The sequence below is a fragment of the Sphingobium bisphenolivorans genome (assembly GCF_000412635.1).
Classification (GTDB): domain Bacteria; phylum Pseudomonadota; class Alphaproteobacteria; order Sphingomonadales; family Sphingomonadaceae; genus Sphingobium; species Sphingobium bisphenolivorans.
On record NZ_ASTG01000029.1, the window covers coordinates 1 to 43,982 of the forward strand.

43 protein-coding genes are annotated in these 43,982 nt (G+C 64.1%); 22 read left to right on the forward strand and 21 right to left on the reverse strand.

Going from position 1 to position 43,982, the window contains the following annotated elements:
• Nucleotides 1-252 precede the first annotated feature (252 nt).
• From L858_RS0117390 to L858_RS0117405, 4 genes are all read right to left on the reverse strand, one after another.
• Entirely contained in the window at nucleotides 253-753 is a 501-nt protein-coding gene (locus L858_RS0117390; RefSeq protein WP_022684370.1) for a hypothetical protein, read from the reverse strand.
• A 298-nt stretch (nucleotides 754-1,051) separates the two neighbouring features.
• Nucleotides 1,052-2,674, reverse strand: coding sequence for an NAD(P)/FAD-dependent oxidoreductase (locus L858_RS0117395; protein ID WP_022684371.1), 1,623 nt, complete (start codon nucleotides 2,672-2,674; stop codon nucleotides 1,052-1,054).
• A 67-nt stretch (nucleotides 2,675-2,741) separates the two neighbouring features.
• Complete coding sequence (locus L858_RS0117400) at nucleotides 2,742-4,802, reverse strand: TonB-dependent receptor family protein (protein WP_022684372.1); 2,061 nt, start codon at nucleotides 4,800-4,802, stop codon at nucleotides 2,742-2,744.
• A 46-nt stretch (nucleotides 4,803-4,848) separates the two neighbouring features.
• On the reverse strand, nucleotides 4,849-5,259 hold the full coding sequence (locus L858_RS0117405; protein WP_022684373.1) for a DUF2946 family protein: 411 nt from the start codon (nucleotides 5,257-5,259) through the stop codon (nucleotides 4,849-4,851).
• Between the two features lie 97 nt (nucleotides 5,260-5,356).
• Between L858_RS0117405 and L858_RS0117410 the strand changes: the two genes are divergently transcribed.
• On the forward strand, nucleotides 5,357-5,764 hold the full coding sequence (locus L858_RS0117410) for a MerR family transcriptional regulator (protein WP_022684374.1): 408 nt from the start codon (nucleotides 5,357-5,359) through the stop codon (nucleotides 5,762-5,764).
• A 36-nt stretch (nucleotides 5,765-5,800) separates the two neighbouring features.
• The gene (locus L858_RS0117415; protein WP_022684375.1) at nucleotides 5,801-7,603 is read left to right on the forward strand and encodes an acyl-CoA dehydrogenase C-terminal domain-containing protein; all 1,803 of its coding nucleotides are present in this window, start codon (nucleotides 5,801-5,803) and stop codon (nucleotides 7,601-7,603) included.
• Between the two features lie 430 nt (nucleotides 7,604-8,033).
• Here the strand turns inward: L858_RS0117415 and dnaJ are convergent, their stop codons facing one another.
• Entirely contained in the window at nucleotides 8,034-9,161 is a 1,128-nt protein-coding gene (dnaJ, locus tag L858_RS0117420) for a molecular chaperone DnaJ (protein ID WP_022684376.1), read from the reverse strand.
• A 62-nt stretch (nucleotides 9,162-9,223) separates the two neighbouring features.
• Entirely contained in the window at nucleotides 9,224-11,122 is a 1,899-nt protein-coding gene (gene dnaK / locus L858_RS0117425) for a molecular chaperone DnaK (protein ID WP_022684377.1), read from the reverse strand.
• Nucleotides 11,123-11,298: 176 nt separating this feature from the next.
• On the opposite strand from dnaK, the gene L858_RS0117430 reads away from it, so the two are divergent.
• The 5 genes from L858_RS0117430 (at nucleotide 11,299) to L858_RS0117450 (ending at nucleotide 14,485) form a co-directional block, all read left to right on the forward strand.
• On the forward strand, nucleotides 11,299-11,763 hold the full coding sequence (locus L858_RS0117430; protein ID WP_022684378.1) for a copper chaperone PCu(A)C: 465 nt from the start codon (nucleotides 11,299-11,301) through the stop codon (nucleotides 11,761-11,763).
• Nucleotides 11,760-12,224: a hypothetical protein gene (locus L858_RS0117435; protein ID WP_022684379.1), complete on the forward strand. Its 465-nt coding sequence runs from the start codon at nucleotides 11,760-11,762 to the stop codon at nucleotides 12,222-12,224. Before L858_RS0117430 ends, L858_RS0117435 begins: the two co-directional genes overlap by 4 nt.
• A gap of 47 nt (nucleotides 12,225-12,271) precedes the next feature.
• Complete coding sequence (locus L858_RS0117440; protein ID WP_238564991.1) at nucleotides 12,272-12,691, forward strand: hypothetical protein; 420 nt, start codon at nucleotides 12,272-12,274, stop codon at nucleotides 12,689-12,691.
• 84 nt (nucleotides 12,692-12,775) lie between these two features.
• Nucleotides 12,776-13,438, forward strand: a complete 663-nt coding sequence (locus L858_RS0117445; RefSeq protein WP_022684381.1) for a peroxiredoxin — start codon at nucleotides 12,776-12,778, stop codon at nucleotides 13,436-13,438.
• Between the two features lie 6 nt (nucleotides 13,439-13,444).
• On the forward strand, nucleotides 13,445-14,485 hold the full coding sequence (locus L858_RS0117450) for an MBL fold metallo-hydrolase (protein WP_022684382.1): 1,041 nt from the start codon (nucleotides 13,445-13,447) through the stop codon (nucleotides 14,483-14,485).
• Nucleotides 14,486-14,499: 14 nt separating this feature from the next.
• Here L858_RS0117450 and L858_RS0117455 read toward each other — a convergent pair whose 3' ends face one another.
• Nucleotides 14,500-15,507, reverse strand: coding sequence for a S66 peptidase family protein (locus L858_RS0117455; RefSeq protein WP_037504930.1), 1,008 nt, complete (start codon nucleotides 15,505-15,507; stop codon nucleotides 14,500-14,502).
• A 114-nt stretch (nucleotides 15,508-15,621) separates the two neighbouring features.
• Between L858_RS0117455 and dapE the strand changes: the two genes are divergently transcribed.
• Nucleotides 15,622-16,764 (forward strand): succinyl-diaminopimelate desuccinylase, encoded by a 1,143-nt coding sequence (gene dapE, locus L858_RS0117460; RefSeq protein ID WP_022684384.1) that lies wholly within the window; start codon nucleotides 15,622-15,624, stop codon nucleotides 16,762-16,764.
• On the opposite strand, the gene L858_RS0117465 is transcribed toward dapE, so the two are convergent.
• The 4 genes from L858_RS0117465 to L858_RS0117480 form a co-directional block, all read right to left on the reverse strand.
• A complete protein-coding gene (locus tag L858_RS0117465) occupies nucleotides 16,728-18,425 on the reverse strand; it encodes a putative bifunctional diguanylate cyclase/phosphodiesterase (protein WP_022684385.1) in 1,698 nt (565 codons plus the stop codon). The genes dapE and L858_RS0117465 overlap by 37 nt on opposite strands.
• A gap of 95 nt (nucleotides 18,426-18,520) precedes the next feature.
• Entirely contained in the window at nucleotides 18,521-19,042 is a 522-nt protein-coding gene (locus tag L858_RS0117470; RefSeq protein WP_028056259.1) for a Smr/MutS family protein, read from the reverse strand.
• A gap of 4 nt (nucleotides 19,043-19,046) precedes the next feature.
• Complete coding sequence (gene mltA / locus L858_RS0117475) at nucleotides 19,047-20,300, reverse strand: murein transglycosylase A (RefSeq protein ID WP_022684387.1); 1,254 nt, start codon at nucleotides 20,298-20,300, stop codon at nucleotides 19,047-19,049.
• Nucleotides 20,297-20,953 carry a Tim44/TimA family putative adaptor protein gene (locus L858_RS0117480; protein WP_022684388.1) on the reverse strand — a complete coding sequence of 219 codons (657 nt, stop codon included), beginning with the start codon at nucleotides 20,951-20,953 and terminating at the stop codon, nucleotides 20,297-20,299. The genes mltA and L858_RS0117480 overlap by 4 nt, the downstream gene beginning before the upstream one ends.
• A gap of 186 nt (nucleotides 20,954-21,139) precedes the next feature.
• Here L858_RS0117480 and secB point away from each other — a divergent pair, with 186 nt between their 5' ends.
• The 4 genes from secB (at nucleotide 21,140) to L858_RS0117500 (ending at nucleotide 25,220) form a co-directional block, all read left to right on the forward strand.
• Nucleotides 21,140-21,637, forward strand: coding sequence for a protein-export chaperone SecB (gene secB, locus L858_RS0117485; protein ID WP_022684389.1), 498 nt, complete (start codon nucleotides 21,140-21,142; stop codon nucleotides 21,635-21,637).
• A 135-nt stretch (nucleotides 21,638-21,772) separates the two neighbouring features.
• Nucleotides 21,773-23,353 carry a murein biosynthesis integral membrane protein MurJ gene (gene murJ, locus L858_RS0117490; protein WP_022684390.1) on the forward strand — a complete coding sequence of 527 codons (1,581 nt, stop codon included), beginning with the start codon at nucleotides 21,773-21,775 and terminating at the stop codon, nucleotides 23,351-23,353.
• Nucleotides 23,354-23,370: 17 nt separating this feature from the next.
• Complete coding sequence (gene trpS, locus L858_RS0117495; protein WP_022684391.1) at nucleotides 23,371-24,375, forward strand: tryptophan--tRNA ligase; 1,005 nt, start codon at nucleotides 23,371-23,373, stop codon at nucleotides 24,373-24,375.
• A 194-nt stretch (nucleotides 24,376-24,569) separates the two neighbouring features.
• Nucleotides 24,570-25,220, forward strand: coding sequence for a DUF4136 domain-containing protein (locus L858_RS0117500; RefSeq protein WP_022684392.1), 651 nt, complete (start codon nucleotides 24,570-24,572; stop codon nucleotides 25,218-25,220).
• An 80-nt stretch (nucleotides 25,221-25,300) separates the two neighbouring features.
• Here L858_RS0117500 and L858_RS0117505 read toward each other — a convergent pair whose 3' ends face one another.
• The 4 genes from L858_RS0117505 to mutM all read right to left on the reverse strand — a co-directional run bounded on the left by L858_RS0117505 (nucleotide 25,301) and on the right by mutM (nucleotide 28,986).
• Complete coding sequence (locus L858_RS0117505; RefSeq protein WP_022684393.1) at nucleotides 25,301-25,903, reverse strand: peptidylprolyl isomerase; 603 nt, start codon at nucleotides 25,901-25,903, stop codon at nucleotides 25,301-25,303.
• Between the two features lie 32 nt (nucleotides 25,904-25,935).
• Nucleotides 25,936-27,351, reverse strand: coding sequence for a chromosomal replication initiator protein DnaA (gene dnaA, locus L858_RS0117510; protein ID WP_022684394.1), 1,416 nt, complete (start codon nucleotides 27,349-27,351; stop codon nucleotides 25,936-25,938).
• A 438-nt stretch (nucleotides 27,352-27,789) separates the two neighbouring features.
• On the reverse strand, nucleotides 27,790-28,053 hold the full coding sequence (gene rpsT, locus L858_RS0117515; protein ID WP_022684395.1) for a 30S ribosomal protein S20: 264 nt from the start codon (nucleotides 28,051-28,053) through the stop codon (nucleotides 27,790-27,792).
• A 120-nt stretch (nucleotides 28,054-28,173) separates the two neighbouring features.
• Nucleotides 28,174-28,986 carry a bifunctional DNA-formamidopyrimidine glycosylase/DNA-(apurinic or apyrimidinic site) lyase gene (gene mutM / locus L858_RS0117520; protein ID WP_022684396.1) on the reverse strand — a complete coding sequence of 271 codons (813 nt, stop codon included), beginning with the start codon at nucleotides 28,984-28,986 and terminating at the stop codon, nucleotides 28,174-28,176.
• A 173-nt stretch (nucleotides 28,987-29,159) separates the two neighbouring features.
• On the opposite strand from mutM, the gene L858_RS0117525 reads away from it, so the two are divergent.
• The 8 genes from L858_RS0117525 (at nucleotide 29,160) to infC (ending at nucleotide 37,081) form a co-directional block, all read left to right on the forward strand.
• Nucleotides 29,160-29,891 (forward strand): class I SAM-dependent methyltransferase, encoded by a 732-nt coding sequence (locus tag L858_RS0117525; RefSeq protein ID WP_022684397.1) that lies wholly within the window; start codon nucleotides 29,160-29,162, stop codon nucleotides 29,889-29,891.
• Between the two features lie 59 nt (nucleotides 29,892-29,950).
• Complete coding sequence (ubiB, locus tag L858_RS0117530) at nucleotides 29,951-31,492, forward strand: 2-polyprenylphenol 6-hydroxylase (RefSeq protein WP_022684398.1); 1,542 nt, start codon at nucleotides 29,951-29,953, stop codon at nucleotides 31,490-31,492.
• A gap of 51 nt (nucleotides 31,493-31,543) precedes the next feature.
• Nucleotides 31,544-32,788, forward strand: a complete 1,245-nt coding sequence (coaBC, locus tag L858_RS0117535; RefSeq protein ID WP_022684399.1) for a bifunctional phosphopantothenoylcysteine decarboxylase/phosphopantothenate--cysteine ligase CoaBC — start codon at nucleotides 31,544-31,546, stop codon at nucleotides 32,786-32,788.
• The gene (gene dut / locus L858_RS0117540) at nucleotides 32,763-33,227 is read left to right on the forward strand and encodes a dUTP diphosphatase (RefSeq protein ID WP_022684400.1); all 465 of its coding nucleotides are present in this window, start codon (nucleotides 32,763-32,765) and stop codon (nucleotides 33,225-33,227) included. Before coaBC ends, dut begins: the two co-directional genes overlap by 26 nt.
• A complete protein-coding gene (locus tag L858_RS0117545; protein WP_022684401.1) occupies nucleotides 33,224-33,985 on the forward strand; it encodes a HesA/MoeB/ThiF family protein in 762 nt (253 codons plus the stop codon). Before dut ends, L858_RS0117545 begins: the two co-directional genes overlap by 4 nt.
• On the forward strand, nucleotides 33,973-34,338 hold the full coding sequence (locus L858_RS0117550) for a DsrE family protein (RefSeq protein WP_022684402.1): 366 nt from the start codon (nucleotides 33,973-33,975) through the stop codon (nucleotides 34,336-34,338). Before L858_RS0117545 ends, L858_RS0117550 begins: the two co-directional genes overlap by 13 nt.
• Before the next feature lie 102 nt (nucleotides 34,339-34,440).
• Complete coding sequence (gene thrS, locus L858_RS0117555; RefSeq protein WP_022684403.1) at nucleotides 34,441-36,423, forward strand: threonine--tRNA ligase; 1,983 nt, start codon at nucleotides 34,441-34,443, stop codon at nucleotides 36,421-36,423.
• Between the two features lie 124 nt (nucleotides 36,424-36,547).
• Nucleotides 36,548-37,081, forward strand: coding sequence for a translation initiation factor IF-3 (gene infC, locus L858_RS0117560; protein WP_022684404.1), 534 nt, complete (start codon nucleotides 36,548-36,550; stop codon nucleotides 37,079-37,081).
• A 275-nt stretch (nucleotides 37,082-37,356) separates the two neighbouring features.
• Here the strand turns inward: infC and msrA are convergent, their stop codons facing one another.
• From msrA to pabB, 5 genes are all read right to left on the reverse strand, one after another.
• A complete protein-coding gene (gene msrA, locus L858_RS0117570) occupies nucleotides 37,357-38,028 on the reverse strand; it encodes a peptide-methionine (S)-S-oxide reductase MsrA (protein ID WP_022684406.1) in 672 nt (223 codons plus the stop codon).
• Nucleotides 38,015-38,185 (reverse strand): hypothetical protein, encoded by a 171-nt coding sequence (locus L858_RS22075; RefSeq protein ID WP_022684407.1) that lies wholly within the window; start codon nucleotides 38,183-38,185, stop codon nucleotides 38,015-38,017. The genes msrA and L858_RS22075 overlap by 14 nt, the downstream gene beginning before the upstream one ends.
• Nucleotides 38,186-38,496: 311 nt before the next feature.
• Nucleotides 38,497-39,699: a pyridoxal phosphate-dependent aminotransferase gene (locus L858_RS0117580; RefSeq protein ID WP_022684408.1), complete on the reverse strand. Its 1,203-nt coding sequence runs from the start codon at nucleotides 39,697-39,699 to the stop codon at nucleotides 38,497-38,499.
• Nucleotides 39,700-39,823: 124 nt separating this feature from the next.
• A complete protein-coding gene (locus tag L858_RS0117585) occupies nucleotides 39,824-40,447 on the reverse strand; it encodes an aminotransferase class IV (protein WP_022684409.1) in 624 nt (207 codons plus the stop codon).
• 29 nt (nucleotides 40,448-40,476) lie between these two features.
• Entirely contained in the window at nucleotides 40,477-41,652 is a 1,176-nt protein-coding gene (gene pabB / locus L858_RS0117590) for an aminodeoxychorismate synthase component I (protein ID WP_022684410.1), read from the reverse strand.
• Between the two features lie 127 nt (nucleotides 41,653-41,779).
• Between pabB and L858_RS0117595 the strand changes: the two genes are divergently transcribed.
• Entirely contained in the window at nucleotides 41,780-42,163 is a 384-nt protein-coding gene (locus L858_RS0117595) for a DUF983 domain-containing protein (RefSeq protein WP_022684411.1), read from the forward strand.
• A gap of 74 nt (nucleotides 42,164-42,237) precedes the next feature.
• Here L858_RS0117595 and L858_RS0117600 read toward each other — a convergent pair whose 3' ends face one another.
• Entirely contained in the window at nucleotides 42,238-42,672 is a 435-nt protein-coding gene (locus tag L858_RS0117600; RefSeq protein ID WP_022684412.1) for an acyl-CoA thioesterase, read from the reverse strand.
• 216 nt (nucleotides 42,673-42,888) lie between these two features.
• On the opposite strand from L858_RS0117600, the gene L858_RS0117605 reads away from it, so the two are divergent.
• Nucleotides 42,889-43,982: cytochrome b/b6 domain-containing protein (locus L858_RS0117605; RefSeq protein ID WP_022684413.1), on the forward strand; the 1,094-nt coding region annotated here is incomplete at its 3' end.

Sequence of the window (43,982 nt, forward strand, 5' to 3'; positions counted from 1 at the left end):
TCTCACCCAGATCGTCGCGCTATAAACCGCGCCCTCCGATGCCCTGCGCTGCGTCAGCAATGCGGCACAGGCCACCTGGACGGTACAGCTTTCCCATCAGATGGCGGGCTTTACATCCATATTGGTCGAGCTGCCTATGAGCCTGCTCTTCGCGCAGCAGCGCCGCTAGTGCGCAGGCGCCCTGCTTACAACCAGCGCGCCTGTTCACCATCAGCGATAGCTTCGCCCAAGCCAGGCGATAAAAAATCTCGATCAGCGTGCCGCGATCAGGATCGGACGGTCAGTTCCGACCTGCGCCATCTGACGCGCGCGTTCGCCGGATTTGAGCTGCTTCAGCATATCGTCATGTTGATCGGTATCGTTCGCGACGATGATCCACGCTTCGAACTTGGACCCCGCTGGGACATTGCTCGGCAATGGCAGCAGCGATCCCATGCGGCGCACGGCGTGTGTCGACAGGCGATCGATGCCGCGGGATGAGGAAGGTTCCACAAGCGTGATCATCTGCGGCCTGCCCGTATCGTCCAGCCGGAACTGGACCCGCGAATAGCCAACTTCGGCACTTCTGCTGAAGGTCGCCGACCGGCGGATGCTGTTGGACAGGCGCTTGGCCGTCCGGTCGGACCATTTCGTGAAGCTGGCTTCATCCTGGGGCGCAACCACGGTGAGTTGATGATTTTGCTGTTTGGCGATGGCTCCTGCGGGGAGGAGCAGGCCGGCGAAAAGCGCAAGGGTCAAGGGCTTGGCGAACATGATGGCCTCCTCTGCACGATCTTCCGATTTGTCGTTGAGGTGCCACTGCGGCGGTAGAGGACCAGCCGAGAGCGGCTCGTCGTTTATAATGGTAAACGGCCAAGCGGGGTAATAATTATATCGTGCGCCCGCCTGAGTAAGATCGAATATTTCAACTTTCGGCGAGCTTAGCTTGCTCGCTGCTCATGGCGGTCCATGAAATCTCGCCGCCACTTTTCAACGGCTTCCATCACAGCTTTCCGCAGGGGAATGCGCGACTCGCGCGGCAGCTGATCCCGTTGGGTCGAAGGGCGCACCATCAACCGGCAGCGATCGCGACTCCGACGGCCTCGCCCACCTTGATGCCGTCGATCGCCGCTGACAGGATACCGCCAGCATAGCCGGCGCCTTCGCCTGCCGGATAAAGGCCCGTCACATTGAGGCTCTGGAGATCGGCACCCCGCGTGATCCGAACGGGCGAAGAGGTGCGCGTTTCGACACCGGTCATTACCGCGTCTGGATGATCATAGTTGGCGATCTGGCGGCCAAAGACCGGCAGCGCCTCACGGAAGGCCTCCAGCACGAATTCCGGCAGGCAGCGCGACAGATCCGTCATCGTGACCCCCGGCTTGTAGGAGGGAACGACCTCCCCCAACTCCGTCGAAGGGCGGTTGCCGAGGAAGTCGCCTACCCGCTGTGCGGGGGCATGATAGGAGGAGCCGCCCGCGACGAAGGCCATGCTTTCCCAATGGCGTTGCAGGTCGATGCCGGCCAGCGGGCCGCCCGGATAATCCCGTTCGGGATCGATGCCCACGACCAGTCCCGAATTGGCGTTGAACTCCGCACGGGAATATTGGCTCATGCCGTTGGTGACGACGCGCCCCTCCTCCGAAGTCGCCGCCACCACGCGCCCGCCGGGGCACATGCAGAAGCTGTAGACGGTGCGGCCATTGGCACAATGATGGGCAAGGCTGTAGGCGGCAGCCCCCAGCACAGGATGGCCCGCGCAGTTGCCGTAGCGCGCGCGGTCGACCCAGCTTTGCGGATGCTCGATCCGCACGCCGATGGAAAAGGGCTTGGCCTCCATATGCACGCCGCGACGATGGAGCATCTCGAATGTGGGGCGGGCGCTGTGGCCCACCGCCATGACGACATGATCCGCTTCGATAAAGCTGCCATCGGCAAGATACAGCCCGCGCAGCCGCTGCGCGCCGTCGCCCTGCCGCTCCAGTTCCAGATCATCGACCCGATGCTGCCAGCGATATTCGCCGCCCAATCCCTCGATCTGGCGGCGCATGGTTTCGACCATGGAGACGAGGCGGAAGGTGCCGATATGCGGATGCGCTTCGGTCAATATGTCCTCCGGCGCGCCCGCTGCGACAAATTCCTCCAGCACCTTGCGACCCAGGAAGCGCGGGTCCTTCACCCGGCAATAGAGCTTGCCGTCGGAAAAGGTGCCCGCCCCTCCCTCGCCGAACTGGACATTGCTGTCAGGATTCAGTTCTGCGCGGCGCCACAGGCCCCATGTGTCCTTGGTCCGTTCCCGCACCACCTTGCCGCGGTCGAGGATGATCGGTCGGAAACCCATCTGCGCAAGGATGAGGCCAGCGAACAGCCCGCACGGTCCTGCGCCGATGACGATGGGCCGCTTGCCGGACCATCCCTCGGGTGCCTTGGCGGGGAATTTATAGTCGGTGTCCGGGCGCGGGCGGACGTCATGATCCTTGGCGAAGCGCGCCAGCACAGCCGGTTCGTCGCTCAGTTCGACGTCGACCGTGTAGACCAGCTGGATTGCACTCCTCCGCCGGGCGTCATTGCCCCGGCGGACGACGACGTGGCTGAGCAGTTCGCCCGGCTCGAGCCCGAGGCGCGCGCAAATGGCGGCGGGCATCGCTTCGGCGGGATGGTCGAGGGGCAGTTTCAATCCGGAAAGGCGCAACATCCGCCTGCCCCTAGACCCAATGGCGAGTCGGCTCCAGTGCTGTTAGGGAGTGCCTCTCTTGACCCAGCTAGAAACGGGCCCGCACCCCGCCGTAAACGGCGCGGCGCTCGACCGGATAGAAGGCGACGCTGCCTTCGTTCGCCGCCGTCGCAGGATTGTCGGGCGCGTAGCGCACCAGCGCGCCCATGTCCCCCACTGCACGCCGGCCAGTCAGGTTGCGGGCGTCCAGGAACAGGGTCAGCCCTTTCCTTACTTCCGCCTGGGCGCCAAGGTTCAGCATCGCATAGCCACCTACCCGCTTGCTGTTGGCATAGTCGACCCAGGCGCCCTGCGGCAGCCATTCCACGGCGGGCGACACACTGACCCGATCGCTGCCCAGCTTCAATTCCGCGCGATAGAAATGGCGCGGCACCACCGGCAGGCGGTTGTTTCCGAACTGCACATCATCGCGGAAGCGGAAGTCGCTATACTGATAGACCTGCCGCAACGTCATCCAGGGCGCGAGCGTCAGGTCCAGCCCGGCTTCCGCGCCCTGATGCCGCGTCCGTTCCGCATTGAAGGTGGATGCGAGAACCCCGACGCTGGGGTTGGTCGTATATTGCAGCATCTCGCCGCGCAGATCGGCGCGATAGAGGCTGATGTCCCAACTGGCGATGCCAAGGCTGCCACGAGAGCCGATCTCGAAAGTCCATGCCCGCTGCGGGTCGAGAGGCGTGAAGCCCGGGGCGCCGCCCGCAGGGGTCTGGCCCAGTTCTATAAAGCCCGGCAGTTCGACCGAGCGGCTGTAATTGGCGTAGAATTGCACATCGGCGCGCGGTTCGAACAGCAGCCCGAATTTGGGCGCGAAGCTGTCGAAGGAAGCCTGCCCGCTGCGTGCCGGTGCGCGCACATTGTCGATCCGGCGCTCGCCCTGCGTATAGATGCCCCCGGCGATCAGCCAGAACCCCGGCAGCGGCGCAATGCGGGCCTCGCCATAGCTGTTGATCGTCTCGGCATGAGCCTTCTGCAAGGACGGGTAGAGCGGGGTGACGCCGAGCGCCGGCTTGCCGTCGATGTTCACGAACTGCCTGAATGTGCCTCTACCGAACCGCGCTTGCGTTCCCAGGGTCAGTTCAGCGGGCATGCCGCCCAGTTGCCCCGCAAGGTCCAGGCTCGCGAAAAGGCCCCTGTCCTCCGACTTCTGGTCGACGACCATGTTGATCGGATGGTTCAATGCCTTGGCATTATAATAGGCGCCAAAGGCCAACTGGCCTGCGCCCAGAGTGACGGTCGTGCGGTTCTGCAGCCGGATCGAATCAATATCGCGCGCCTGATCGCCGCTGACGCTTGCGGGATTGGCGGCCCTCGGGTCGTTTCGCAAGGCGCTTTCGCTCAGCGACCCCGACAGCTTCTGCCGGATCGTCTGGGCGCTCGCATAGAAACGCGTCTCTATCCTGTCGCTGACCTTCAACCCCACATTGCCGTTGAAGCGCAGCGCCCGCCGCCGCCCATGGTCGCGGTCGCCGTCCGAGCGATCGGCTGTCAGCGCCAGCCATGCGTCGCCCCGCTCGCCGGCATAGCCGTAGGCGGCCTTGCCCCGCAGCGTGTCGAACGCTCCGCCATCGATCCGTAACTCCGCACCCGGCGCGCTGCGTCCCGTCGGCGTCGCGGCGTTGATCGCCCCGCCCAGCGTCGATCCGCCGAAGCGCAGCGCGTTGCCGCCGCGATAGACCTCCAGTTGCTGGAAGACTTGGGGATCAAGCTCCTGAAAATCGCCATTGTCGTCGGCCATGTTGATCGGAATGCCGTCCTGCAGCAGCGTCAATCCGCGCATATGGAAGCCGCGCGACAGGCCGGAGCCGCGGATCGAGATGCGCACCTCCTGCCCGAAGCGCGGCTGGGTATAGACGCCCGGAGAGAAGCCGAGCGCATCCCGCAGCGAGAGGGCAAGCTTATTCTCGAACTGCTCGGCGCCCACCACATCGGCGCCACCGGGCGTGCGGCTCACGCGCGCGGAGGCTTCCTCCGCCAGTTGGGCGGCGGTGACGATGATCCGGCCCTGCTCCGCCTCCTCGGCTTGGACAGGAGCGGACAGGACACAGGCAAGAGCGCACAGCGAGATGCCGCGCGAAACGGAAGTTACGGACATGGAAAAGAACCTTGCTGAAAAAAGCTACGCGGATGCGGAGAGTTGTTCAGAAGGTCCCAGGAGGTCCGGAGGAAGGCGGCGGCGGCGCGGCAAGCCGCGCAACCAGACCGGTCTTGAGCGCGAAAGCGATCGGCCCGAAGCCCAGCTGCCAGGCTGGCAAGGGCAGGTCAGCCAGCGCCAGTGGTGGCAGGATAGGCTGCACTGATGCGGCGAACGGGCAATGCTGCTGCACAGGGGCGCCACCCTCATCCTGATGGTGCGACTTGCCCGGCGCGCGGTCGCGATCGACCACCACATTGACCGCGCCCTGCCCGGTGCAAAGCGTCACGACCACGCCCTGCGCCGTGCGCAGCGGCATGAAGCCGGAGGGCGCGAAAAGCTGGATGGCGAGCACGAGCAAAGCCAGCGTCGCCATCAATGCGCGCGCCCCTCTCGAATGTCTTGCCACCCCCATCATGCGCCTTGCCCTAGCGGCGGCGGGCCGCGCTGTCATCAAGACAAAGCGCCCACCCCAATTGCTTGACGTTAACGTAAGGCAACGATAGAAAGCGCGCATGGACAAACGCAGCAGTATCGCCGGCATCGAGCTGCCGGACCATCAGCATCGGCAGACTTACACGATTTCCGACCTCTCCGGTGAGTTCGGCGTGACCGCCCGCGCCTTGCGCTTCTACGAGGATGAGGGGCTGATCGCGCCGCAGCGGCAGGGCCTTGCCCGCATCTACTCCCGCCGCGATCGCGCCCGCCTCGCCTGGATATTGCGCGGCAAGCGGGTGGGCTTCAGCCTGTCCGACATTCGCGAAATGATCGATCTCTACGACGCCGATGAGGAACATGAGGAGCAGCGGCGCGTCACCATCGCCAAGTGCAAGGCGCGGATCGAATTGCTGACCCGGCAGAAGGACGACATCGATGCCGCCATTGCCGAACTGTCCCAATTCGTCGTCGCGATCGAGCAATAACCCGCTTCAAAAAACGATAATAGTCCGGAGAAGATCATGCCCAGCTATACCGCGCCTATCCGCGAAACCCGCTTCGTCCTCGATCAGGTGCTGGGCCTTGAACGCTACGCCAATTTGGCTGGCTTCGAAAATGCGACGCCTGATCTGGTCGAGGCGATCCTGACCGAAGGCGGCAAGATCGCAGCCGAAGTCCTGTTCCCGCTGAATGCTGTGGGCGACAAGGAGGGCTGCACCCGGGACGCCGACGGCAATGTGAAGACGCCCGCTGGCTTCAAGCAGGCCTTCGACGCCTATGTCGAGGGTGGCTGGACGACGCTCCACGCACCGGCCGAATATGGCGGTCAGAACCTTCCCAATGTGGTCGCGGCGGCGGTGGGCGAATATGTCCTCTCCTCCAATCACAGCTTTGAAATGTATCACGGCCTCACCAACGGCGCGGTGCAGGCGCTGCTCGCCAAGGGTAGCGAGGAACAGAAGCAGAAATACCTGCCGAACATGGTGTCCGGCAAATGGACCGGCACCATGAACCTCACCGAACCGCAGGCGGGCACCGACCTTGGGCTCATCAGAACACGGGCGGAACCGCGCGGCGACGGCAGCTATGCCATCACCGGTACCAAGATCTTCATCTCCTCGGGCGAACATGATCTCGCCGAAAACATCATTCACCTCGTCCTCGCCAAAACGCCGGGCGCACCGGAGGGCAGCAAGGGAATATCCCTGTTCGTCGTGCCGAAGTTCCTCGTCGAAGAGGACGGGGCGCTTGGGGAGCGCAATGCTGTTTCCTGCGGATCGCTTGAACATAAGATGGGCATTCACGGCAACGCGACCTGCGTCATGAACTATGACGGCGCGACCGGTTGGCTGGTGGGTGAGGAGAATAAGGGCCTCGCCGCCATGTTCATCATGATGAACGCGGCCCGCATGTGGGTCGGAATGCAGGGCCTGGGTCAGGCCGAGATCGCCTATCAGAACGCCGTCCATTATGCCCGGGAGCGGCGGCAGGGCCGTGCGCTGACGGGGGCCAAGGATGTCGATGAGAAGGCCGACACATTGTTCGTCCATCCCGACGTGCGCCGCATGCTGATGGAAGCAAAGGCGCTTACCGAAGGGCTACGCGCGCTGATGCTATGGGGCGCATTGCAGGTCGATCTTGCCCATCTGGCTGCGACGCAGGAGGAACGGGAGGCGGCGGACGATCTGGTCCAGCTGCTGACCCCGGTGCTGAAGGGCTATGGCACCGACAAGGGCTTCGACGTCGCGGTCATGGCGCAACAGGTGTTTGGCGGCCATGGCTACATCTGGGAAAATGGCGTCGAACAATATGTCCGAGACGCCCGCATCGCCCAGATTTACGAAGGGACGAACGGCGTACAGGCGATGGACCTTGTCGGCCGCAAGCTGCCGATGAATGGCGGGCGGGCGCTACAAGCCTTTCTCAAGCTCGTCGCCGGCGAGGTCGCGGAGGCGAAGAGCGACGACAAGCTCTCCAGCTTCGCCGAGGCACTGGAAAAGGCGAGCGGGCAGTTGGGCGCGGCCACCATGTGGCTGATGCAGAATGCGATGAAGAACCCCGACAATGCGGGTGCGGGTGCCGTGCACTATATGCACATTCTCGGCATCGTCGCGACCGGCCTCATGTGGCTGCGCATGGCGAAAGCCGCTGCGGCCCAGCTTGCAGCCGGCGAAGGGGACGCCAAATTCCTGGAAACCAAGCTGGTGACGGCGCGCTTCTTCGCCGAGCGCATCATGCCGGACGCCGGCGCATTGCGGCGCAAGATCGAGGGTGGAGCGGAAAGCTTGATGGCGCTTGATCCGGACATGTTTTTGGCGGCGTAGCTGCTGTGCCTTCGTCTGCGATGGATGGCTAACGGACTGGCAACTGGTCACCGGCAGCTCCGGTGAGGCGGATATCCAACTCCCCAGCGTTGCGCTCGGGGTAACGTCAGGAGATGGGTTCCCGCTTTCGCGGGAATGACGAATGGGTGGAGAGCGGACATTCTTCTCTTATCCCTCTCCCTTGAGGGAGAGGGCTGCGCAGGCTTGGCAGCTTGCTGCCTAGCCGTAGCTGGGTGAGGGGGTGATCCGGGCTAAAGACTGGCCTGTAGCCGCTCCCCCTCATCCAACTTCGCCTAGCTTCACTCCGTTCAGCAAGGCTCCGTATCCTTCTTCCTCCAAGGGAGAAGGAATGTCTTGCTCTGGTCAACAGCAGACATCAACAAAGCGCAGATGCTCAGCACCCAGTGCATGCCTCAAACTGAAGCAGGCTTCAATCGCCCCACAATTCCTTGAGCTTGCTGAAGAAGCCGGTAGATTGCGGACATTCCTCACCCGTTTCCGTCTCGCGAAAGGCTTCAAGCAGTTCGCGTTGTTTCGCGGTGAGCTTGGTCGGCGTCTCGACATCGACCTGGATCACCAGATCACCCTGCCCACGGCCGTTCAGCACCGGCATCCCCGCACCGCGCTGGCGGATCTGCTTGCCTGATTGGATGCCGGTGGGAATCTTGATCTCGTGCCGCTGGCCGTCGAGACCAGGCACTTCGATGCAGCCGCCCAGCGCAGCCGTCGTGAAGCTCACCGGAGCGCGGCAGAATAGCGTTGTGCCGTCTCGCTCGAACAGGGCGTGGCGCTTCACATGCAGGAAGATGTAGAGATCGCCCGCCGGCGCACCGCGCGCGCCCGCCTCGCCCTCGCCCGACAGACGAATACGCGTACCCTCGTCCACCCCGGCCGGCACGTTCACGGACAAGGTTTTGGGCCGATCCACCCGACCCTCGCCCCGACAGGAGCGGCACGGGCTTTCGATGACCTGGCCAGCGCCATGACAGGAAGGGCAGGTCCGTTCGACCACGAAGAAGCCCTGCTGCGCCCGGACCTGCCCATGGCCCTGACAGGTGCCGCAGGTTTTGACGCCGGTGCCGGGCTGCGCGCCCGATCCTTCGCAGCTATCGCAGGCGGCTGAAACCTCTATCTCGATCTCGGTCTGCTTACCGTGATAGGCTTCATCCAGCGTGATTTCCAGGTCGTAGCGCAGGTCCGCACCGCGCCGCTGCGCCTGGCGCCCGCCGCCGCCAAACCCACCCTGACCGAAGATCGTCTCGAAAATATCGCCGAGGTCGGAAAAGCCGCCCGCGCCGCCCCGGCCATTGAAGCCGCCACCGCCGCCATTCTGGAACGCGGCATGGCCGAACCGGTCATAGGCCGCGCGCTTCTGTGGGTCCTTGAGGCACTCATAAGCTTGCGAGACAGCCTTGAACTTGGCCTCGCTGTCGATGCAGCCCCCGGTCTTGTCGGGGTGATATTTCATCGCAAGCTTGCGATAGGCGCTCTTGATCGTCGCTGCGTCCGCCGTGCGCTCAATCTCTAGCAGCTCGTAAAAATCAACTTCGGTGCTCATCTCGCCCCCGGCCGTCCCTCCCCCGACATGCCGGGATCGGCATGCGGGGGAAGCACATCAGCTTACGCCTTGTTATCGTCCACTTCCGAGAATTCGGCATCGACGACATCATCGTCGGCCTTCGGAGCGTCAGCGCCCGGCGCTGCGGCCGCCGCCTGCTCCTTCTCGTAAATGGCCTGGCCCAGCTTCATCGCAACGGTCGCGAGTTCCTGCGCCTTCGCCTTCATTGCTTCGGCGTCGCCGCCCTCGACCGCCGACTTGGTCGCTGCGATCGCGGTTTCTATTTCGGACTTGAGACCCGCGTCCACCTTGTCGCCATGCTCGGAAAGCTGCTGCTCCGTGGTGTGGATCAGGCTTTCGGCGTTGTTCTTCGCCTCTGCCGCCTCACGCTTCTTCTTGTCCTCTTCGGCGAAGCGTTCGGCATCCTTCACCATCTGGTCGATATCGGCGTCGGACAGACCACCCGAAGCCTGGATGCGGATCTGCTGTTCCTTGCCCGTGCCCTTGTCCTTGGCATGGACGTTGACGATGCCGTTCGCGTCGATGTCGAACGTGACCTCGATCTGCGGGACGCCGCGCGGTGCAGGCGGAATGCCGACCAGGTCGAACTGGCCCAGCATCTTGTTGTCCGCCGCCATTTCACGCTCGCCCTGGAAGACGCGGATCGTCACCGCCTGCTGATTGTCGTCAGCGGTCGAGTAGACTTGGCTCTTCTTGGCCGGGATCGTAGTGTTGCGGTCGATCATGCGCGTGAACACGCCGCCCAGCGTCTCGATGCCGAGGGAGAGCGGCGTCACGTCCAGCAGCAGCACGTCCTTGACGTCGCCCTGCAACACGCCCGCCTGAATGGCCGCGCCCATGGCGACGACTTCGTCCGGGTTGACGCCGGTATGCGGTTCCTTGCCGAAGAACTCCTTCACCGCCTCGCGCACCTTGGGCATGCGGGTCATGCCGCCGACGAGGACGACTTCGCTGATCTCGCTCGCCGAAACACCCGCATCGGCCAGTGCCTTCTTGCAGGGGTCCATGGTGCGCTTGATGAGGTCGGCCACCAGACGCTCCAGATCGGCGCGTGTAACGGTCTTCACCAGATGCTTGGGACCATTCTGGTCTGCGGTGATGAAGGGCAGGTTGATCTCGGTCGACTGCGCCGACGACAGTTCGATTTTCGCCTTTTCGGCCGCTTCCTTCAGACGCTGGAGAGCGAGCTTGTCCTTGGTGAGGTCGATTCCCTCTTCCTTCTGGAAGCCCGACGCCAGATATTCGACGACCTTCGCGTCGAAATCCTCACCGCCCAGGAAGGTGTCGCCGTTGGTCGACTTCACCTCGAACACGCCGTCGCCAATCTCAAGGATGGAGATGTCGAAGGTGCCGCCGCCAAGGTCATAGACCGCAATGGTCTTGCCGTCCTGCTTTTCGAGGCCATAGGCCAGCGCAGCCGCAGTCGGCTCGTTGATGATGCGCAACACTTCAAGGCCCGCGATCTGGCCCGCGTCCTTGGTCGCCTGACGCTGGGCGTCGTTGAAATAGGCGGGAACGGTGATGACCGCCTGGGTGACTGTCTCACCCAGATAGCTTTCGGCGGTTTCCTTCATCTTCTGCAGGGTGAAGGCAGAAATCTGCGAAGGCGAATAATCCTTGCCGCCGGCCTCGACCCATGCGTCGCCGTTCGGCCCCTTCGAGATCGAATAGGGGACCAGTTCCATGTCCTTCTTGGTCATGGGATCGTCGAAGCGGCGGCCGATCAGGCGCTTCACCGCGAAAACCGTATTGTCCGGATTGGTCACGGCCTGACGCTTGGCGGGCTGGCCGATCAGGCGCTCGCCATCCTTGGTGAAGGCGACGATCGACGGCGTGGTGCGCGCACCTTCCGCATTTTCGACGACCTTGGGCTTGCCGCCTTCCATCACGGCGACGCAGCTGTTGGTGGTGCCCAGATCGATGCCGATTACTTTTGCCATTTTGTCCTCTTTGAACCCCAAATCATATTCAGCGGTTGACGGCCCAATACCTCACGAAAGCGCCAAGGCAAGGGCGTTTGCGCAAGGGATATAGGCGTGGTTTCGCTTGGCACAAGAAGGGCGGACGATTAGCGTGCGAAACGATCGGAAATGAGACAGTCACGAAAGCCTTGTCTATGCGCGCCTTAGCTCTTCTCGCCTGCCTTGCCGCCCCGCTCGCGCTCAGCGCCTGCGGTGATCCGGCGCCCACATATATCGATCAGGCCTGGGTGCGCCTGTCGCCCAACAAGGATGCGCCGTCCGCCGGTTATTTCGTCGCGCATGGCGGAGACTCAGGAACGCAGCTGCGCGGCGTCCTCACCGACTATGCGCTCAAGGTCGAGATGCACGAGAGCATGGACGAAGGTGGCAAGATGAGCATGAAGCCGATCGACAGCGTCGATATCCCCGCCCAGGGTCAGGTCGCCTTCGCGCCGGGCGGCAAGCATCTGATGCTGTGGGGCGTCAACGACACGGCGATCAGCCGGGGCAAGATGACCTTGACCTTCCTGCTCGCAAACGGCGACCGGCTGCTGGTGGATGCGGTGATCCAGAAGCCGGGCGCCGCAGCTCCCAAGCCGCAGGAGCATAAGGGCCATTGACCAGCCGCCCGCTCACGGAGGCGGAGGTTGCCCTCGCCCGATCCATGTTCGGGGATGCTATCGACTATGCTCCGGTGCGGGTGCACGACCGCAAATGGTGGCCGCTACAGCCGCGGAATGTGACCATGGCGCCTGACGGCGACCTCTGGTTCCACCCCGCCTCCGGCCTGTTCTGCGCGGACTTTTGCGAAGGGCCGCTGCACCTTCAGGGGCATTTCATCCATGAGATGACCCACGTCTGGCAGGCCCAGCGCGGGGGCAAGTGGTTCCTGCCGCTGATGCGCCATCCTTTTTGCCGGTACAGCTACGAGATCGTGCCGGGGCGCCCCTTTCACCGCTACGGTCTGGAACAGCAGGCGGAGATCGTGCGGCATGCCTTTCTGCTGCGCCAGGGCGTGGCGGTGCAGGGAAAGCCGGGAAGAGAGGTGTTCGAGGCGCTGCTGCCGTTCTCGAAGGCTTAGCATCGGATGGTCATGCTGAAGCGTGGTCCCGCCTCCGCAGGAGCACGTTGCGTGCTGTTGAAACAGAACAACTGCATCTCGTCCGCAGCGCAATCTGCTATACTCCAGCCATGCGCCTGCCTCTCGTCCTTCTCCCGCTCACCGCTTTCCTCGCCGGCCCGGCGCTTGCCCAGCAGCCGCCCGAGCGCAGCGGGCATTATTATCTCCAGGGCGTCATGGAGACGGGCTCGGAACTTCTGCTTCAGCCTGACGGCCGCTTCCAATGGTATCTGGTCTATGGCGCGCTCGACCTGTTTGCGGAGGGACGCTGGACCGCGCAGCAAGGGACCGTCACCCTCACCTCGGAAAAGACGAAGGAGGTTCCCGAACCGGGCTTCAAGACGCTCGTCCTCACCATCCGCGACAAGGCGCTCATCCCGCCGGATGGGCGCGGCGCATATATGCGCCCAGCCTACGAAAAGGAGTGATCCGCTACCCTCCTCCCCCCTCCCATGATAGGTAAGTGGCCGCGCGACCACGCGGCCTCCGAGTCTTCACAAGGGAGAGGGAATATGACGCTCTCGATCGGCAGCAAGGCCCCCGACTTCACCGCCCAGACCACGCAAGGCACAATACGCTTCCATGAATGGCTGGGCGACAGCTGGGGCATCATCTTTTCGCATCCGAAGGATTTCACCCCCGTCTGCACGACGGAACTCGGCTATCTGGCGAAGCTGGCGCCAGAGTTCGCCCGCCGCGATTGCAAGGTGATCGGCCTCTCGGTCGATCCGGTCGGCAATCATGATCGCTGGCTGTCGGACATTCGCTCCGCGACCGGCGGGGACGTCACCTATCCCATCATCGGCGACAGCGATCTCAACGTCGCCAAGCTCTACGAGATGCTGCCCGCCGGCGCTGGTGATACCTCAGAGGGCCGCACTGCCGCCGACAACCAGACCGTTCGTACCGTCTATCTGATCGGTCCGGACAAGCTCATAAAGGCGATGCTGAGCTATCCCATGAGCAGCGGCCGCAATTTCGACGAGGTGCTGCGTCTGCTCGACAGCTGCCAATTGACTGCGAAGCACAAGGTGGCGACCCCGGTGAACTGGCGATGGGGTGAGGATGTCATCATCGTCCCCTCCGTTTCGGACGAGGAGGCCAAGCAGCGCTTCCCCGACGGCTGGAACAGCGTCACACCCTATCTGCGCGTCGTTCCCCAACCGCAGGATTAGGCGGCGATGTTCTTCGCGGTCTTCAAGGATGGCGAAGGATGCAAATCCTATATCATCGCCAATGAGGCCTGCTGCGCCGCAGCCATCATCGACCCGGCGCTGGACCTGGTGGATCGCTATCTGGGCGAAGTGAACCGGCAAGGCCTGCGTGTCCGCTACATCATCGACACGCACACCCATGCCGATCATTTCTCTGGTGCGCGGGCGCTGAGGGACGCCTTGCACGCGCCCATCGTCATGCACCGCTTCTCGCCCGCGCCGCATGTGGACCTGCATGTGGAGGACGGCCATTCCCTGCCGCTTGGCGACATGCGCATGCGCATCCTCCACACGCCGGGCCACACCCGCGATTCCATGTGCATCCATGTCGAGGACCGCGTCTTCACGGGCGACACGCTGCTGATCGGCGGCACCGGCCGCACCGACCTGCCCAGCGGCGATCCGGAACAGCTGCACGACAGCCTGTTCCATAAGCTGCTCAGCCTGCCTGACGACACGCTGGTCTATCCGGCGCATGACTATAAGGAGCGCGAAGGATCGACCATCGGACAGGAGAAGGCCGCGAACCCACGGCTCGCTCACGCCGAGCGGCAGGATTTCGTTTCGATGATGAACAGCCTCAACCTGTCGGCGCCGACCCACCTGACCGAAGCGCTACGCACCAACATCTCGGGCGGCAAGACCGTGCGCCAATTGCTGGCCGAGGCGAGCGCGCGGGTGCCCTTCATGGCGATGGAGGAGCTTCTCCGCCGGCTCGACACCCGCGCCAACGACTTCGTGATCCTTGACGTGCGCGAAAGGGACGCGTTCATGCAGGGCCATGTGCCCGGCGCGCTGCACCTGCCACGCGGCCAGCTGGAACTACGCCTGAATGAGGTGCTGCCGGATCCGAGCGTGGAGGTGCTGACCGTCTGCGAGCTGGGCAAGATTTCGACGCTGGCCGCCGCGACGCTGCACGATCTCGGCTTCCCCCGTGCGACGGCGCTTGACGGAGGTATCGCCGCCTGGCGGGAACAGGGCCATCCGCTGGAACGGGCGGACAGCTAAGTCCAAGATAAGCCTTATCGCACCGCAGGCTCCAGCAGCCGGACCGTGCCAGCGTCGGCGTCGATTTCCGCCAAACCGCCGATCGGCAGGCTGAACTGGTTTGCCACATGGCCGAAGGCTGCGCCCTGAAAGGCGGGAATGCCCAGCGGCGCCAGATGCTGCTGCAACACTTCCGACAAGGTGAAGCCGCCGTAGGACGGCCCGGCCGGGCCGCAGCCGGTGCACTGGCCGAACACGACCCCGGCCACCTTGCCCAGCACGCCGGCGAGCGCTAGTTGCGTCAGCATTCGGTCGACACGATAGGGTGGCTCGTCCACATCCTCCAGGAACAGGATGGCGCCGCCGAAATCCGGCAGCCATGGGGTTCCCATCAGCGTCGAAAGGACGGTCAGGTTGCCGCCCAGCAGCCGTCCGCTCGCCTTGCCGCCCCGGAAAGTCCGCACTCGTCCGCTGCGCTGGACCAACCGATCCTCCTGCCCTTGCGGATTGGAGAATGTGGGCGTGGCTCCATCGAAAGTGACGGCCCGAAACGCATCCCAAGAAAAGCGCGACCAGCTCGCGCCGGCATTGGGACCGTGGATCGTGACGAACCCCGCCCGCGCGGCGAAGGCGAGGTGCAAGGCGGTGATGTCGGAAAAGCCGATCAGCAGCTTGGGATTGGCCCTGATCGTTCGGAAATCAAGATGGGGCAGCAGTCGCGCGCAGCCCCACCCGCCACGCACGGCAAAGACGGCCCGCACTTCCGGATCCGCAAACATGGCGTTCACATCGGCCGCCCGCTCCTCATCCTTGCCGGCGAAATAGCCGAAGCGCTGCACCGGATGCTGCCCCAGCTTGGGCTTCAATCCCATGGCCGCTATCGTCTCCTTGACCAGATCAAGGTCGAACAAGTCATCGGTAAAGCCCGCCGGCTCAATCAGTCCGACCGTGTCACCGGGCCGCAGCCGCGCTGGCTTCACTGGTCCTGCAGCCGGCGCCGCCAGTGCCCTCGGGGCAAGCATCGCTGCGCCCATTGCCGCCATGAGGGCGCGTCGATCGACCGTCAAACGCCGCCTCCAACCCGGCAACGAAATCTCCTCGGCATCAAGCGCCTCCTCCTGCTGGCAAAGCTGTCCTGCTTTCGCTAACGCAAGCCCATGAGCATGACCAGCACCGATGCCGATCCGGTCGGCATAGCCGAAAAACTGATCGCCTGCCCCTCCGTCACGCCAGCGACGGGAGAGGTGTTCAGGGTGCTGGAAGGGATGCTCAAGCCGCTCGGCTTCACTGTGGATCGTTTCCTGACAGGGGAAGCGCCCGACGGGCCGGTCGAAAATCTGCTGGCCTGGCGAACGACCGGGGTGGGCCCGCACTTCGCCTTTGCCGGACATTTGGACGTGGTCCCGCCCGGCAATGGCTGGGCGAGCGATCCCTACACGCCCGAAACGCGCGGCGACCTGCTCTACGGGCGGGGAGCTGTGGACATGAAGGGCGCGATTGCCGCCTATGTCGCGGCGCTGCATGGCTTGCCCGATGATCTGCCCGGCACGATCAGCCTGATCATCACCGGCGACGAGGAAGGTGCGGCAATCTATGGAACGCTCGCGCTCATGGACCGGATGGCGGCGCATGGCCTGCGCCCCGATCTCTGCGTGGTGGGTGAGCCGACCTCTTCCCAGCGGTTGGGCGACGTCATCAAGATCGGGCGGCGCGGTTCGGTTAACATGTGGATCAACGTGGCGGGCGTGCAGGGCCATGTCGCCTATCCGCATCTTGCCGACAATCCGATCCCGCGCCTCGTCCGCATCCTCGCCGCCGTCGACGCGATCGTGCTGGACGAAGGCAATGACTGGTTCCAGGCCAGCAATATCGAGATCACCAATCTGGAGGTTGGCAACCCCACCACCAACGTCATCCCCGCCGCTGCTCAGGCGCGCATTTCGATCCGTTTCAACAATGAGCATAGCGGCGCTTCCTTGGTGGAGCGCATCACCGCCCTGGCAGCGGGGGAGGGCGGCACGGTCGAAGCCAAGATCAGCGGCGAGCCCTTCCTGACTGAACCGGGCGCGCTGTCCACGCTGGTGGCGGGCGCCATCCGCCAGGTCACGGGTGTAGAGGCGGAGCTGTCGACTACCGGAGGCACGTCGGACGCTCGCTTCCTCTCGCGCCTTTGTCCGGTGGTCGAATTCGGCCTTAACAACGCGACCATGCACAAGCTGGATGAGGCCGTGGCGCTGGCGGACCTGCGCCACCTGACAGAGATTTATCGTCTGGTGACGATCGGCGCGCTCACCGGCTGAGCGATCAACGCCGGCAGGGCGAAGCGGGCGAGATATTCCTCTTCGCCCATCGGTCGCGCCAGATGATAGCCCTGGAAGAGGGTGCAGCCGATGACGCGCAGCATCTCCATTTGCGCTTCGGTTTCGACGCCTTCGACCACGATTTCCATGCCCAGCCCCTGGATAAGGCCGACTACGGCGCTGCAGATCGTCCGCGCCTCGGCCGAGATGGCGATGTCGCGGACAAGGCTGCGGTCGATCTTGACCCGGTCCACCGGCAGTTCGCGCAGGCGGGAGAGGTTGGAGTAGCCCGTGCCGAAATCGTCGATCGCGATCCGCACCCCGTCGCGGCGCAGCGCCCGGAGCTGGTCGAGAACGCGGGGCTTCATACCCATCGCCAGGGATTCGGTGATCTCCAGTTCCAGCATGGCCGGCGGCGTGCGATGGGCGCTCATCGAATGGCGCAGGCGCAGGAAAAAATCGCCCTGCCCCAGTTCGCGCGGGGAGATGTTGATCGCGATCCGCTGCGCAATTCCTTCGGCTGACCAACGCGCCGCCGTCTCGCAGACGCGGCCCATCACCCAATCTCCCAGCGCTACGATTGCGCCGCTCTCCTCCGCAACAGGCACGAAGGCGCCGGGCATGACCAGATCGCGCTCCGGATGCGCCCAGCGCACCAGCGCCTCGGCCGTCACGGCACGGCCGCTGCCGATTTCCACCTGCGGCTGAAACTCGATCAGAAACTCGTCGCGTTGCAGGCCCAGCAGCAGGTCGCGCTCGAGTTCCGCCCGGTCCGCCGCTTCCAGCGCCAGTTCGGTCGTGAACATCTCGGCCCGGCCGCGCCCCTGATGCTTGGCACGATACATGGCGATGTCCGCCGACCGAAGCAGCGCGGGCAGGGTGTCGCCATGGTCCGGGTAGCAGGCGATCCCGATCGACGCGCCCAGATCGACATGCTGGCTGCCAAGATCGAAACGCTCTCCGAGCGCGAACTGAATACAGCGCGCGATGCGATGCGCCGCTTCATGATCGGGCACGGCGGGCACGAACAGCGTGAATTCATCACCGGCCAGCCGTCCGATCAGCGCATCGCCAAGGCCGGCGCTCGCCTGCGCCATCGCGACTTCGCGCAATCGGCCGGCCACACGCGCGAGCAGTTGGTCCCCGGCCGCGTGGCCGAGCGTATCGTTGACGCCCTTGAACCCGTCGAGATCGAGGAACAGCAGCGCGGCGACGCCCTCCTCGCGGCGTTCCGCCAGCATGCGTTCGACCTGGCGGCAGAAGCTGGCGCGGTTGGCGAGTCCGGTCACCGGGTCAAACAGGGCGAGCGCCTGCACATTGTCGAGATTGGTGCGCACCTGGCTCAGCAGGCTTTCCATCGCGACGGAAAGATCGGGCAGTTCCTGGCCGATATTTGCCGGCACCGCGGATTGCAGGTCGCCATGGGCGGCCGCCACCAGCCTTTCTGTGGCCTTGTCTACTGCGCTGGCGATGGTGGCGACCGTGCGGCGGGCCGACGCCCAGCTCAAGGTGCCGCACAGGATCGCGATAATGAGCGAGCGGCCGACGCCTTCGACATCGGTGGCCTGGTCGTTGCCCAGCACCAGCGAGAGGATGAACACCAGCGCCCCCGCGGCGCAGGCGAAGGCAGTGGCGCGGCTGGTCAATGTCACGCCCTGCATGTGTCTCCTGCCTCGCGCAGCTCGACGGTGAGCTGGATCAAGAGGATATGGAGTGCAGTGGTTAAGAAAAGGTCAGTGGAGCGCTGCGCGGGCCGCTATTTTTTGCGTCGCAATATGACATAGAGCGCGCCTTCGCCGCCGTGGCGCTGATGCGCTATCCGCACGCTCGCGATCCGGTCGGCATAGCTGCTGGTTTCAAGCCAGTGGCCGATCTCGCCCCTGATAGCGCCGCGCCCCGATCCGCCCGTCTTCGGCGGCTTGCCCGTGACGATCAACAGCACGCGGACATTGCGCGCCACGGCGGCGGCAAGCGTCTGGTTGAGCCGACTATGCGCCGCTGCGAGGCTGTGGCCGTGCAGGTCTATCGTAATGTCGGGCGCCAAACTGCCCGCCCGAATACGGCGTTCCCAGCCCGAATCCAACACCGCAGCGGGGGACCGCGGAGGCGCTGCGGCCAAGGGTGTGCTGATAGGGAGCGTCATCTTTTGCGCGGGCGCGCGTAGAGGCACCGCCATACTCGGCACTGGCTCCGCCACACGCGGCCGCAAGGGCCGAACCGACCGGGTCAGCGCCGTCCAGAGCGCCTGTTCATCAGGAGAGAGATGCCGCCGCGCCATGGGATCATTGGCCGAGCCGAGCGGCCGATCCAATCGGCAACAGCACGAGCGCGCTGCCCCTTGCCGACATGCCGCCCGCAATCGCCCGCGCGCTGCTGCCCGCGCCCCAGAAGCTGTCGAAGCGGTTGGCGCCCTTGATAGCGCCGCCGGTATCCTGCGCGATCCAGATGCCATTGGGCTCGGCCCGATCAAGCGACAGCAGGACAGGCGCACCCAGCGGCACATATTTGGGGTCGGCCGCAACCGTGGCTTCCGGGGTGACCGGCACGCCCATCGCGCCGATCGGACCTGCGCCAGTCAGTTCGCGGAAGAAGACGAAGCTCTTATTCTCGTTCATGATCGCCGCGCCCTCAGTCGGATGGGCGCGCAGATAGGCCATGATGTCCTGCATCGAGCCCGCCTGGATCAGTCCGCGATCCTTCATCAGCTTGCCGATGCCGGTATAGTCACGGCCGTTCTGGCCGTCATAGCCGATGCGCATTACCCCGCCGTCAGGCAACAGCAGCCGGCCGCTGCCCTGCACCTGAAGGAAGAAGAATTCCACCGGATCAGCAGCCCAGGCAAGTTCAAGACCCCGCCCTGCGAGCGATCCCGATACGATCTGGGAGCGGTCGTCATAAGGCACAAAGTTGGTGCCATCCACCTTGCCGCGGATAGTCTTGCCCTTAAGGCTGTCGCTAAACAGGCCGAGATTGACGTCGATAAGGTTAGGCGGGCGGCGATAGATCGGCACCTCATAGCCGGCCTGACGGGTGCGCGATCCTGCGATTTCCGGCTCATAATAACCGGTGACGAAAGCCTTGCCCTCGCCCACCTGCACCGCTTCGAAATAGCGGGAGAAGAATTCACTCGCCGAGGCCTCGGGCCAGCTGGAAGCCGCCGCGCAGGCATTGTTCCAGTCGGACCCGCTGGTGAGCCCGCTCTGGTCAGCCCGCTTCATCAGCGATGGGCAGGAAATTCGGAAGGCCTGCAACGCCTTGCGCGAACGCTCACCCGAGGGGATGAGACTGGCAATGTCGGGCCCGCGCGTGACGCCTGCGGTGACGGCATTGGCCGTATCGACCGGGCCAGCCGGAGGCGCCACCACCACTGGCAAGGTCGGGCGGGGAGTAGCTGGAACGGGCTGCGTCGCTGCTTCGCCGCCGCGCGGCGGCCGGGAAGGCGCCGGCCCCGCCGCGCCCGGCGGGATCACCCCGCCAGCGCAAGCGGACAGCAGCAGCGCTGCGGCCAGCGCGCCGCCCGACTGTCGCAGGCTCATGCAGCCTCGTCGGTTTCGCTGAGCTTCCAGTTCGGGTCAGTGCTGCGCAGGTCGCGCGTGAAGGTCCAGATGTCGTTGGTGCTGACGGCATCGGTCAGCGAACCGGCGATGACATTGCCGTCCTTGTCGCGCGTCACCGCAGCGATATCGGCTTCGAAACGCAGCGAAACCTCCGCAATGCGGCCATTGACGCTGGCGTCGACGATCTGCGCCTTCTCGATCCGCACGAGCCGGTTGTCGAGCGCATGACCCTCCGCCTCGCGGGCGGCGATCGCCTCCTCGAAGGACGCCAGCACATCGGTGTCGCACAGCCATTCCAATTCCCGGCGGTCGCCGCGCCAGAACGCTTCCAGCACCATCTTGTAGGCGGCTTTCGCGCCGTCCACGAATTGCGGCACGTCGAAGCTGCGATCAGCCGCGATCAGCGACCGCACGCCAGACTCACCGCCCGGCGCGATCAGGCCGTCGGCCAAGCGCACCGAATCCGCGCCCATTTCCGCCATCGGCCGGGGCTGGACGATCGTCACCTTGGCGCGATCCTCCGCCGGACGAAGGGCGGGCTCCTGCTCATGCCCGGTCCGCTTGCCAAGGACAGAGTAAAGCCGCAACGCCAGAAAACCGGCGATCATGGCGAGGATGACGATCACATACACGGGGTCAGGCCCTTTGGTCTGAATCTGAAAAACTGTAACGCTGCCAACATAGGCATGTTTCCCCGCATATTCAAATGGCCCCTTTTCGCCGCTGCCATTGCCCTGCCCCCTTGCCCCTGCTAAGCGCGCGGGCATCATCGGCGGGCACTGCGCACGTCGTTCAACAGGGAAAGCCAGGGACATAAAATGGCCGAGGAAGCCGATACCATCCAGACCAACGGCAATGGCGCCGATACCGGCCCGCAGATCGCGCTGATTAGCCAATATGTGAAGGATATGTCCTTCGAAAATCCCAACGCCCCGGCGGTTTATCAGTGGCAGGACCAGCCGCAGATCGACGTGCAGTTCAACATCGGCGCCGACAAGGTGGGCGAGGAAGTGGTCGAAGTGTCGCTGAAGATCGATGTCAAGGCGACCGCGCCGCAGGGCACCGCCTTTGCCGTCGAACTGGTCTATGCCGCCATCTTCGGCATGCGCAACGTCCCCGAAGATCAGATGCAGCCCTTCATGCTGGCCGAAGCGCCGCGCCTCCTCTTCCCCTTCGCCCGGCGCGTGCTGGCCGACGCGATCCGCGACGGCGGCTTCCCGCCGCTGCTGCTCGACCCGATCGATTTCGGCAGCCTCTATGTGCAGCAGGCTCAGGCAATTGCCCAGACCGCAGGCGAGCCCGCCGGTCACGCCTGAGCAACACACAACCGTTCGTGCTGAGTAGGGACTGAGCTTGCCGAAGGCCCGTATCGAAGCATCTTCGCAACCATCCTTCGATACGCCACTGCGACCGGGCTCAGTGGCTACTCAGGGCGAACGGAGTGCGGCGTTATGAAACTCGTCCGTGCGCTCGGCTCGGTCGGCGGGTTGACGCTCGCCAGCCGCGTGCTGGCGTTGGTGCGGGATTCGCTCGCGGCGCGTTATGTGGGCGCGGGCTTTGCTTCCGACGCCTTCAATGGCGTCGCCTTCCGTCTTCCCAACATGTTCCGGGCGCTCTTCGCAGAGGGCGCCTTTTCCGCGGCTTTCATCCCGATGTTCAACCGCAAGGCGGCAGGACCTGGCGGAATAGCCGAGGGCTATCATTTCGCCGAGCGCGCGCTTGCCGTCCTGCTGCCGGTGCTGCTGGTCTTCACCGCGCTGCTGATCGCGGCCGCCTGGCCGATCACCTGGGCGCTTTCGGGCGGATTTTCCCGCCAAAACCCGACGCCCGAGCAGTTCGCCTTCGCGGTCATGCTCTCGCGCATCACGCTCCCCTATCTGGCCCTGATAAGCCTCGCCTCCCTGCTCGGCGGCATCCTGAATTCGCTCGACAAATTTTGGGTGAATGCCGCCGCGCCGATCCTGCTCAATATCGCGATGATCGCTGGGCTGTGGCTCTTCCACGGAGCCAATGAATATGAAACCGCTCGCGTGCAGGCCATTTCTGTGACGGTCGGCGGCACCCTCCAGCTTCTTTGGCTGATATGGGCCTGCCGCAGGGCTGGCGTGTCGATGAAGCTCAAGCGCCCCCGCTTGGACGCCGACGTTAAGGAACTGCTGCGGCTCATCATTCCCGCAGCGGCGGGCGCAGGCGCTTCGCAGATCAACCTGCTCGTCTCCACCGCGCTATCGGGCTGGCTGCTCGCCTCGGGATCGATCACCTATATCTATTACGCGGACCGCCTGAACCAGCTTCCTCTTGGCCTGATCGGCATCGGCCTTGGCACCATCTTGCTGCCGACCATCTCGCGCCTTCTGTCGACCGGGCAGGACAAGCAGGCGATGGACACGCAAAATCGCGGCATCGAACTCGCGTTGTTCCTGACCTTGCCCGCCACGGTTGCTTTCCTGACCGTGGCCGAACCGATCGTCCGCGGCCTGTTCCAGTATGGCCGCTTCACGCCCGAGGATGCCGAGCGCTGCGGGTGGGCGCTCTCCGCCTTCTCGATCGGGCTTCCCTCCTATGTCCTCGTGAAGGTGTTGACGCCGGGCTATTATGCGCGCGGCGACACCAAGACACCGGTGCGCTATGCGATGCTGTCGATCGCCATCAACATCATAGGCAATTTCGTGCTGATCCCGCTGCTGGGCCATGTCGGCCCGCCGCTTGCCACCGCGCTCTCCTCGACGGTCAACGTCGCGATGCTTTATTCGACGCTGGTGAAGCGCGGGCATTTCGCGGCGGACGCGCAATTGCGGCGGCGCTTGCCGCGGCTCGCGCTGGCGGCGGTAGCGATGGGCGCGGCGCTGCTCGCGGGCGAAAGCCTGCTCGACCCCTGGCTCGGCGGACCGATGATCGGCCGCTATATCGCGCTCGCCACGCTTGTCGGCGCGGGCGTAGCGCTTTACGGGGTGGCCTGTTTCCTCACGGGCGCCTATCGCGTGTCCGACCTCAAGGCGTTGATGCGTCGGCGGGGCTCCACTGCAACCTGAAGAAAGCGGACAGAAAAATGCGCGTCCTTTCCGGCATCCAGCCGACCGGCAATCTGCACCTGGGCAATTATCTGGGCGCGATCCGCAACTGGGTGCGGATGCAGGATGAGATGGACAGCGGCAGCCAGTGCTTCTTCTTCCTCGCCGACATGCACTCGATCACCGTGCATGAAGGGCGCGAGCAGCGCATCCGCAATGTCCGGGACATGGCCGCAGCGCTGGTCGCAGCCGGCATCGATCCGGATCGGTCCGTGCTGTTCAACCAGGCGCGGGTGCCGGCCCATGCGGAACTCTGCTGGCTGCTGAACGGCACCGCGCGGATCGGCTGGCTCAATCGCATGACCCAGTTCAAGGACAAGGTGGGCAAGGACCGCGAGGGCGCCTCTATCGGCCTGTTCGTCTATCCCGTGCTGCAGGCCGCCGACATCCTCGCCTATAACGCGACCCACGTGCCGGTGGGCGAGGACCAGAAGCAGCATCTGGAACTGGCGCGCGACATCGCGACCAAGTTCAACACTGACTTCGGCGTCGAGCTTTTCACCCTGCCCGATCCCATCATCCCCAAGGAATCGGCGCGCATCATGTCGCTGCGCGACGGCACGGCGAAGATGTCGAAGTCTGACCCCTCGGACATGAGCCGCATCAACCTCACCGATGAGGATGATGCGATCATGCAGAAGGTGAAGAAAGCCAAGACCGATCCCGAACCGCTGCCCGACAATGCCGCGGGGCTCGCCGGCCGGCCGGAAGCGAATAATCTGGTCGGCATCTATGCGACGCTCGCCGGCACAACGGCTGACGCTATATGTGCTGAGTTCGCCGGCAAGGGCTTCGGCGCCTTCAAGCCCGCGCTCGGCGAGGTGCTGGTCGAGACGCTACGGCCGATACGCTCGCGCTTCATGGAATTGCGCACCGATGACGCGGCCCTGGACGCGATCCTGGAAAAGGGCGCGGCCAAGGCGGCGGCTGCCGCCGAGCCGACGCTGCGCGCTGCTTACGACGCGATGGGCTTGATGCGCTGACATTTGACGGGTGGTCGGACGCTGATCCCCTCTTGGCGTACGGGATGGATGCCACCATGTCGTCTTGCAGGTGGCAGGACATGGTTTGCGCCCGTTCGCCCGTTTCGCGCGTTCAAACGATGTTCAGTTGCGTTTTGCTATCGCAGGGCGCAGACATATCGGCAGGCTTAAAGCCTGATACAGGACGTAGAAAAATGACAGGTTTCAAGAAGATCGGCTTGATCGCAGCGCCAGCTTTGGCGCTGGTGGCGCTGTCAGGCTGTGCGAGTAATTTCAAAGCCAATGTCGCCCGTTTCCAGCAGCTGCCGGCGCCCGCCGGGCAGAGCTTTGTCGTCGTCGCCGACGATCCGCGCCTTAGCGGAGGCCTGGAATTTTCGCATTATGCCGACATGGTGGGCCAGCGGCTCAGCCAGACGGGCTATCGGCCGGCGGCCGATCCGGCGCGTGCCGACCTGATCGTGCGGGTCGCCTATGGCGTCGACAATGGCCGGGAGAAGGTGCGGTCCACCGGGTTCGCCGGGCCTGATCCCTTCTTTTACGGCGGCTGGGGCTGGCGGGGACGTTGGGGACGCCCGTGGGGCTATGGATTTTATGATCCCTGGTTGTTCGGTCCAAGCGGATATTCCGACGTCACCAGCTATACCGTCTACACGAGCGATCTCAGCATGAAGATCGACCGGGCGGGCGACAACCGGCGCCTGTTCGAGGGCAAGGCATCGGCCCAGTCTTTGTCGAACCGGCTGACCTATCTTGTGCCGAACCTGATCGACGCCATGTTCACCGGCTTCCCGGGCCAGAATGGCGAGAATGTGAAGATCACCCTGCCGCCCGAAAAGAAGGGCTGAGCAGGTTAACATCGAACGAACGGCCCGGCGGTCGATGATCGCCGGGTTTTCTTTTGTCCTTGCGTTATGCCTGCAAAGGCTCAGGGCAGGCGCCGGGCGGAGATGATCTTGACAGGCTGCTCCAGCATCTGCCCCTTCATCACGCCCTCGCCAGCGGTGGGTGATTTGGGTGCCGCCAATATGGCTTTCACGACGTCCAGACCCTCGGTAACGTGCGCGAAGACGGCAAATCCCTGATTGTCGCCAGCCGCCTCCGGATGGGCATCCATGCCTGGCATCTTACCCAGCACGATGAAGAAGTCTCCTGTGGCGCTGCCCGGTGCGTATCGCGCCATGGATAGCGCGCCATCGTCATGGGTAAGGCCGGTGGCGGTCGTCGCCTCGTGCGCGATCGGCGGCAATATCCGCTTCGGGTCATTCTGCACGCCCCCCTGCACGAAACCATAATCCGCCGTGCCGACCCCGCGATAGAAAGCGATGCCGTCCAGCCGCTTCTGATCGACATAGCGCAGGAAATTGGCGGCGGTGATCGGCGCCCTGTCGGTATGAACGGCGATGACGATCCGCCCGGCGCTGGTATCGAGCGCGACCTGGACGTCGCTCGCAGAGGGAGCAGCGGGCGGCTGGGCCAGCACAGGGAAAGCGAACAGGGCAGCGAACAGGAGCAGGATGGATCGGATCATGGGCCCGAACCTAATCGACTCCTCTACGCCTGTCAGCCTTCAAGCTGGCGCTGAAGCGCACGAATGTCTGCGTCAATGTCGGGGTTCGTCTGGCGCAGTTCCTCGATGGTGCGAACCGCGTGGATCACCGTACTATGATCGCGTCCCCCGAAGATGCGCCCGATCTCCGGCAGGGAACGCGGTGTCATCTTCTTGGCGAGATACATCGCCACCTGACGGGGACGCGCGACGGCGCGGGCACGGCGCTTCGAGCGCATCTCCGCCGCGTCGATCTTGTAGTGCGCGGCGCAGGCCTTCTGGATCTCATCAACCGTGATGCGGCGGGCGTTCGCCCGAACCGTGTCCGCTAGCATGGACTGTGCGAACTCCAGGTCGATCGGCCTTCCGGTCAGCTGACCATAAGCGATGAGCTTGTTGAAGGCGCCTTCCAGTTCCCGCACGTTCGACCGAATCGAACGGGCGAGGAAATCGACGACCGCATCCGGCACCGGCGGATCGCCAGCGTTCGCCCGCTTGGCTTCCAGGATAGCCAGCCGCAGATCTAGCCCGGCGGGACGGATATCAGCCACCAAGCCGCCCGCCAGTCGCGAAAGAATGCGCGGGTCGATCGAATCCAGCATCTGCGGCGCGCGATCGGCCGTGACCACGATCCGGGCGCCAGCGTCGATCAGATCGTTGATCGTATGGAGAAACTCTTCCTGCGTCGATCCCTTGCCGGCGATGAATTGGATATCGTCGATCAGCAGCAGCCGCGCCGCGCGCAGCCGGGCCTTGAACATCATGGTTTCGTTCGCGCGCATGGCGTTCACAAATTCCATCATGAACCGCTCTGCCGACATGTAGAGCACCGGGGCGGCGGGCGAGTGGCTGGAAAAATCCTGCGCGATCGCGTGCAGCAGGTGAGTCTTCCCCTGCCCCGTACCGCCATGAATGAAGAGCGGGCTGAAGCGCGGCTGGGCCTCGGCCGCCATGGCGCGCGCGGCCGAGAAGGCCAGATGGTTGGTTTCGCCCGTCACGAACTCGCCAAAGTCGTGCCGCGGCTGGAAATTGGATGAGGGCGCGCGATCGCCGGCGCCATGCTGGTCGGCAGGAGCAGGCGCTTCCGCCGATGCGACCTCCAAAAGACGCGGACCCACTGCATTTGGAGCGCGGCGCAAACGCACCTCACGCACGCCAGCACCGGCACAGCGCCAAGCCATGCGGAGTCGATCGCCAAACTGGCCGGAGACGAAATTCGCTGTGAAGTCGGAGGCGAACAGCAGATCGAGCGTCTGCGATTCGGGGCAGTAGTCCCCCAACTGCGCCGCCTTCAGCCATTGATCGAACATGCGCGCGCCAATGTCCCGGCGCAGCCCGGCGCGAATGGTCGCCCAGGCGGATTCCAGGCGCGCATGTTCCTGCGTGTCGGACCCACGTAAACTTCCAGCCACTGCCGTAATATCCTTCATAAACAGTCGACCCCCATCAACTGCGCCCTTGATCAAGGGCGTATCGACGCAAGATACCAATCGAAAAAGCGAGGCTTTTCCAAGGCATAGTCCGTCAAGCAACCGTCTGATAACCGCCAGGAATGTGATTCGAGCAGCGGCTTGAGGGGCAAAATAGACAGGGCTTCTTCGCCGGATCAAGGGCGCGCCGGGTCAAAAATGTGAAATAAAGCCGTTGACTCGAAAAACCCGAGGGAAACGCCACTTTTCACAAAATACCACATGAAAACAAATACTTAAATTAGACTTCCTTGGCGAATTTCGGCCCGAATCACGCGGGAATCGCGGGAAATGCGTCGTTTTGGGAAAATGACGGATCAGCGAAAGGAACATGAAAAAACCCGCCCCGCAAAAGCGGGGCGGGCGTACATTATAACTGACGAGATAGAGTGGCTTAGCTTAGCCGAGCGCGGCGACGCGCTTCGTCAGACGGCCGAACTTGCGGGCCGCGGTATTCTTGTGCAGCACGCCGCGTGCGACGCCCCGTGCGAGTTCCGGCTGGACCGCCTGAAGCGCCGTGGCCGCCACCGTCTTGTCGCCAGCGGCGAGAGCGGTTTCGACCTTCTTGACCAGGGTGCGGATCCGGCTGATGCGGGCGCCGTTGATTTCGGCGCGGCGGGTGTTGCGGCGGATGCGCTTCTTGGCTTGCGGCGTATTGGCCATTTACTGTCCTCGGTTCTCGTCAAATCTGCTTGAAAGAGCCCGTCGGAATCGCCCGGCCGGCCCTGTGAAGGTGCGCCCCTTACAGGGGATCAGCGCGACCGTCAACAAGAGAGCGGCTCGCTACTTCTGGCATTTCGGGCAGAAAAAGGTCGATCTGCCGCTGTCCACGCGGCGGCGGATCGGCGTTCCGCAGGCGCAGGGCTCCCCCTCCCGCCCATAGACCCGCCATTGTTTGGAGAAATATCCCAACTCGCCGTCTGGCTGGGCATAGTCGCGCAGGGTCGATCCTCCCGCCGCGATCGCAGCGGTCAGCACCTCGCGAATCGCCTCCACCAGCAGGATGAGGCGCGGCCGGCTGATCCTGCCGGCCTGGCGCGTGGGAGCGATACCTGCCATGTTGAGCGCCTCGCAGACGTAGATATTACCCAGCCCCGCGACGATCCGCTGGTCGAGCAGCGCGGCCTTGATCGATGTCGCCTTGCCCTTGAGCGCACCGGCAAGATAGGCCGGGGTGAATTCCGGCCCGAGGGGTTCGGGACCCATGCGGATGAAAGGCGCATACTCTTCCCAAGCCTCGCTGCGCACGAGATCGAGCGAGCCGAAGCGCCGCGGGTCATTCAGCGAAAGCAGGCGCCCTGCCCTGGTTTCGATCAGCAGATGATCATGCGCGCCGATCTCTGCCGGATCGATCCGCCAGCGCCCCGACATGCCGAGGTGGAAGATCAGCGTGTCGCCCCGGTCCGTTTGCACAAGCCCATATTTGGCGCGGCGGGTGAGCGCGGTCACCGTCGCACCGGTCAGCCGCTGGCGCAGGTCGGCGGGTATGGGGAAGCGCAGGTCGGCGCGGCGCGGCTCGACCCGGGTCAGTTCGGCACCCTCCAGCACGCTCCGCAGGCCGGCTACGGTGGTTTCGACTTCGGGCAATTCGGGCATCGTCAGCGGTCCGCTTGTGGATCATCGGTTCGGCAGCAAAGGGCGCAGCAGGGGCGCTCGGCGCTATATGGGACAGCGGAAAGGAGCCGGAAAGTCCCTGCCGCTTCACCGGGACATTTTAGCTGATCTCAGGTGTTTCCTCTCACCTTCAAAATGCTCTAGAGCGTGCCGCCATGAACGAAACCGCCTCCTTCGGCTATCGCGACGTCGACGCCTCCCAGAAACAGGGGATGGTTCGCGCCGTCTTCTCCAACGTCGCTTCTAAATATGACCTGATGAACGATGCCATGTCGGCTGGCGCGCACCGGTTGTGGAAGGATCAGTTCGTCAATCGGGTGAAGCCGCGCCGTGACGAGCAGATCCTCGATATGGCGGGCGGCACCGGCGATATCGCCTTCCGGATGCACCGGCATGGCGCGCAGGTCACCGTTTCCGACATCAACCCCGAGATGCTCGCCGTGGGCGTGGAGCGGGCGCAGAAGAAGGGGCTGGAGGGCCTCATCTGGTCGGAGCAGAATGCGGAGGAGCTAAGCTTCGGCGACCGCAGTTTCGACGCCTATACAATCGCCTTCGGCATCCGCAACGTGACGCATATCGACAAGGCGCTACGCGAGGCGCACCGTGTGCTGAAATTCGGGGGACGCTTCTTCTGCCTCGAATTTTCGACCACGACCTGGCCGGGCTTTTCGGACGTCTATGACCTTTATTCACACCGGCTGGTGCCCAAGCTGGGCAAGTTGTTCGCCAATGACGAGGAAAGCTATCGCTACCTGATCGAATCGATCAGGCGCTTTCCGCCCATGCCCGAATTCGAACGGATGATCCGGGAGGCAGGGTTCATACAGACCAAGGTTGAGCCGATCCTGGGCGGGCTGGTGGCGATCCATTCCGGGTGGAAGATTTGATGGCAGCAGTGCAGGGCCGCGGGCAACCCATTCCGCGTGCGGGAGGGGCTTAACCAATCATGCCTTCCCATATCACCCATATCTGGCGGCTCCTGAAATGGGGCCGGACGCTGGCACGGCATGGTGCCCTGCGCGGGATCGAGCGGGATCCGCTGACCCCGACGCCGGTGCGACGACTGGTGCGGCTCGCGCGGCTTGGCGCCCGTGTGCCGCGGCAACCGCGCTATGCCGACGCTTTCCAGTCCATCGGGCCGGCGGCGATCAAGCTGGGACAAACGCTGGCGACGCGCCCCGATCTGGTGGGCGAGGAAGCGGCGAACGACCTGCTGCGGCTGCAGGACGCCCTGCCGCCCGTGCCATTCCTAACCATAAGGGCGCAGATCGAACAGAGCTTCGGGCGTCCGCTGGAGGCGATCTACAGCCGGTTTGATGAGGTGCCGGTAGGCGCAGCCTCGATCGCGCAGGTGCACCGCGCCGCCACGGCCGACGGGCGCGAGGTGGCCGTCAAGGTGATCCGCCCCGGCGTTATCGACCAGTTTAACCGCGACATTCAGACCTATGAATGGGCGGCGGCCCATGGCGAAATGCTGGGCGGCGAGGTCGCACGGTTGCGGCCCCGGCTGGTGATCGCCAACATGAAACGCTGGACCGCGCGCGAGCTCGACCTGCGGCGCGAAGCAGCATCCGCGTCAGAGCTGGGCGAAGCGATGGAGGCCATGCCGGGCTATCGCGTGCCGATCATCGACTGGGACCGGACGACCGGCCGGGTCATGACGATGGAGTGGATCGACGGAATCAAGATTTCCGACCGGGAAGCGCTGATCGCCGAAGGCCACGACGTCAAGGAACTGGCGGCGCGACTGGTCAACGCCTTCCTGCGCCAAGCCATTGCCGAAGGCTTCTTCCACGCAGACATGCATCAGGGCAATTTGTTCGTCACGCCCAATGGCGATATCGTAGCGATCGACTTCGGGATCATGGGCCGGATCGACCGGCGCGCCCGCACCTGGCTCGCAGAGATTCTCTACGGTCTGATCACCGGCAACTACAAGCGCGTCGCCGAAATCCATTTCGAGGCGCAATATGTGCCGGGCCACCACAATGTGGATGAGTTCGCGACGGCCCTGCGCGCGGTGGGCGAGCCGATGCGCGGCAAGCCCGTGCGGGAGCTCTCGGTCGGCGGCATGCTGGACGGGCTGTTCGCCATCACCCGCGATTTCGATATGCAGACCCAGCCGCACCTGCTGCTGCTGCAAAAGACGATGGTGATGGTGGAGGGGGTCGCGACTGCGCTCGATCCCGACATCAACCTGTGGGAAACGAGCGGTCCCTATGTGAAGGAGTGGCTCCGGTCCGAGTTGGGGCCGGAGGCGAAGGCTGCGGATACGCTGATCGAAAATTGGCGCACGTTGCAGCGCCTGCCCGGACTGGTCCGGCGCATAGAGGAAGCCTTTCCCGAACGAGGCGGCGCACCGCCGCCGCCGCCGCTCAGCGAGGTTCGGCTGATCACCGTCGGCGCAGGGTGGCGCTATGCGCTGGTGGCGCTGGTGGCGGGCGCTGTCGGCGCTGGGGCCATGGCAGCGGCGGCAACCTTCTTATAAAGCCTGCAGGCTGGACAAGTGCTCAGCGCTTGACCAAATGATCGTCTCACCATGACCAAGCGCATCCTTCTTATCGTGTCGGGCGGCATTGCGGCTTATAAGTCTCTCGAGCTGGTGCGGCTGCTGCGCAAGCGCGGGCTCGCAGTGCGGGCCGTGCTGACGGAGAGTGCGGAGAAGTTCGTGACCCCGTTGTCGCTGGGCGTGCTGACGGAGGATCATGTTTATGGCGACATGTTCGATCTGAAGGAAGAGCGCGAGATCGGGCATATTCAGCTTTCCCGCCAGGCCGATCTGGTGGTGGTGGCGCCCGCGACGGCGAACATCCTCGCCAAGATGGCGTCGGGCATTGCCGACGATCTGGCGACCACGCTGCTGCTCGCTACCGACAAGACGGTGCTGGTGGTGCCGGCGATGAACGTGCGTATGTGGCACCATGCCGCGACCCAGCGCAACATCGCGCGCCTGCATGCCGATGGCGTGCATGTGATGGAGCCGGACAGCGGCGAGATGGCGTGCGGCGAGTTCGGCAAGGGGCGCCTTCCTGATCCGGAGGCGATCGCCGGGCGGGTGGAGGCGCTGCTCGCACGTCCGCGCGCAGATGATCCCCTGTCCGGGCAACCCGATTTCGAAGGACCCGACGCCTCCTTGGCGGGCCGCCATGTGCTGGTGACGGCAGGACCGACGCATGAGCCGATCGATCCGGTCCGCTACATCGCCAATCGGTCATCGGGGAAACAGGGCTTCGCCATTGCGGCTGCGGCGGTGCGAGCCGGCGCGCGCGTGACCCTGGTGGCGGGGCCTGTGCATCTGCCGACGCCCGCCGGTGTTGCTCGTGTCGATGTGCAGACGGCGCGCGAGATGCTGGCGGCGGTCGAGGCTGCGCTGCCCGCCGATGCGGCGATCATGGTAGCGGCGGTGGCGGACTGGCGTACCGCCGACGCCTCCGGCCAGAAGATCAAGAAGGACGGTTTGGGCAAGCCCACGCCACTCTCGCTGGTTGAAAATCCGGACATATTGGCGACGCTCGGCAAGCATGAGAAGCGCCCTGCCCTGCTGGTCGGCTTCGCCGCCGAGACGGAGAAGGTAGCCGAACATGCGCAGAGCAAGCTGACCCGCAAAGGCGCGGACTGGATCGTCGCCAATGACGTGTCCGGCGACGTGATGGGCGGCGAGCGCAACAGCGTGCACATCATTTCCTCGACCGGCATCGAAAGCTGGGAAGACCTGCCCAAGGACGCCGTTGCCTCCCGATTGATTGAGAAGGTCGCCCATGCCCTTTCACCTCGCACCGATTGAAATCCGCCTGAAGCGCCTGCCCCATGGCGAAGGGCTGCCCGCACCCGCCTATGCGACGGCGCATGCGGCCGGGATGGACGTGGTGTCGGCGGAGGATGTCATCATCGTGCCGGGTGGGCGTCATGCCGTATCGACCGGCTTCGCGATGGCGATCCCGGAAGGCTATGAAGTCCAGGTGCGGCCCCGGTCGGGGCTGGCGCTCAAGCACGGGATCAGCTTGCCTAACACGCCCGGAACCATCGACGCCGATTACCGCGGCGAGTTGAAGGTCATCCTCATCAACCTGGGCAACGAACCCTTTGTGATCGCACGGGGCGACCGGATCGCGCAGTTGGTGGCGGCACCGGTGCAGATGGCGCGCTTTGCCGAGGTTGAGGAGCTGGATGAAACGGTGAGGGGTTCGGGCGGATTCGGTTCGACGGGAGTCTCTTCCTCATGACCGACGACCAACTGGAACGCTATGCCCGCCATATCGTGCTGAAGGAGATTGGCGGCGCCGGGCAGGCCCGGCTGCTTTCGGCTGACGTCGCCGTGATCGGCGCCGGCGGGATCGGCAGTCCGGCGATCCTCTATCTGGCGGCGGCTGGGGTCGGCACGATCCGGGTGATCGACGATGACGCGGTGGCGCTTTCCAATTTGCAGCGACAGATACTGTTCGCTGGCGAGGATATCGGCGCCTCCAAGGCGGAACGGACGATGGCGGCGGTAGCACGGCTCAATCCCGACGTGAAGCTCATCCCCATCAATGCGCGCATCGATGCGGACAATGCCGCATTGATGCTGCGGGAGGCCGACGTGGTGCTGGATGGATGCGACAGTTTCGCGACCCGCCTCGCCGTCGCCGACTGTGCCCAGCGGCTGCGCATTCCGCTGGTGTCTGCCGCGGTCGGATCGTTCGAGGGGCAACTCGCCACCTATCGCGGATGGGAAGCCGATAAGCCCTGCTATCGCTGCCTGGTCGGATCGCCTGAAGACGCGCCGGAGCGCAACTGTTCCGAGACGGGCGTGATTGGCGCGCTGACCGGGGTGATGGGCAGTCTGGCCGCGCTGGAGGTGATCCGCGCGCTGGTGCCCTTTGGCGAGGACATGGCGGGGCAGCTCCTGCTCGCCGATCTGCTCTCGATGCGGTTCCGCAAGGTCGCTGTTCCCAAGGACGCCGCCTGCATGACCTGCGCCGCGCAATTATGCGAGAACTGAGGATCGTCGTCACCACGGCGGAGGCGGAGCGTTTTCGCGGGGCGCTTGTGCTGGCGGCGGCGCAGGTGGCTTTGGGCGGAAGAGCGGCGATCTTTTTGCAACTCGACGCCGTGTCGCTGCTGCGCACGCCTGTCGCCGCGCCGGAGGACGAGGCGCATCGGGCGGCGGGCCTGCCGTCACTTGCGATGTTGATCGAGGAGGCTGCCGAACTGGGCGTCGCGATCATTGCATGCCAGAGCGGCCTCGCCTTGTGCGGTCTTCGGGCCGCGGCACTGCCGGCGGGCGCGGAGGTCGGCGGCCCGCTCGGCTTCCTTCAGGCCACGGATGACGAAGCGCGGCTGCTGTTCGCCTGACGGGCGGCGCTTCTATTGACAGGGCGGACGGCCCATTTATGGGGAAAGCGCGGCAATTTACGCCGCTCCATCCCAATCACAGAAAGACCTTCCGTGTCCGCCATGCTCAAGATCACCCTGCCCGACGGTTCCGTGCGTGAAGTCGCGCCCGGCACTACTCCGGCGGACATTGCGGCGGCGATCGGGCCGGGGCTGGCGAAGGCGGCGATCGCTGCGCGGGTCGATGGCGAGCTGCGCGACATCATGCGCCCGCTGGAGGCGGACGCGCAGCTGGCGCTGGTGACAGCCAAGGATGAGGCAGACGCGCTGGAGCTGGCGCGGCACGACTTCGCCCATGTGCTGGCGGAGGCCGTACAGGCGCTGTTTCCCGGCACGCAGATCACTTTCGGCCCTTCGACCGACGATGGCTTCTATTATGACTTCGCGCCGAAGGATCGCCCTTTCACGGAGGAGGACCTGCCCGCGATCGAAGCCAAGATGCGGGAGATCATCACGGCCAACAAACCGCTGCGGCGCGAGGTCTGGAAGCGCGAAGACCTGATCGCGCGCTGGCGGACTGAAGGCGAGACGTTCAAGGCCGAATGGGCCGCCGAACTGCCCGAGGGCGAGGAACTGACCGTCTATTGGTCGGGTGAGGACTGGCTGGACATGTGCCGGGGACCGCATCTGGCCGCGACCGGACGACTCGATCCTGCGGCGTTCAAACTGACGCGCGTGTCGGGCGCTTACTGGCGTGGCGATCAGAAGAATGCGATGCTCTCCCGCATCTACGGCACCGCCTGGCTGAACAAGAAGCAACTTCAGGAGCATCTGACGCGGCTGGAGGAAGCGGGCAAGCGCGACCATCGCAAGCTGGGCGCGGAGATGGATCTGTTCCACCTCCAGCAGGAGGCGCATGGCAGCGTTTTCTGGCACCCCAAGGGCTATCTGATCTGGCGCGAGCTTGAGGCTTATATGCGCCGTGCCATCGACGCTGCGGGCTATCGTGAGGTGAAGACGCCGCAGGTGATGGATGCGCGCCAGTGGGAGCAGTCCGGCCACTGGGGCAAATATCGTGAAAATATGTTCGTCATTCCCGACGAGGTGCCGAACGTTGCCGACGAAGGGCCGCTGGTGTCGGATGATGCCGACTGGATGGCCTTGAAGCCCATGAACTGCCCGGCGCACGTCCTGATCTTCCGCCAGGGGATCAAAAGCTATCGCGATCTGCCGCTGCGCTTCTACGAAAATGGCTGCTGCCATCGCAACGAACCGCACGGTGCGCTGCACGGGCTGATGCGCGTACGCCAGTTCACGCAGGACGACGCGCATATCTTCTGCCGTGAGGATCAGATCGTCGAGGAAGTCCGCGCTTTCTGTGCACTGGCCGACCGTATCTACAAGGATTTCGGCTTCACCTACTCGATCAAGCTGGCGCTGCGGCCGGAGAAGCGCTTCGGCACCGAGGAAATGTGGGACAAGGCAGAGGAAGAGCTGCGCAACGCGGTTGCGGCGGCGGGCCTCAACACGCCGGAATATGGCTGGGAAGAACTGCCGGGCGAAGGCGCCTTCTATGCGCCCAAGCTGGAATGGCATCTGACCGACGCGATCGGGCGCACATGGCAAGTGGGTACGATCCAGTCCGATCGGGTGCTGCCCGAACGACTCGACGCTTCTTATATTGCCGAGGATGGCGAACGGCACCGGCCCGTCATGCTCCACCGCGCGATCTTCGGCAGCTATGAACGGTTTATCGGCATATTGATCGAACATTATGCGGGCAAATTTCCGCTCTGGCTGGCGCCGGTCCAGGCGGTTGTCGCGACCATCGTGTCGGACGCCGACGGCTATGCACAGGCGATCGTGGAGAAGCTGCGGGCGGCGGGGATCCGTGCGGAAACCGACATCCGCAACGAGAAGATCAACTATAAGGTGCGCGAGCATAGCCTCGGAAAAGTGCCGAATTTGCTGGTCGTCGGGCGCCGCGAGGCGGACGATGGCACCGTGGCGCTGCGCGAACTCGGCAAGGAAGGGCAGAGCATCCTTTCGATCGAGGATATGATCGCCCGTCTTGCAAAGGAAGCCCGCGCTCCCGATATGCAGTGAGGCAGCGATGCCACATGGGGTTGGCGAATCCGCAGATGCGGACTTGCCGGCCCTTTCGGCTTTGCGCTAAAGACCCCGCCAGACTCTTGAACCTACCGTAGGAGAAGCTGCTATACGTCCCCCGATGATGCGCCGCCCGATGGCGCCGCCGCCTAAGTCCGGTCCCCGTTACAATGAGTTCATCACCGTGCCCAAGGTGCGCGTGATCGACGACGAAGGCGAAAATCTGGGCGTGATGTTTACGCAGGAGGCCGTCGAGCGAGCCTACGAACTGGGTCTGGACCTGGTCGAAGTGTCGCCGACCGCCGATCCGCCGGTCTGCAAATTCCTGGATATCGGCAAATATAAGTACGAGGCCCAGAAGAAGGCGAATATCGCCCGCAAGACCCAGAAGACGCAGGAACTCAAAGAGATCAAGATGCGTCCGAACATCGACGATCATGATTATGATACGAAGATGAAGAAGGTCCATGACTTCATCGGCGATGGCGACAAGGTGAAGATCACCCTGCGCTTCCGTGGCCGTGAGCTGAGCCACCAGCAGCTCGGCATGCAACTGCTCCAGCGCGTCGCGGAGAATGTGGGTGAGATCGCCAAGGTCGAAGCCTATCCGCGCATGGAAGGCCGTCAGATGCTGATGGTGCTGGCGCCGAAATAAGCCTTCCGGAAAGTTGATCGTGCAAGCGGGCGGGGTCTGGCGACAGGCTCCGCTCGATGCTTTTTGAGCTGGAGAATTTACCTCCAGCTCGTTCTGCGGTCCTCTATGCTACCGGAGGGAGGTTTTGGGATAGCCGGGACGGATGCTCGGACGGACATGGACCTTGCCTGGCGTCCGGGCGGGATATGGGCGCAATTCGTCGGTGACGCAGCTGGCGGCAACCTGCCCCACCGCTATGCAGGACAGGATTATTGATCACCGATGGCGAGGGGACATCAAGCCGCCGGCCTATCCTGATATAGTTTCGGAAACATGGCCTTGAACGCCGCCAGCTTGGGCATGTCCCAGCGTTGGATATAGGGGTGGCGCGGATTTCTGGTCAAAAAGTTCTGATGATAGGCGCCGGCCGCTTGGAAGCCGGTGAAAGCCTCGGTCCGGGTGACAATCGGGTCGCGCCACAAACCCGCCTTGTTCAAATGGCCGAGATAAGCCTTGGCGGCCCGGTCCTGTTGCGTGTTCAGCGGGAACAGCGCACTCCGATATTGGGTGCCCCGATCAGGGCCCTGCCGATTCAATGTCGTCGGATCGGCGATGACGGAGAAAAATACCCGCAGCAGCGTCCCATAACTAACCTGCTTTGGATCATAGGTGACACGCACGGCCTCGGCAAAGCCCGTACCGCCTTGGCTCACACGCTCATAATCAACCTTCTGCCCCTGCGGGCCGCCGGCAAAGCCGGACACCGCCGAGCGGACGCCTTTCACATGGGAGAAGACACCTTCCACTCCCCAAAAGCAGCCGCCGGCGAATATGGCGGTTTCAACCTTTTGGGCCGAGGAGGCGTCAATGGCGGGAACCGGAGCGAGGACCGGACGTTCGGCATGCAGTGGGGAGGCGCCGGAGAGCGCCGCCAGAACAGCGAAAGCGATGCCGTCAGAGCGTCGCATCGTCGGAATGAGCCGTGGCAGCGCTTGTCGAAGCGGCCATGGCAGGACTGGTCAGCGTCGGCTGGGTATCTGGCTGCAACGCCAGGATGCCTATTGTGCCGACCACGAACCCGCCGAGAAACCGCAGAAAGAGGTCTGATTTCAGGAATGCCGTCATGGCGTTCTTGCCTTTCGATCTTTCGCCTCTTCAGGAGGCTGATATTCTTGTCTGGCTTAGCCTTGCCTGAACACTGCCGCTGAAAGACAGTGTCGCTCAATCTTCTTTACGAGAGATTGAGCGTAAAGGCGGAGGTCAGTTTCCAATCGCAACTGAATATAGAGCAGCCCGCTGCATCTGCAAGACGGCGCTGCGGAAATATTCCGTTTCCGTTTTTGCGCATGGAGGGGAAAGCGGGCAGCCGCTTTTCCCTCCATTATCTGTTTTGCAGATTGTCCCCCTTGCCGTCTTCGATGGGGGGAACGCGGCCGTTACTTAAGGGCTGCGCAGGCTTCCTGGATACGCTGGCAGGCCTTGGCGAGCACCTCTTCCGACGTCGCATAGCTGATGCGGAATGCGGGCGAGAGGCCAAATGCGGCGCCGTGGACGGCGGCAACCTTCGCCTCGTCCAGAAAATAGCCGATCAGCGCTTCGTCGCTGTCGATCAGCTGGCCCTTGGGCGTGGTCTTGCCGATGACGCCGCTAGCGTCCGGATAGACGTAGAAGGCGCCTTCAGGGACGGGGCAATCGAGGCCCGGCGCGTCGTTCAGCATCGACACGACCATGTCGCGGCGCTTCTTGAAGGCCGAGTTGCGCTCTTCCAGGAAGTCCTGCTCACCGGTCAGCGCAGCCACGGCGGCCGCCTGGCTGATCGAGCAGGGATTGGAGGTCGATTGCGACTGCAGCTTGCCCATCGCCTTGATGATCCATTCCGGGCCGCCTGCGAAACCGATGCGCCAGCCGGTCATCGAGAAAGCCTTGGAGCAGCCGTTCACCGTCAGGGTGCGGTCGTAAAGATCCGGGCAGACCTGCGCGATGGTGGCGAAGGGCGTCGGCGCGTACCAGACATGCTCATACATGTCGTCGGTCATCACCAGCACGTGCGGGTGGCGCAGCAGCACTTCGCCGAGCGCCTTGAGCTCGCTCGCCGAATAGGCCGCGCCCGAGGGGTTGGATGGCGAGTTGAGGATGATCCACTTCGTACGCGGCGTGATCGCGGCGTCAAGCTGCGCCGGGGTGATCTTGTAGCCCTGGCTCGCCGGCGCCTCGATAAAGACCGGCGTGCCGCCCGCGAAGTTCACGATGTCGGGATAGCTGACCCAATAGGGGGCCGGGATGATCACTTCGTCGCCCGCATCCACGGTCGCAACAAGCGCATTGAACAGCGTGTGCTTGCCGCCAGAATTCACGCTGATCTGGCTGCGCTTGTAGGTGAGGCCGTTGTCGCGGTTGAACTTGAAGACGACCGCGTCCTTGAGCTCGGCGGTGCCATCGACGTCGGTATAACGAGTCAGATTCTTGCGGATCGCGGCGATCCCGGCTTCCTTGACGAAATCGGGCGTGTCGAAATCGGGCTCACCCGCCGACAGGCCAATGACGTCGACACCTTCGGCCTTGAGGGCATTCACGCGCGCGCTCATCGCCAGCGTGGCGGAGGGCTGAATGCGGCCGAGTGCAGCGGAAGTCTGGCTCATCGTCAATCTCTCTCTAAATTCCCCTTGGGCCCGCGCGAAGCGGACGCGAGGGCTCCTTAGTGCGCATCGCGGAGAGGGGCAACTGCCAGTTGGGCTCGGCTGGCCGCTACGGCAGATAATGGTGTCAGCGAACCAGCGAGGCCGCCACCATGCCGCGCGCGGCGTTGCCGATGAAGAAGCCATTTTCGAGGTCGCGCGGCTTCAGGTCGGCCTCGATCGCCTCCCCCATCTCGATCAGGCTGCGACGCAGCACGCCGGGGAGCAGGCCGCGCGATAGCGGCGGGGTCAGCAGCTTGTCGCCGCGCTCCACGAAGATGGAGGAGAAGCTGCCCTCGGTCAGGAAGCCTTCCTCATCGGTCATCACCACTTCATAGGTGCCGCCGCGGTGCAAAGCATCGCGGTAAACGGAGCGATCGGTGATCTTGTGCGCAAGGCGCAGGTCATCGGCGGACGCGTTGCGGGGGACGCAAGCCACCTGCATGATCGCCTGCGGCCAGGTTCGATGCTCGCGCACTTCGATGGCGATCGATCCGGCGCGCGACACGAGGAGGCGCAGCCGGCTGCGCTCGCGCAAGCGGAAGGTCGCGGCCTGGAGCTCGTTGCGCACGGTGTGGCGGTCGAAGGCGAAGTCGAGGGCGGTCGCGCTCGCCTTCAGCCGTTGCAGATGCAATTCCAGCAGCCTGATCCCCTCGACGGGATCGAAGGCCATCGTTTCCAGCAGGTCGAACCGTCCGTCAGCTAATGCCATTGAAACCAGTCAAGCCCCTTCCGCTTGCATCATGCCGGTGAGAGAAAGCGCCCCTTGGCGAGACATTCCGCCCATTCGGAAGACACTTCCGAATCCGCAACAATGCCCGACCCCAGACCCAGACGCCCTTCCGAGGCTCCTTCTTCGACGCAAATGGTGCGGATGGCAACATTGAAGGCGGCGTCCCCCTCCGGATCGATCCAGCCCATCGATCCGGTATAGACGCCACGCGGGTGCGGCTCGACCGCGTCGATGATCTCCATCGCCCGCACCTTGGGCGCGCCTGTGATGGAGCCGCAGGGGAAAAGCACGCGCAGCACATCGACCGGCGACAGGCCGGGCAGCAGGCGCGCCCGGACGGTGGACACGAGCTGGTGCACCGTCGGATAGGTTTCGACCTTGAAAAGGTCTGGCACCGTCACCGTGCCCGCCCGCGACACGCGCGAGAGGTCGTTGCGCAGCAGATCGACAATCATCAGATTTTCCGCGCGCTGCTTGGCATCCTCTTCCAGCCAGCGGATGCGTTCGGCATCGCGGGAGGGATCGGCGTGGCGCGTTGCGGTGCCCTTCATCGGACGTGCCGTCAGTTGGCCGCGCACGTTAGTGAAGAACAGTTCGGGCGAAAAGGAGAGGATATTGTAGGCTCCGGTGCGGATGATCCCGCCATAGCCGGCCTGCTGGCGCGGCCGTAGCGCGGCATAGAGAGCCATGACGTCGCCGGAGAAGCGCGCCGTGCAGGGGAATGTCAGATTGACCTGATAGATGTCGCCTGCGCGGATATAGTCCTGTACCAGGGCGAAGGCCGCGCGGTAGGCCGCTTCGTCGATCAGCGGCTCGACCGAATGCACGGTCGCGGCGGCAGGATCGGGCAGCAAATCGAGCAGAGTGCCCGCTTGGATCAGGCGCACGCCTTCGAACAGGCCGAACCATAGGAGCGGCTCCCGCGAGGCCCCTTCGATCCGACGTGCAGCAAGGCCATGGAGGCGACCCTCCAGCGCCAACCCCGCCTCATAGCCGATATAGCCCGCCGCGTGCAGGCCGGCCTCCGCCGCTTCGGCCAGGCGGTCTAGTGCGGGTTGCACCTCCTCCAGCCGATGGGCGGCGATGATCGATACCGGATCGCGATACAGCCGGGCGGGCGCCGGACCACGCGCACGGGCGTCGTCAAACAGGGCAAAGGGTTCAGCGGGTCCGGGCAGGCGCATCGGCGCCCCTCTTAACAGGCTTTGCCTTGCGCGTAAGGGCGAGAACGCAGTGCGACAAGTTCAGCATGACGAGAAAGAATGATCCGACTGTTGCCCGAACCGTGCTTCGACCATAGGAGGCCGGACAATGAGCGAAGGCCCCAAAAATGATGTCGACCGGCCGTTGGGCCCGGCGCTGGCGCTTGCCCTGAAGGGCCGCTGTCCCGCCTGCGGCGAAGGGCGGATGTTCGGGCGCTTCCTCAAGCCGGCATCGGCATGCGGCCATTGCGGGCAGGCCTGGGACGTATCGCGAGCGGACGATTTTCCGGCCTATATCGTCATTCTGCTGCTCGGGCATCTACTGGTGCCGCTGATGATCGAGGTGAATGCGGCGCTGGACGTTCCGCTGGGCGTGCAGGCGCTGCTGTGGCCGGCGATCGCCATCCTGCTGGCCATGCTGATGATCCAGCCAGCCAAAGCGGCGGTCATCACTTTTCAGTGGTCCCGCCGAATGGATGGCTTTCGGGGATGATCGGCGCTGCCCTGCTGGCTTTCCGAATCGAGGGTTGACCTGGGCTCCTGCCAGCGCAGGAGCGGGATCGAGGCTCAGGGACGGATCAGCGAATTGCGTTCCATGGCCGCACGCAGATTCTCATCGATGCTGCGGCGTCCCTCCGCGCCATGGGTCACCACGGTGGTATCGCAGGTCGCGACGCAGATGCCCTTTTGGAAGCTCGCCGAACTGACGGTCCAGCTGGTCCGGCCGATATGGCCGATCGCGCAATGGACTTCGAACGGATAGGGGAAGTGCGCTTCCTCCACGAAGTTCAGGTTCACATTTGCGACCAGCCAGCGAACGCCCTGTTCCTGCGGGTGACGGCCAAGATGATGGTGGAAACGAATCCGCGCCGTTTCGAAGATGCCGGAGATCGCCACATTGTTGATGTGGCCCATCGTATCGATATCCTGGAAGCGGGTGTCGATGCTGGTTACGAAGCGATAAGCGTCCGGGCTGAGGCGCCAGGATTCGGGTTTTGCCATGTCCTGCTTTCCATGTTCCTGCTAGCTCTGCTCTTACCCTGTGCCGGCAGCGATGCAATCACACCCGTTAAATTGCCGTCGTTGCGACCTTTTTGACACAGGCGGCTATTTTCCGTGTCGAACCCGCAACGATGCGTTTCCGGCCGTGCCCATGGACTTGAAGCAGGGCAGCGCATAGCGTCCCGTCCCTGCTATTCGCGCATAGAGGGGGGCCGCATGGAGCGCTACAGCCGGATTGCCATTTTCCTGCACTGGACGATCGCCGCGCTGCTGGCCTTCCAGATCAGCGTCGGCTGGGCGCTGGACGAACTGGGCGCACGGGGCTTTGCGCTGTTCCAGCTGCACAAGTCGATTGGCATGTCGATCCTGCTGCTGACGATCGCGCGGATTGTCGTTCGTTATGCGAGGCCGCGCCCATCGGCCGCCGAAGGCGGATGGCAGGGCGCGCTGGCCAAGGCGGTACATGGGGGCCTCTACCTTTTCATGCTCGGCGCGCCGCTGACCGGATGGGCGCTGGTGTCAACCGCGAAGGTCAAGGTGCCAACGCTGATCTTCGGCCTCATTCCCCTGCCCCATCTGCCGCTGCCGATGGCCGCCCATGAGCTGGCGGAGGGCGGCCATGGGCTGCTCGCCTGGATCGGGATCGCGCTGTTCCTGCTGCATGTGGCGGGCGCGCTGCGGCATCATTTGCTGATTGGGGACGGATTGATCTGGCGGATGATGCCGGCGCGGTCGCCGTTGTTGTTGATAGCCTTGCCAGCACTCATCCTCATGGGCTTCGGCGTGGGCCGTGCGATCCTGCCCTCCCCTGCGCCGAAGGCGGCGGCAGCGGCACCGCGCTCTCCCACTCCGGCGGAAACGGAGGAGGCACCCGCCAACATGGCAGAGCCTCCCGTCAACGCCACAGCCCCCGCTGAGGCGGATAACGCCGCCGCTGCTGAGGAGCCGGTCGGCCCGCCGCCGCGCTGGACCGTGCAGCCGGGGGGCAGTCTTGGCTTTTCGGTGGGAAATGGGGACGACACGATCAAGGGCAGCTTCGCCAAATGGACCGCTGCGATCGTGATGGACCCGGATCATCCGGAAAGCGCCGACATCCGCGTCGAAATCGATCTGGCGAGCGCGAGCGTCGGCGACGCTTATCAGGACGGCATGCTGGCTGGCGACGAGTTTTTCGGCGTCGCCGCCCACCCCAAAGCCATTTTGACCGCTAGGCGGGCGGAGAGCGTCGGCGCCGATGCGTATCGCGCGGCGGGCACGCTGACGCTGAAGGGCGTGAGCAAGCCGCAGGGCTCTGTTGCAAAGATTGGCGG

Coding starts and splice junctions, on each gene's coding strand:
- L858_RS0117390 (WP_022684370.1), bottom strand. CDS start 753: ATGTTCGCCAAGCCCTTGACCCTTGCGCTTTTCGCCGGCCTGCTCCTC.
- L858_RS0117395 (WP_022684371.1), bottom strand. CDS start 2,674: ATGTTGCGCCTTTCCGGATTGAAACTGCCCCTCGACCATCCCGCCGAA.
- L858_RS0117400 (WP_022684372.1), bottom strand. CDS start 4,802: ATGTCCGTAACTTCCGTTTCGCGCGGCATCTCGCTGTGCGCTCTTGCC.
- L858_RS0117405 (WP_022684373.1), bottom strand. CDS start 5,259: ATGATGGGGGTGGCAAGACATTCGAGAGGGGCGCGCGCATTGATGGCG.
- L858_RS0117410 (WP_022684374.1), top strand. CDS start 5,357: ATGGACAAACGCAGCAGTATCGCCGGCATCGAGCTGCCGGACCATCAG.
- L858_RS0117415 (WP_022684375.1), top strand. CDS start 5,801: ATGCCCAGCTATACCGCGCCTATCCGCGAAACCCGCTTCGTCCTCGAT.
- dnaJ (WP_022684376.1), bottom strand. CDS start 9,161: ATGAGCACCGAAGTTGATTTTTACGAGCTGCTAGAGATTGAGCGCACG.
- dnaK (WP_022684377.1), bottom strand. CDS start 11,122: ATGGCAAAAGTAATCGGCATCGATCTGGGCACCACCAACAGCTGCGTC.
- L858_RS0117430 (WP_022684378.1), top strand. CDS start 11,299: ATGCGCGCCTTAGCTCTTCTCGCCTGCCTTGCCGCCCCGCTCGCGCTC.
- L858_RS0117445 (WP_022684381.1), top strand. CDS start 12,776: ATGACGCTCTCGATCGGCAGCAAGGCCCCCGACTTCACCGCCCAGACC.
- L858_RS0117450 (WP_022684382.1), top strand. CDS start 13,445: ATGTTCTTCGCGGTCTTCAAGGATGGCGAAGGATGCAAATCCTATATC.
- L858_RS0117455 (WP_037504930.1), bottom strand. CDS start 15,507: ATGGCGGCAATGGGCGCAGCGATGCTTGCCCCGAGGGCACTGGCGGCG.
- dapE (WP_022684384.1), top strand. CDS start 15,622: ATGAGCATGACCAGCACCGATGCCGATCCGGTCGGCATAGCCGAAAAA.
- L858_RS0117465 (WP_022684385.1), bottom strand. CDS start 18,425: ATGCAGGGCGTGACATTGACCAGCCGCGCCACTGCCTTCGCCTGCGCC.
- L858_RS0117470 (WP_028056259.1), bottom strand. CDS start 19,042: ATGGCGCGGCGGCATCTCTCTCCTGATGAACAGGCGCTCTGGACGGCG.
- mltA (WP_022684387.1), bottom strand. CDS start 20,300: ATGAGCCTGCGACAGTCGGGCGGCGCGCTGGCCGCAGCGCTGCTGCTG.
- secB (WP_022684389.1), top strand. CDS start 21,140: ATGGCCGAGGAAGCCGATACCATCCAGACCAACGGCAATGGCGCCGAT.
- murJ (WP_022684390.1), top strand. CDS start 21,773: ATGAAACTCGTCCGTGCGCTCGGCTCGGTCGGCGGGTTGACGCTCGCC.
- trpS (WP_022684391.1), top strand. CDS start 23,371: ATGCGCGTCCTTTCCGGCATCCAGCCGACCGGCAATCTGCACCTGGGC.
- L858_RS0117500 (WP_022684392.1), top strand. CDS start 24,570: ATGACAGGTTTCAAGAAGATCGGCTTGATCGCAGCGCCAGCTTTGGCG.
- L858_RS0117505 (WP_022684393.1), bottom strand. CDS start 25,903: ATGATCCGATCCATCCTGCTCCTGTTCGCTGCCCTGTTCGCTTTCCCT.
- dnaA (WP_022684394.1), bottom strand. CDS start 27,351: ATGAAGGATATTACGGCAGTGGCTGGAAGTTTACGTGGGTCCGACACG.
- rpsT (WP_022684395.1), bottom strand. CDS start 28,053: ATGGCCAATACGCCGCAAGCCAAGAAGCGCATCCGCCGCAACACCCGC.
- mutM (WP_022684396.1), bottom strand. CDS start 28,986: ATGCCCGAATTGCCCGAAGTCGAAACCACCGTAGCCGGCCTGCGGAGC.
- L858_RS0117525 (WP_022684397.1), top strand. CDS start 29,160: ATGAACGAAACCGCCTCCTTCGGCTATCGCGACGTCGACGCCTCCCAG.
- ubiB (WP_022684398.1), top strand. CDS start 29,951: ATGCCTTCCCATATCACCCATATCTGGCGGCTCCTGAAATGGGGCCGG.
- coaBC (WP_022684399.1), top strand. CDS start 31,544: ATGACCAAGCGCATCCTTCTTATCGTGTCGGGCGGCATTGCGGCTTAT.
- dut (WP_022684400.1), top strand. CDS start 32,763: ATGCCCTTTCACCTCGCACCGATTGAAATCCGCCTGAAGCGCCTGCCC.
- L858_RS0117545 (WP_022684401.1), top strand. CDS start 33,224: ATGACCGACGACCAACTGGAACGCTATGCCCGCCATATCGTGCTGAAG.
- L858_RS0117550 (WP_022684402.1), top strand. CDS start 33,973: ATGCGAGAACTGAGGATCGTCGTCACCACGGCGGAGGCGGAGCGTTTT.
- thrS (WP_022684403.1), top strand. CDS start 34,441: ATGCTCAAGATCACCCTGCCCGACGGTTCCGTGCGTGAAGTCGCGCCC.
- infC (WP_022684404.1), top strand. CDS start 36,548: ATGATGCGCCGCCCGATGGCGCCGCCGCCTAAGTCCGGTCCCCGTTAC.
- msrA (WP_022684406.1), bottom strand. CDS start 38,028: ATGCGACGCTCTGACGGCATCGCTTTCGCTGTTCTGGCGGCGCTCTCC.
- L858_RS22075 (WP_022684407.1), bottom strand. CDS start 38,185: ATGACGGCATTCCTGAAATCAGACCTCTTTCTGCGGTTTCTCGGCGGG.
- L858_RS0117580 (WP_022684408.1), bottom strand. CDS start 39,699: ATGAGCCAGACTTCCGCTGCACTCGGCCGCATTCAGCCCTCCGCCACG.
- L858_RS0117585 (WP_022684409.1), bottom strand. CDS start 40,447: ATGGCATTAGCTGACGGACGGTTCGACCTGCTGGAAACGATGGCCTTC.
- pabB (WP_022684410.1), bottom strand. CDS start 41,652: ATGCGCCTGCCCGGACCCGCTGAACCCTTTGCCCTGTTTGACGACGCC.
- L858_RS0117595 (WP_022684411.1), top strand. CDS start 41,780: ATGAGCGAAGGCCCCAAAAATGATGTCGACCGGCCGTTGGGCCCGGCG.
- L858_RS0117600 (WP_022684412.1), bottom strand. CDS start 42,672: ATGGCAAAACCCGAATCCTGGCGCCTCAGCCCGGACGCTTATCGCTTC.